This window comes from Arthrobacter sp. UYP4 (assembly GCF_057291175.1).
In genome coordinates this window covers 54,153-108,582 of sequence record NZ_JBXAVU010000005.1, presented here as the reverse complement: position 1 = coordinate 108,582, position 54,430 = coordinate 54,153, and the positions used below count along the sequence as shown (strand labels likewise).

Here is a 54,430-nt window from a genome sequence, read left to right as displayed (position 1 = left end):
GCGGGCGCACCCGAGGGAAGGGAATGGTCATGGCGCAGCTCCTCACGCAACCGACGGAGGAGGATCCCCGGGCCTTCGTCGACGCGATCGCGCACCCGGTCCGGCGGGCCGACGCCGTCGTGCTCCTCGACCTGATGGGCCGTGCGACCCGGGAACCCGCCGTGATGTGGGGCCCGACCATGATCGGTTTCGGGAGCTACCACTACAGGTACGCCTCCGGCCACGAGGGGGATGCCCTGGCCGTGGGATTCTCCCCGCGGGCGTCGGCGCAATCCCTGTACGGGCTGCTCGCCGCTCCCGGAGCGGAGGCGCTGCTGCCGCGCCTCGGCAGACACCGGCGTGGTGCGGGCTGCCTGTACGTGACGTCCCTCGCCGGGATCGACCTGGACGTTCTCGAGGAGCTCGTGCTGCGTGGGCACGCATTCCTGGTGACCGGGGACTCCGCCTCGTCGGACCCGTCCCCGGCGGCATCGACGGCCGCAACCGCCGGCACCGTCGGCCCGCGACGACGCCCAGGATCAGCACACCCCTGATCACGGGACCGCGGGGATGCCGGCGCCTCCTGTTCCCGGGTGTCCGGAAAAAGTAGTACACTAATCATCAGTACACACCTATTCGTCACCGTCCGATCCGGAGGATCCTTGACCACCGACGACGACCTCCTGCTCGAGCGCCAGCTGTGCTTCGCGCTATCCGTCGCGTCCCGGAGCGTGGTGGGCGCCTATCGGCCGGTCCTCGAGAAGCTCAACCTCACGCATCCGCAGTACCTCGTGATGCTCGCGCTGTGGGAGGAGAGCCCCCGCACCGTCCGCAGCATCGGACAGGCCCTCGCCATGGAGTCCGCCACGCTCTCGCCGATGCTCAAGCGGCTGGAGGCCCTCGGCCTGCTCACCCGGACACGCGTCCCGGGCAACGAGCGGGCGCTGGCGGTGGAGCTCACCACTGCGGGCCGGGACCTCCGCACCGATGCCCTCGACGTGCCGGCGACCATGATGGAGCGGCTCGGCCTGACGCGCGAGCAGGTGGACACTCTCAACGACGCCATGCACGGGATCATCCGGGCCACCGGCACCCACCTGCCGGCCTCGACCGGCGGGCGGAGTACTCCGTGACTTCCCCCGCCCCCGTGGACCGACACCCTCGAAAGGATCTCCGATGACCGAGAAGCAACCGTTGTCCGCCCGCTTCATGACCGCCACGGGCAAGCTGCGGATGTTCTTCGGTCCCGCCCAGCGCGGCACCACCGAGGGACCGATCGTCTACCGCGACGACGAGGCGCAACGGCTGCGTCAGGAGGAACTGCAGCAGTGGACCGTGGTGCGCAATCCGGACGGCTCCACCTACCTCACCACGCGCCGGGAGGAGTAGGCAGGGCCTGTCCTGCGCGGTGGCGGCAGCAGCGGCGCAGCTCCCGTCGCCGCCGTCGTGCGGGCCTTGATGCTACCGACCGGTAATTTTGTGGAATTCCTGAGCCCGAATCCATAGGGAACCGGTTCGGCGGGTGGCAGACTGTCGTAGTCAATCTTTTTCTGCCCGGGGGATTCAAGGGCGCCGTCTTGACTTAGAAGAGGTCTCGATCCATGAGCGCACAGCGCCCGTCTGCCAGCACGCCTTCCCACGCCTCCGGGCTGCCCAGAACCGCCCTCCGCATGGTGTCCGGCGGCCGCGGGCCCGCCACGGCCGACCACCTCGCCGCACAGACGCATGCAGCGCTGGAGACCCTCGAGGGGACCGTGGCCCGCCTCGCCCTGGCGCACCGCTCGTCGACGCACGGCAAGGAGGGGCAGGTCATGGACGAGGAAGCTTTCGCATGGGTCCTGCAGTCCCTCGAGGACATCTCGGCGACCCTCCGCGGCCTGACCCTCGGACACACGGAGGACGACGCTCCCGTCGAGGCCGGGCTGCACGCGATGTGCGGATCGGCCTGAGCCACGCAGAAAGGCGGGGCCCGATGGGCCCCGCCTTTCTGCGTCGACTCCGGAGATCCTAGATGGACTGGCGGGAACGCAGCCCGGCCCGGCCCATCGCGTCGGCGTAGGCCGACTGGATGTCCTTCAGCCACAGCTCCTGGTTCGCGGGGGTGCCCTTGAACGCCCGCTCGCCCGGGGAGCGTACCTCGTAGATCTTGAAGCCGCGCTTCATGATGGCGCGGTTCTCGAGCTTCATCAGGCGCCGTGCAGCTTTGTGCGCGTCCGCCCCGTGGGCGACGAGCGCCGAGGCCCGCGGAACCTGCTGGAGGAATGTCAGGAGCGGCTTGACCCCGTCGGAGATCTGGTCCATGGTGAGCGCACGCTCCTTGCCCTCGGGCAGGTACCAGGGGTAGGCGTTCCAGGGCATGACCGCCTCGGGCGGCAGCCCGACCGCCTCGTAGATCCCGGCCATGCGGATGGAACTCGGGTCGTCGTTCTCGAAGGAGACGAATCCCGACGGCAACGAGGAGCCCGGGCTCGAGAAGAGACTGACGATCTTGCATCCGTCGACATCGTGGACGGGGTCGATGTACGGCACGGCCGACCCCGGTTTCGACTCGGCCAGCGTGTCGCACAGGCGGTTCACGTCCTCGATCTGGGGATCGTAGCGTTGTTCCCATTGCTGGGCCCGATACGTGGGATCTGCCATGCGCTGTACCAATTCCGCCTCCTCGCGAACGGCGCCAGAGGTGGCGCTAACGTGTCCGCAGGATTCCAGCCTACGCCAGTGCTCCGCCGACACCCCGGCCCCCGGGATCAGGACAGGGTGGAGGCGTACGGATCCCAGTCCTCGGGCAGCGGCTCGGCCGCGGTCGCCGTGCTCGAGAGCGGGACGAACTCGCCGGTCGCGATGCTCTCCGAGATCGAGACCATGGCGTCGAGCACGTGGTACGCCGTCTCGCCCTGGGCGCGGTGCGGACGGCCCTCGCGGAGGGCACGAGCCATCTCCAGCACGCCGCTGCCGCGGGTCGAGGACGCACCGACCGCCGCGATGGTCTCCGGCTCCTCGGCTCCGGGTCGGGTCAGCATCAGGTCGCCGGTGAAGAAGTTCGGGTCGGGGAACGCGAGCGTGCCCTCGGTCCCCGTGACCTCCACGAAGCCCGCGCGCTTGAGGGGTGAGTCGAAGCTGAAGATGCTCTGCGAGGACTCCCCGTTCGCGAACTGCGCGATCGCGCTGACGTGCGACGGGACCGTGACGTCGAAGACCTCGCCGGCCTTCGGCCCCGATCCGATGGTCCGGGTGTCCCGGGATCTCGAGCCGAGGCCCGCCACCCTGGTGATGGCACCGAACGTCTGGACGAGTGTGGTCAGGTAGTAGGGCCCCATGTCGAACAGCGGCCCGGCGCCCTCCTGGAAGAGGAATGCCGGGTTCGGGTGCCAGGACTCGGGACCGGGCGACTGCATGAGGGTCAGCGCCGTCAGGGGGACGCCGATGTCGCCGCGCGCCACCATGCGCAGCGCGGTCTGGAGTCCTGCACCGAGGAATGTGTCGGGAGCACAGCCGAGACGGAGGCCGGCAGCGTCCGCCGTCTTCAGCAGGCCGAGACCGCTCTCGCGGTCCAGTGAGAAGGGTTTCTCGCTCCACACGTGCTTGCCGGCCTGCACTGCCGCCGTGGCCACCTCGACATGGGCCGCGGGGATCGTCAGGTTGACGACGATCTCGACGTCGGGATGGCTCAGCGCGTCCTGCACGCCACCGGATGACGGGACCCCGAACTCCGCTGCCCGGGCGGCCGCGACCTCCTCGACCATGTCGGCGACGATGTGCACCGTCACGTCGGGGAAGCCCGTGAGGTTGGTCAGGTACTCCTTGCTGATGACGCCTGCGCCGATGACGGCGACGCCGACCGGGCCGGTACTCATTTCTTCCCCTCGCTCAGGTAGGCCAGGCTGTCGGCGACGGCGGTGAAGATGTCGCCGTCGAAGTCGTCGAGTTCCACGACGGCCGCCTCGAGGCCGGGGACGGCGTCGAGTACGTCCCAGACGCGCATGCTGCCCGAGCCGACGGCGACCTGCTCCTTGTCGTCCTTGGTCAGCGGGCCGTCCTTGATGTGGACGAAGCGCACGCGGCTGCCGAGGCGCCGGAGCAGCTCGACGGGATCCTCGCCCCCAACCGCGGCCCAGTAGGTGTCCACCTCGAGGACCACCTCGGGATCGAGGTGGCCGGCGAGGACCTCGAGCCCGGAGACGCCGTCGATACGCTCCTCGAGCTCGAACTCGTGGTTGTGGTAGCCCACGGTGATGCCGTACTCCGCGCCCTTCTTCGCCGCGGCGTTCAGCGCCTGGGCGGTGGCCTCGATGTCGGCGGCCGTGGTCCAGTGGGAACGCTCGACGTGCGGGTCGATCACCGTTCCGATGCCGAGCGTGCGTGCGGCGTCGAAGATCTCGTCCTGGTCGGCACGGAGCAGGGGCGCATGGCCGGACGGCGCGGTGAGTCCGTTGGCCGACAGCGCTTCGGCCAGCTCGTCCGCCGTGGCGACGAAGTTGTACGGCTCGACGGCGGTGTAGCCCAGCTCGGCGACGCGCCGGATGGTGCCCGGCAGGTCCTCCCCCATCGCCGCCCGCAGGGTGTAGAGCTGGAGTGAATACGTCACGGAGATTCTCCTCGCTGAGAACAGGGTGTACTGAACCGGTTCAGATCCTAGGTCGAACCTAGGTGATCACCCGGAGCGGGTCAAGGGATGGGTGGCGCTATCGTGTAGGCCATGGCCAAGGAAACCATCGCCGGCCTGGCGAAGAGGCTGGGCATTTCGAAGGCATCCGTCTCCTACGCCCTCAACGGCCAGCCGGGTGTCAGCGAGCTGACCCGGCGCCGCGTCCTGGACCTCGCGGAGGAGCTCGAGTGGTACCCGAGTTCCTCCGCTCGCGCCCTGTCACGCTCGCGGGCCGGCGCGGTCGGGATGGTGCTCTCGGCGGATCCCCTGCTCATCGGGACCGAGCCCTACTACATGGGCCTGCTCACCGGGATCGAAGCGGCACTCGCGCAGGCGGACATGGCCCTGATGCTGCGGATGGTGGGCAAGGACCCGGCACAGGAGCAGCTCATCTACGAGCGGTGGGCCGGTGAGCGGAAGGTCGATGGCGTCGTGGTCTTCGACCACCTGCACGACGACCCGCGCCCCGCCCTGCTGACCCGGCTCGGGCTGCCCTTCGTGCTGCACGGCGCGCCCGGGACCGGCGCACCGCACAGGTTCGCGGGCACGACGACGGACCACTCCGTCGACGCCGCGACCATCGTCGACCACCTCCACGAGGGCGGCCATCGCAGGATCGCCCATGTCACCGGGCCGCACACCTTCCTGCACGAGGAGGAGCGGATCCGGGGGGTGCGGGAACGTGCGGCCGGGTACGGGATGCAGGTGGTGCTGCACGAGGCCACCTACGCGCTCGACGCCGGGCGCGACGCCCTCGTAGCGCTCCTCAACGCCCCCGCGGAGCCGGTGACCGCGGTCGTGTTCGGCAACGACCTCATGTCGATGGGCGGCCTGCTGGCCCTCGGCGAGCTCGGGCTGCGCTGCCCGGGGGACGTCGCGATCGTGAGCTGGGACGACTCCCTGCACTGCCGGCTGGCCTCGCCCGCGGTCACGGCCCTGGCGCGCAACCCGGGGCAGCAGGGCCGGATCGCCGCCGAACTGCTGCTCGCGTTGCTCGACTCCGGGGAGGCCCGGACCCGCTCGATGCCGGGGAGCGACCTCGTGGTGCGGGCCAGCACGGCTGTGCTCCCAGCCGGCCGGGCCTGACGGGCGGCACCTACGATGGGGCGATGGACACCGCCAATGCCCGCCCCCTTCCCGCCGAGCTCGATGCAGCAGCCCGAGGACTCGGGGTATCCCTGGTGCCCCGGGACGAGGACGGCACCTTCGACGACGCGGCGGCGGTCCAGGGCCTCACCGGGGAAGACGGAGTGAAGACCCTGGTGGTCAAGGTCAGCGGCGGGACGACCGTCTTCGTCCTGATCCCGGGGACGAGACGCCTCGACTGGTCCAGGCTCCGCGCGCTGCTGGCCGTGAACAAGGCCTCGCTCGTGCCGCCCGCGAGCGCCCTCGAACTCACCGGCTACGAGTCCGGGACCATCACGCCACTGGGCAGCAGGAGCGCCCTTCCCGTCTATGCCGACGAGCGGATCCGGGGACGGCGGATCGGCATGGGCTCGGGATCCCGGGACTTCCTGCTGTTCACGGACGCGGATGCACTCCTGGCATCCCTCTCGGCAACCCTCGGTGACATCACCACGGAGATCCCGGGAACCTGACGGCGGGCCTTCTCAGTCGAGGAGCCTGGCGTAGCAGACCGAGTGTGCCTCGCCCGCGTACAGGCCGAAGGCGGGAATGCGGTGGTACCCCTCACGCTCGTAGAACCGCATGGCGTCGGGCTGCTCCGTGCCCGTCTCGAGCAGCAGCGTCCTGCTGCCCATGGCGAGCGCCTGCTCCTCGATCCGTCGGAGGATCGCCGTCGCGACGCCCTGGCCCCTGCGCTCGGGAAGCACATACATCCGCTTCACCTCGAGACCTCCGTCGCCGAGCGGGCGCAGGCCCCCGCAGCCGACGGCCGTTCCATCCGCTGCCCGGGCGACGACGAAGAAGGGCACGTTGTCCGCGGTAGGGGACTCTCCGGGCTCGTGGTCCTCGCTGCCGTAGCGCACGTGCAGTTCGGCCTGCTGGGCGTTGCGCAGCGCCTCGGCGTCGGGGGCGTCGAAGGGCACGCGTTCGATCGTCAGCTCCATGCAGGGCCTGTCCTCTCGGTGTTGTGGGCGCGGCGGCACCGTCGACCGGGACGGGTGTGTTCCGGCACGGCACGCCGTGATCCTACCGGCGCCTGCCTCGGGGGGTGCGGGTTACAGGGCGATCAGGGCTTCGATGATGTCGTACGTCTCCGTGCGCGTCGTGTAGTCCACCCGGACGTCGATGAGGCGGATGGTGCCCGTGGCGTCGGCGACGACCACCGTGGGGAACGGGATGGCTGCGGTGCGGTCCATGTTGGTGCCTGCGACGTCGATGCCCAGGGCTGCGCGTGCCGCCTCGGATTCCGCGCTGGGCACCGTCACGATCCCGAGGCGCGAGGCGAGGGCGTTGCCCTCGTCCGAGTACAGCTCGAAGCGCAGTCCCGCGGCGCGTGCGGCCGCGACGGCGGTTTCGGGGGCCTGGGGGCTGATCGCGATGAGCCGAGTCCCGAACGCCTCGACGACGGGGCGGAGCTCGCGCTGGTACGTCTTCAGCGCGATGCTGCAGTACGGGCACCACGAACCGCGGTAGAACACCAGGATGGCCGCCGCGGCCCCGAGCACCTCGCCCAGACGCACCTGGCGGCCGTGCTCGTCGTGCAGGACGGCATCGGGGAGCAGGTCGCCCGCGTGCGCCGTCCCCGGGGGGATCCCGGCGCGGCGGAGATCCTCCTGCTCACGGGCGAAGACCGCTGCGAGGGCAGGGCCGACCTGCGCCTCGAACGTCGGCCTGTACTCGTCGATCTGGAATGCGATGGTGTTCGTGAACGCCGGTCTCTGCTTCATCTGTCCCCCTCAACAACACCGCGGGTGCCTCGATCCCGCAGCAGGACCCATTGTGGTGCACGTCACCGCGAATTCCCAGAGCGCCGGTCCGTCCGCGTCATAGTCCGCACCGCCCGCCACCGCGGCGCACCGAGGACTGAGACCGGTTCCGCCCGTCCCACGAGGCCGGTTCCAGCGGTGCCGGCGGGCGATCCGGGCATGCTGCGGAAGACCTGCAGGAATCCTCTGGCATCCTTCAGGCGCCCCGCCACCGTCCGACGACGACCTCCGGGACAATGGTGGAGGAGCCCCGCCGCGGCGGGGACCTCCGGCGCCCGGGCGACCGCCCGGCGACAACGGCAAACCCGGCGCGAGCCGGGGACGCAAAGCCACGGGACCCCTGCGGTCAGCCGGGCTACCGAACCAGCTAGGTGCCGACCATGACTCCACCCGCGACTCCACCCGAGACTCCCCCCGCCGCTCCCCCTCCCGCTGCCGCTTCGGCACGGACCACCGCCCACCGGCTCCCCCTCTTCTTCGCCGTGATCTCGGTCCTGCTCCTCGGGCTGACCCCTCCCCCCGCGCAGGCCGCTGCGACGATCACGCTGGGTAGCGTCTCCGGTGCACCCGGTGCGTCCGTGTCCGTCTCGGGTGCGGGGTTCCCGAAACGGACCAAGGGTACCGTCGTCGCCGGAACCGCCAGGGTGGCCGTGACCACGACCGCCGGCGGCGCCTTCCAGGCGTCGATCGTCATGCCCGCCGCTGCGGGCACCGTGACCGTCACCGCGACGGCCGGGAACGCGGTCGCGACCGCCCGCTTCACCGTCGTCGAGCCCACCCCCGTGCCGAGCGGCACAGCCAAGGCGATCCGGTTCGGCGTGGGCACAAATGGCGGGCCGGCTGCCGGCGCGGAACTGGACGAGGTGACGGCCCTCGCCGGCGAGGCGCCCTCGATCGTCCTGTCCTATAAGGACTTCAACCAGCCCGCGCCCATCGCCGAACTCGACGCCGTCCGAGCGAGGGGCGCCGAGACCCTCCTGACCTGGGAGCCCTGGACCTGGGGCGGCGGCACCGCGCAGCCCGCCTACTCGCTGGACCGCATCGCAGCCGGCGACTTCGACGCCTACCTGCGCGAATGGGGTACGGCCCTGGGCCGGTGGGGCCAGCCGGTGTACCTCCGCTTCGCCCACGAGATGAACGGGAACTGGTACCCCTGGGCGGAAGGCGTCAACGGCAACGGGACGGGAGACTACGTCGCGGCCTACCAGCACGTGCACGACGTCGTCGCGTCGACCGGTGCGACCAACATCAGCTGGGTCTGGAACCCGAACGTGCCCTACTGGGGCTCCGTCCCCCTCGACGGTCTCTATCCGGGCAGCGGGTACGTCGACGCCGTGGCACTCGACGGCTACAACTGGGGCACCTCCCCGTCGGGGGGCAGCTGGCAGGAACCGGAGGCGGTCTTCGGCGAGGGGATCGCGCAGCTCCGCCGGCTCGCTCCGGGAAAACCCGTCCTGATCGCCGAGACCGCGTCCTCGGAGGTCGGCGGATCGAAGCCCCAGTGGATCACGAACCTGGTCGGCTACCTCTCCGCCCAGCCGGACGTCGTCGCCCTCGTCTGGTTCCACATCGCGAAGGAGGCCGACTGGCGCATCAACAGCACGGCAGCGTCAGCCGACGCCTTCGCGGCGGCGCTCGCCACCCGGCGCTGACTGCCGCAACGGCTGGCAGCGCGGGCACCACCAGGTCCGGCGGCGGCCCGGATCACCGGGGACCTCGGCACGGACGCACACGGTGGTGCCGCAGCGCAGGCACGGCTTCCCGGCCCGGCCGGCCACCCAGTGCTGCTCGCCCTTGCGCGTCGTGCCCGTGGTGACCTGATGGGCACCGGGCTGGACGGCGGAGAACCGCAGGCATCGTGCGCCGAGCGCCACGAGCGCGGGGATGTCGGTGTCGGCCACGGGGGTGTCCGGGTGGATGCCGCGCAGGAAGCACAGCTCGTTGGCCCAGAGGTTGCCGAAGCCGGCGACGTTGCGCTGGTCGAGCAGGGCCGCGGCGACCCGTTCGGCGGGATCTCGGCACAGCCTGGTGGCCGCCTCCTCCGCGGACCAGTCGTCGCGCAGCGGATCGGGTCCGAGGTGCCCGACGACATCGGCCTCCGCCCGCGTGGGCAGCAGGTCGACGACGGGAAGGTTCAGTCCGTAGGCGGTGGGGCCGTCCTCGACCTCGAGGATCACCCGTGCGTCGGGCAGCAGTGCGCGCGGCAGCTTCCTGCCCGCGGCGGTGACCGTCCAGGAGCCCTGCATGAGCAGATGCGTGTGGAGGGTGAGTCCGCCGTCCAGCCGCGTCAGCAGGTGCTTGCCATGCGTCACGTGCTCCACCACCCGCAGTCCGTCCAGTGCACTCGTGGCATGGGCGGGGACACGCAGATCGCCACGGCGGAGGAGTCGCCCGTCGAGGGACCGCCTCAGCCGTGCCGCCAGCCGGAACACGCTGTCACCCTCGGGCATCGCACCTCCTGCTCGCTCCGGCATCCATCAGGGCAGGCTAGCCCCCGCCACCGACACCCGGTCCGGGAAGACCGGGCGCACGACCCGCTCGTGTCGACCGCCTGCGCCCACCGGTCGCTCCGTGGCTCTGCCCTCCCGGACTCCTCGCCCGGGAGGCATGGCCCGCGCTTTCCGGCTCCTGATGGGCGGCGTGCTCCTGGCCGATCGCGACCTCACGGACCGGCAGGCGAAGAACACGTCGACGTAGCGCCGGGCGGCTTCCGTTCCGGGCGGTCGAGCCGGTACTCTTTTGGCTTGCCCTGCCGGGTTCGCCCGGCATGCGTGGTCTAGAAGCGGGCCCGATCGCAGTGTCCCGTCCCACCACCGAACAGGCACCCCCTTGAGAACCAGACTCACGCCCTCCGACGACTTCCCGGAAGACCTCACAGCACTCGAGCTGCCCGAGGTCGAGGTCCTCAACAGCAAGATCCACCGCGAGCTCGACCACGAATACGCCACCGACGGCGAAGCGGCCATGGAGACCGAGATCCGGCACGAGGAACTCACCGAGGAGCTCGATCGCAGGGACCAGCAGCCCGGCTCCTCCCCGGTCCGGCCCGACGTCGTCGAACCCGTCCTCCGCTCCTCCTGACCGCCGGCGCCTACACCCGCCCACGAATCGTGGCAACCGGCCGCCGGGTGCCACGTGGCGTTGTAGCCCCGGAGGGGAACTCCTAGCGTTGGGATTGCTTGCCGACCAGCACCCTACCCGCGGCCCCGCCGCATCAGGAGCCTCCCATGAAAGCACTCGTCTGGCACGGTGAAGGTGACATCCGCCTCGACACCGTCGATGATCCCTCGATCCTCGATCCCAATGACGCCATCGTACGGATCACCCGGAGCGCCATCTGCGGTACCGACCTGCACTTCATCCGCGGCACCATGTCGGGCATGAAGGAAGGGACGATCCTCGGCCATGAAGCCGTGGGAGAGGTCACCGCCGTCGGCGCAGCGGTCCGCCGGTTCGCCCCCGGCGACCGGGTGGTCGTCTCCTCGACGATGTCCTGCGGCGTGTGCTGGCAGTGCCGGGCCGGCCACACCGCCCAGTGCGACACCGCCAATCCGAACGGCCCGCAGGCCGGCACCTGCTTCTTCGGCGGGCCGCAGACCACGGGGCCCGTGAACGGGCTGCAGGCCGAGTACGCCCGCATCCCGTGGGCCTCGAACACGCTCACCGCGCTGCCGGACACCGTCAGCGACGAGCAGGCCATCCTGCTCTCGGACATCTTCCCCACCGCGTGGTTCGGTGCCGAGCTGGCAGGAGTGCGACGCGGCGACACCGTCGCCGTGTACGGTGCGGGCGTCGTCGGGCAGTTCGCCATCGCCTCCGCCTTCCGCCAGGGCGCCTCACGCGTGTTCGCGATCGACGGCGTCGAGACCCGCCTCGTCCAGGCGCTCGGCCAGAACGCCGAGGTCGTCGACTTCAACCGCGAGGATCCGGTGCAGGCCCTGATGGACGCCACGCTGGGCATCGGCGTCGATGCCGTCATCGACGCCGTGGGCGTGGACGCCCAGCGCCCGTCCTCCGGCCCGGCGGCGGCGGACGGCGAGCAGCAGGCGGAGCAGTTCGCCCGGGAGGTCGCGGAGGTCGCCCCCACCACGAATGCGCAGGGCGGGAACTGGGTGCCGGGGAATGCACCCTCCCAGGTGTCCCGGTGGAGCGTGGAGACCGTCCGGAAGTACGGCCGCATCGGGATCATCGGGGTCTACAGCCCACAGATGATGACCTATCCCATCGGCCAGGCGATGAACAAGAACCTCACGATACGCATGGGCAACTGCGATCACCGCTCGGTCACGCCGCCGCTGCTCGACCTCGTCGCGTCGGGGGTCTTCGATCCGACGAGGTTCATCACCCAGCACGAGCCGCTCACCGACGTCGTCGACGCCTACCTGACCTTCGACCGGCGCGAGGAGGGCTGGCTCAAGACGGTACTGACGACGGCATAGGCGTCCGCCGCACACCGAGCACGAGGAGGAGGGCGGCCACCACCGCGCACGCCAGCATGACCACGGCGGTGGGCACGGGCGAGGACAGCCCGAACGCTCCGGTGAGGGGGGCGATCACGGCGGCACCTGCCATGTTGGACGCGCCCAACAGGGAGGCGGCGGTGCCGGCACGGAGGCCGTGGTGCTCGAGCGCCGTGGCCTGCAGGGCCGGATTGACCAGGCCGAACGACGCCGTGAAGCCCATGACCGGCGCCATCAGTCCCCACAGGCCGAGGTGCGGGGCGAACCCGACGCTCAGGAGCAGGACGGCGGCGGCCACCACCAGGGCCACCGCACCGACGCGCACGGCGAGGACCGGCGAGGCCCGTCGCGCCACCAGGCCTCCCACCTGCGCCCCGACGACCATGAGGGCGCCCTGGGCGCCGAACAGCAGGGCGTAGGCGGACGGGCTGAGCCCGAAGACCTCCTGCAGCAGGAAGGCGCTGCCGGCCATGAAGGACATCATCGCGGCGAAGAGCAGCCCGCCGGCCACGGCGACGGACCGGAACCGGGCGTCCGAGGCGAGGCTGCGGTAGTCGTCCCGGAGGCGGACGCCCTTCCGGAGCAGCCGGCGGTCCCGCGTGTGCGTCTCGTTCCGAAGCAGGATCCTGCCCGCGACACAGAGCAGGACGACGCCGTAGCCGAGGAGTGTCCAGAACAGTCCCCGCCAGCCGACCACCTGGAGGAGCTGGGCGCCGAGGGCGGGGGACGCCACCACGAACACGCCGGAGACGATGGACAGGCGGGCGAGGAAGACCAGCAGGCGCCTGCCCGTGTACAGGTCACGGACGATGGCCAGGGCGATGACCGCACAGGCGGCCGACCCCATGCCCTGGAGAGCCCTGCTCGCGATGAGCCAGGCCATGGTGGGAGCAAGGGCGCACGCAGCCGTCGCGATGCAGTAGACCACGATCATCACCGCCAGGGGGCGCGCCCGTCCGACGGCGTCCGACACCGGTCCGGAGGCCAGCTGACCGATGCCCATACCGATGAAGGCCGCTGTCAGGGTCAGCTGGACGGCGGACTCGTCGGCGCCGAACTCGCGGCGGATCGCAGGGAACGCGGGCAGGTACAGGTCCATGGTGAGCGGCCAGATCACCTGCAGCATCGCGAGCGCCGCGACGAGGAGGAGGACCCTCGGGTGCGGAGCGTCCCGGCGGACGTCCTTCCCCGAGCGTGCGAGGAGGTGCGGGGTGGAGCCCATGAGAATTGCCCGTTCTGTGGATAGCGCTTTCCCTGCCATCCTCGCCCATCCCCGGCCGCGAGGCCAGGACCTGCCATGCAATCGCCGCAGGGCCGGCCAGGGCGTCCGACGGAAAACTTCCCTCGCTCCCCCTCGCGTGGTGGTCTAGATTCGGAAGCACGCAGTCCACCGAAGGGAGAACGGCATGAAGAACAAGATTGTTTTCGGAGCAGGCATGGCGGCCGGTTACGTCCTCGGCACCCGCGCCGGCCGTGGGAGCTACGAGCAGATCAAGACGAAGGCCCAGCAGCTGTGGAACAACCCGAAGGTGCAGGACACCGTCGCGTCGACCACCGGAACCATCAAGAGCAAGGCGCCCGCGGTGCAGGACTCCCTGAAGGGTGCGCTGAAGAAGGGCGGCTCGGGATCCGACGACGGCGCCAAGAAGCCGTCCGAGCCGGGCGTGGCCGTCGGCGCGAGCGGGGATCTCCCCCTCGATGTCCCACCGGTCGTCACCGCCATGGACACGGGCAGCACCGGCCCCACCGGTCCGAGCGGCGGCGATCCCGCGCACGTCGAGGACACGCCGTTCCTGTCACAGGACGACGCCACCCGCCCCGACCTCGGCAAGTAGGGGCGACAGCACGCCCGAAGGCCCCGGTACTGCCGGGGCCTTCGGGCGTACGGGGGCGGGGGGACCCTGCCCCGGGCTTCAGACGCCCTCGCTCACCGCTTCCTCCGCCTCCAGGCAGACCTCGCAGTCCTCCTCCACCAGGATCGCGTTGACCGCGACGGCGATCCGATAGGCATCCCCTGCCGCCGGCACCAGCTGGGCGGCGGGATCGGTCGCGTTGCCGACGGCCCAGACCCGTTCCGCCGAGGTCCGTCCGATGTCGTCGGTGCTGACGCAGCCGTCGCCGCGCATCTCGCAGCCCAGGCCCGCGAGGAGCGGCATACCCGCGTCCGCGCCCGGTTCGCAGAACACCGCCACGCAGGGCACCACGGCGCCGTCCTGGAGCCGGACGCCCAGGAGTGGGCGTGGCGCGCCGTCGTCGGCCCGGCCCGGCAGGAATGCCTCCACCCGGCCCTCCGCGATCCGCACTCCGCGTCTCCGCAGGCGGTGTCGGTCGTCCTCGGACAGGGCGCCGAGGGTGTGGGGGAAGAAGGTCACGTCGTCGGACCACTGCCGCAGGAGGATCGCCTGGTGGATGGAGGTCGGGGCGGAACCGAGCACTCCGAGGGCCTGGTCGCGGACCTCCCAGCCGTGGCAGTAGGGGCACTGGAGCAGTCCCCGCCCCCATGCCTCCCGGGCGCCGGGGATGTCCGGCAGGATGTCGCGGAGCCCGGAGGCGATGACGAGCTGGCGCCCTTCGACGGTCCGGCCGCCGGCAGTGCCGATCGACCACCCCCGCGCCGTGTCCACGGCATGCTCGGCGCGATCGTCGAGGAAGTCCACGCCGTAGGGTTCCAGGTCCTCCCGCGCCAGCGCCACGAGATGTTCCGGCGGCGTCCCGTCCCGCGTGGGGAAGCCGTAGGCGGCGTCGGCCGGAGCATTGCGCGGCGTACCGGCGTCGATCACCACGACGCTCCGCCGGGCCCGCCCGAGGACGAGCGCGGCCCCCAGCCCCGCGATGCCCCCGCCGACGATGACGACGTCGTACGTCCGGGTGTCGTTCCTGTTCATCCCTCCATCCGACCACGCGCCGGGGCCGTGCCGCCTCCCGACATTGTGCTTGCGGTCAGCCGATCGGCCCCGTGCCGCCCGCATCGTCCGCCGGAAGGCCCAGCGAGGCGACCAGCGACGCGAAGCGCTCATTGCCTGCGAGATCCTCGATGAGGACGGCGTTCCCCGCGGCGTCCGCGAGGGGGATCCGCCAGTTCGGGTATTCGTCGTTGGTGCCGGGCTGGTTCTGGGTACGCCGCTCGCCGACCGCGTCGGCGAGCGCGACCCCGAGCAGCACCGACGGCGTCTGCGCGATGAAGCTGTGCAGCGCCTCGACGGTCTGCTGGACGCCCGGGGACTCCTGAGGGAGCAGGTTCCGCTGCCGCAGGAGCGCGAGGAACTTCTCCTGGCTGGCGCGATCCTCCGCCTGCTCCTCCTCCACGGGGCGGCTGAGCAGGCCGAGCTTCTCACGGAGCACCACGTGCTCGCCTGCCAGGTAGCCCGCACTGGGCGGCAGGTCGTGCACGGTGACCGTGGTCAGGCAGCCCCGGCGGTAGGCCTCGGGAAGCAGCGGCCCGTCCTCGTCCTGCTCGAACCAGAGGATCGAGGTGCCGAGGATCCCGCGCTCGCCGAGGTACTCCTGCACGCCGGGCTCGAAGACGCCGAGGTCCTCGCCGACCACGATCGCGCCTGCCCGTTCCGCCTCGAGCGCGAGGATGCCGATCAGCGCCCGGTGGTCGTAGTAGACGTAGGCACCGGCACCCGGTGCCTCACCCTGGGGTATCCACCAGAGCCGGAACAGCCCGAGGATGTGGTCCACGCGGATGCCGCCGGCGTGGCGCAGGATGTTGCGGAGCATGTCCCGGAATGCGGCGTAGCCGGATTCCGCGAGCCGCTCGGGGTGCCATGGCGGCTGGCTCCAGTCCTGGCCGTGCTGGTTGAACATGTCCGGCGGTGCCCCGACACTGATGCCCATCGCCAGCACGTCCTGGAGGGCCCAGGCGTCGGCACCGCTGGGATGGACGCCGACCGCGAGATCGTGCACCACGCCGATCGACATCCCGGCGCCCGTCGCGTCGAGTTGCGCCTCCTGCAACTGCTCGTCCACGAGCCACTGCAGCCACTCGTGGAACTCGATGCGCGCTGCATGCCGTTCGGCGAACTCCCGGGCACCGGGCGATCCGGGGCGTCCGACGTCGTCCCACTCCTGCGCGCCCGGCGGGACCGTCTCGGCGAGGGCCGACCACAGCGCGAAATCGGCGAGCCCCTGGCCCTGGTGGGAGCGGTAGGCGTCGAAGTCGTGCTGGCGCTGTTCCGGGAGCGGCACCGCGAACACGAGTTCGAGTGCCTCGAGTTTCGCGGCGTAGGACGAATCCCGGTCGAGCAGGTCGGTGGAGGTGTTGGCGTCCGCGAGGCCGGCGGCCAGCTCTCCGATCCGTGCCCGTGCCCCGGCGTCCAGCCGGGCGTACTCGGGGATGTCCTCGATCCGCAGGTAGAGGGGGTGGAAATAGCGCCGCGTGGTCGGCAGGTAGGGCGAGGGCTCCACGGGCGGGACGGGTTCGGCGGCGTGCAGGGGGTTCACCAGCACGAAGTCGCCACCGTGCGCGGCGGCGGCCTGGGCCAATCGGCCGAGGTCCGCGAGGTCGCCGATGCCCCACGATTCCGAGGACCGCACCGAGTAGAGCTGCGCCATGAGCCCCCAGCTGCGGTGGTCCATGAGTGCCGCCGTCGTACTCAGGCGGTCGGGCGTCACCACGAAGGTGCAGGTCGTCTCCTGCCCGTCGACCGTCGCATGGAGGGTGTGCCAGCCGAGCGGCAGCGCGTGCGGCAGCACGCCCTCCCGCCGCTCGATGTCCTTCCCGTCGATCGTGCGGACCTCGGTCGCGTCCGTCACCGTGCCGGTGTAGTGGACCCCGTCCTCGTCGACGGCCCAGAACTCCACGTCGGCCCCGGCGGGCACGTGCAGCAGCACCGGGTCGACGTCGCTCCGGCGCACCACGACGACGGCGGGCAGCACTCTCTGCCAGGGCCCGGCGACGACGTCGTCCAGCGCGCGGGCGATCGCGGTCTCGGAGGAGGCGTCGACTCCGAGCGCCGCGAGGACCGTGACGAGGGTCTCCGGGGCCACGCGGGCGGGTTCACCATCCCATCCCTTGAAGGTGGTCCCCACGCGGTGCGCTTCGGCGAGCTGTTCGAGCGGTGTGGGAGCCGCCGGGGCTGTTGCTTCGTTCTCGGTTGTGTCGGCCATGCCTCCAATCTAGGCATGGAGTACCGACCGCCGCACCCGGTCCGGCCTCCCGCCGTCGATTTGACGCTCCCTCGAGGGCCTCGTCCCGGCGGACGGGTACCAGTCCGCGATGGGATGGACAAGCTCCTACGGCGGCACGGCGACCGCTGGCGATGCGCCCCGGAGCGGTGGTTGGCTGGAGCATGGCCTATTTCCTCGAGTACGTGGTCCCGGCGGAGAGCGGAGGAGCGGAGGTTCCCCTCGACGACGCCAATGACGGGTTCACCGTCCCCCTCGGCGAGACCGCGGAACGAGTGGTCCACCTGGACGCCCTTCCCGCCCGCAGCCGCATCGTGGCCGACGGGCTCGAGGACGCGCGCGCCGAGGCGGAGCAACTCCTCCGGCACAGCAAGGCCGACGCCGGCGAACTCTACGAGGACGCCGACGACTCCCTCGAGGCCGGCTCCGGCCGGCGGGTGGGAGCGTTCCGCGAGGGCTCGGGATGGAGCGAGGGCTGATCCGCTACCAGGTGTCCTTCGTGTAGGTGCTGTTGAGCCGGGCGATCAGGACCCCGAGTTTCTCCACGTCCTCCGGCGCCCAGCTGCGCATCAGCGCGGTGAACGCCGTGCGACGCCCGGTCTGCGCAGCGGCGAGCTGCTGTTCGCCCAGCGCCGTCAGGAGGACGCGTTGCGAGCGGGCATCGTAGGGATCGAGCTGGCGGCTGACGAGTCCCAGCCGTTCGAGCCCGGCGAGCTGCCTGCTCACGGAGGGCTTCCCCACACCGATGCTGGCGGCGATGTCGGTCGCCCGCAGCGATCCTTCCCGCTGCAGGAGCGTGAGGATCCCGTACGCGGCCGGCTCCATCTCCGGATGCACGTTCTTCGCGAGGGCGTGCGACGTCGTCCGTTCCCGCCGCCACAGCACGCTCGTCTGCTCTTCCAGCACCTCGATGGCCTGATCGAACTCTCCGCCGTCGCGCCCCTCCGCTGTTTCCATGGGGGAAGCGTATAGATGCCCGGGGCACAGTGGGCCCTATTCACCGGAATTCGCCCGAATTCGTCGGAATTCATGGGGAGAAGTCCGAAGATGTCAGGCCGCAGGCACACCGTGTACGCGCACGAAGTCCCGGTGCATCTGTGTCTGGGTGAGCGCGGACAGCAGCTGGAAGCCGTGCAGCCCGTCCCACCCGGCCGTCCACGTCAGTCGTGCGGCGATCGCCCAGACGGCCGGTTCCCCGGAAGCCCCGTCCGACGCCGCGAGCACCTCGGCCACCTCACGTGCCCGCCGTAGCTGGTGCTCCGCACACTCGTCCGCCCGACCTCCCAGCCCTGCGAACCGGTAGCCGTGTCCCGGGAGCGCCTCGTACTCCCCGTAGCGGCGCACGCGCTCCACGGACTCGAGGAAGTCGGCGAGCGGGCTCGACGGCGTTCCGCCGCCCAGGCCGAGACCGGAGAACACCGTCGGCAGCACGTGGTCGCCCGTGAGGAGGAGCCCGCGGTCGTCGTCGCGCAGGCAGATGTGCCCGGGAGTGTGTCCCGGCGTCGCCATCACCTCCATCCGGAACCCCGGGACGTCCAGGACGTCGCCGTCGGACAGCACGGAGTCCACGGCGAGCACCAGCCCGGCAGGAGAGCGGTCCACGAACTGGGCCAGTTCGCTTCTCCGGTCGGCGGGAACGCCCCATTCCTCCAGCCGTCCGGCGGCCTCGTCGAGGTCGAGCAGCCGGTCGCGGTGCCGTTCGAGGGCCTGGCGCTCCCTGCCGTGCATCGCGAGTTCCGCGCCCGATGCGTCCCTCAGCCGGGCTGCCATCCCCACGTGGTCCGGGTGCAGGTGCGTGCCGGTGATGCCCGCGACGGCGTCGGCGCCGCCTCGTCCCGGAGCGATCTCCGCGAGCGCAGAGATCAGCCGCGCCCAGTTGTCGTCGGAGTCCCAGCCGGGATCGACGACGTGGATGCCCCCGTCCTCGTCCCGCAGAAGATAGGTGAAGGAGTACGCGAGATGTCCGCCGGGCATGGGCTGGGCGAGGGCCCACACGTCGTCACGCACCTGGTCCAGCGGGGGGAGTTCGCCACGCTCCAGGGCGTCGGTCTGCTGCCTGCTCGTGCTGTCCATGGGTCCTTCCGGAGTGTCTGGTCCCATTCAAGCAGTGCGCGGGGGTGCCCGCGACGGCCTGCCGCCGGTGTCCGCACGCCGCCCGGCCCGCACCGTGCGAGGATGGCCGGATGACGGTGCCGGCCGATGTCCTGCTCGAGGGTCCACGCGGCCGCCGGCTCTGCCTCGAGCTCGCGCTGCTGCTGGCGCCGGACCTCCGGAGCCCGGTCATGCGCCTGGCCGGCGCCCTCGACCCGGCGTCGGGCACCTCGCGTGTCACCCTCGTCCTCGCCGCATCGGACGACGACGGGCCGGCCATGCACCCTGGACGACCGGACGCGACGACGCCGGCCGGGGTGGCGGCCCGGATCGCCTCGATCAACCCGGGGGACATCAGCGACAGCAGGATCCTCGACGCGTTCGGGCAGTCGGTCGGCGCTGCCCGCGGCTGGCAGGAACCCGACGGGGAGGACGTCCTCGCCTCGCTCCCGGTCATCCGCGAGTCGCTCCTCCCCGTCGCGGGGCGGGTCCTGGCATCCACTACCGGACCGTGGCTGGCATCGGCCCGGCGAACCGTGCAGTGGCACCTCGACTGGCGCGTCCCCGAGGACCCCGTGCACCTGCCAGGGAGCCCGCGGGAGGCCCTGGCAGCCTGGGCCCGCGGCGCGCGTGCCGAGGAGGAACGGGCCCGGCACGATCGTCCGAGCGACCCCCGTGCCCCCTACTCCGGCACCTGGTGGTCGCTCCCCGAGGGGCTCCTGCAGACGGTCGGGAACATCCCGGCCGCACTGGATCTCGTGGAGGACGCCGCGGGCGAGGAGTTCGCCACGGCCGTCCCGGTCCGCGGTGGCGGCCGCACCTTCGAGGTGGCCGTCGAGGAGGACTGGGCGGCCCTGTGCCGCGAGTACCCCCTCAACGTCACCGCGTCCCGCCGCCACGACTGGTACCGGACCACCGGCCGTGCCGGCGGCTGGGTGATCCCGGACTGGGAGCGCGTCGCGGGGGACTGGGACGCCGTGCATCTCTCCGCCCTCGGCTACCTCCGGTGCGCCACCCGGGCGCTGCGGGTCGAGGCGGACACGGCATCGGTGATCGCCGGCTGGAACCCGGACACCACGGTGTGGCTGACCGACGTCGCACGCGAGTCGGTGGAGCCGCGGCAGGCATGGCAACGGCACCAGGACACCATGGCCTGGGCACCGGCACAGCAGACCGGGTGACGGCGTGACCGACGGCGCCGGTCAGCCGCCGAAGAGGGCCGCGACCCGGGTGAGGGTCTGGAAGACGCCGTAGGCGAGAGGCACTCCCACGAGTGCCCAGACGACGGCGATACGTGCTCCGGCCATGTCAGGCCTCCTTCGCGAATTCTCGGGATGCGTCCGCCGTCGGTTCGTGGAAGCGCGGGTCCACGGGCCGGACGAGCAGGTTGGCGATGAAGCCCACGACCAGCAGCCCCACCATGGTGAGGAGAGCCGGCTGGTAGGCCCCGGCGTTCAGCTCCCCGGGCGTTCCCTGCGAGTCGAGGAAGGCGTTGACGATCAGCGGCCCGGCGATACCGGCGGCCGACCACGCGGTCAGCAGGCGGCCATGGATCGCACCGACCTGATAGGTGCCGAAGAGGTCACGCAGGTAGGCCGGTACGGTGGCGAATCCGCCGCCGTAGAAGGAGATGATCACGAAGGCCAGGGCGACGAACAGCAGGGTGGTGGAGGACCCCGCGAGGGCGAGCACCAGGTAGAGCAGGGCTCCCACGCCGAGGTAGACCATGTAGATGCGCTTACGGCCGATGAGATCCGACGTCGTGGACCAGGCGAACCGTCCACCCATGTTGCCGATCGAGAGCAGGCCCACGAAGCCACCGGCGACGGCGACGGACACCGCCGTCGTGCCGTCCGCGCCGCGGAAGAAGTCCTGGATCATCGGGGCCGCCTGCTCGAGGATGCCGATACCGGCCGTGACGTTGCAGAACAGGACGATCCAGACGAGCCAGAACTGGCGGGTCCTGATCGCATTGGCGGCCGAGACGTTGTCGGTGGTGACGAGGGGCTTGGACTTCAGCTGCGAGGGGTCGAACCCCGCGGGCTTCCAGCCCTCCGCCGGCACCTTGATGGTGAAGGCGCCGAACATCATGTAGACGAGGTAGACGACGGCGAGGGTCAGGAACAGCTTGCCCACGGCGTCGCCGCTGGCCACCCAGCCCTCGGCCCCCGAGTTCGGGTCGTACATGCGCAGCAGTTGGGTGGAGAGCGGGCTGGCGATCAGGGCGCCGCCGCCGAAGCCCATGATGGCCATGCCCGTGGCCAGGCCCGGGCGGTCGGGGAACCACTTGATCAGGGTGGATACCGGGGAGATGTAGCCGATCCCCAGGCCGATGCCGCCGATGACCCCGTAGCCCAGGTAGACGAGCCACAGCTGGTTCGTGAAGATGCCGAGCGCCCCGACCAGGAAGCCGGAGGTCCAGAACAGCGCCGAGGTGAACATGGCCTTGCGGGGGCCGTTGCGGTCCACCCAGGTGCCGAGCACCGCGGCGGACAGACCCAGCATCACGATGGCGATCGAGAAGATGATGCCGACCTGCGTCAGGGTCGCGTCGAAGTGCGCCGTGAGTGCCGTCTTGTACACGCTGGTCGCATAGGCCTGGCCGATGCACAGGTGGACGGCGAGCGCCGCGGGTGGGATGAGCCACCGGTTGAATCCCGGTGGTGCGATGGTGTGGTCGCGGTCGAGCCAGCTCATCGAGAGCCTTTCTGTCAATGTGGGCGGCCGCCCCCCGGCCAAGATCCTGTCCAAGGCAAGTATGGTGTGCATCACATGGATGTGGGGTATTTCTCGATCGGCGGTACTCCCCGCGCGACGAATGGCGGCCCGCGTGGTATTTCACAAGCAGGCTTAGCATTTTCGCCTAAACTGGCGCCCATGCCCACCACGGAACAGGCCCCCGACACCCGATTGAAGCGCGGCATCTCGGGTCCGCTGCTGTACCTCTTCATCCTCGGCGATGTCCTCGGCGCAGGCGTGTACGCGCTGGTCGGCGTGATCTCGGCGGAGGTCGGGGGCGCCATCTGGGTGCCCCTCATGGTGGCCCTGGCCCTGGCCCTCCTGACGGCGGGATCGTACGCAGAGCTCGTCACCAAGTACCCGAAGGCCGGTGGCGCGGCGGTGTTCGCCGAACGGGCCTTCGGGAAACCGTTCATCTCCTTCCTCGTGGGCTTCTGCATGCTCGCGGCCGGCGTGACGAGTGCCGCAGGCCTCGCCCAGGCGTTCGCGGGCGGCTACCTCACCACCTTCATCGATGTGCCCGCCGTTCCCGCGGCCCTGGTGTTCCTCGTCCTGCTCGCCCTGCTCAACATGCGCGGCATCAAGGAATCGGTGCGCAGCAACGTGGTCATGACCGTGGTCGAGGTCTCCGGGCTCGTCCTGGTCATCGTCGTCGTCGGCATCTTCCTCGCCGGCGGCAACGGCGACATCTCCCGCGTCACCGAGTTCCCACCCGGCGTGAGTGCGGGCACCGCCGTCCTCTCCGCGGCGCTCATCGCGTACTACTCCTTCGTCGGCTTCGAGGTCTCCGCGAACGTCGCCGAAGAGGTCCGGGACGTCAGCCGGGTGTACCCGAAGGCCATCTTCGGCGCCCTGCTCACGGCCAGCGTCGTCTACCTCCTGATCGGGCTCGCCTCCTCCGCGGCGCTCGCCCCGGAGGACCTGGCCGGCTCCAGTTCACCCCTGCTCGACGTCGTCGCGGCCACCGGAGCGGGCATCCCGAACTGGCTCTTCAGCCTCGTTGCCCTCATCGCCGTCGCCAACGGCGCGCTGCTCACCATGATCATGTCGAGCCGGCTCACCTACGGGATGGCGGAACAGGGACTGCTGCCGTCCGTCTTCGGCCGCGTCCTGCCCAACCGCCGCACGCCCTGGATCGCGATCGTCGCGACCACGCTCGTCGCCATGGCACTGACCCTCACGGGCGGGCTCGAGTCGCTCTCGCAGACCGTGGTCCTGCTGCTGCTCTTCGTCTTCCTGAGCACCAACATCGCCGTGATCGTCCTGCGGAAGGACACGGTGGACCACGGGCACTTCCGCATCCCCGTGGTCTTCCCGTACCTCGCGATCGCGTCGTGCATCCTCCTGCTCACGCAGCAGACCGGGGAGATCTGGCTGCGCGGCGGCATCCTGCTCGCACTGGGCCTGGCGCTGTACGGGATCCAGCGGCTCGTACGGGGCCGGGCGGCGACCAAGGCCTGAGGCGCCGGTGGGTACGGGTGCGCCTACCGCTCCGACCGGGACCAGACCTGGCGCCGGGAGCGGACCGTCTCGCCCGAGGCCGCGCTTCCTTCATGAGCAGCGACAGGTAGTGGTCCTGGCTCGCTTCGGCGAGACTGTACAGGTCGGGGCCGCCCTCGACGCATCCACTCATCCGCACGAGGCACTCGGCGATCGCGATCTCGTCGTCGCTCAGCCGGGCGGGCAGGAAGCGGTTCTCGAACACCCACTCGGTGCCGGCCATGATGCCGCGCAGGAAGAGCCCTTCGAGGTTGCCGCCCTCCCCTGCCGCGACACGGCGGAACGTCGTCGAGACCGGCGTGCGCACATCCCCGAGGTAGTGCACATCGGCGTTGTTGATCTCCCCCCGGTCACCCCTGACCAGCAGCCGGTTGGCCCGGATCCACGAGAAGTACTGCTGCTCGGCGAAGTCGTAGAGCCCCAGCCGGTCCCCGACGTCGAAACGGGCGGACAGCTGCTCCGCGGTGACGGTGACCTCCTCGCGGGGATCCCCGTACCGGTCGGGCCCCTTCACGAGCGGCGACCGGAAGATCGACGCCGTGATCGAGACATCGTCGAACCCGATGCCGAGTGCGCGGCGCATGATGCTCACGCCGTGGTAGTCGTGGCACTGGGCGACCAGCACCTGGCTGATCTGCCCCAGGCGCCCCGACGCGGCGACGCCCAGTTGTGCACGCAGGAGTGGGGACAGGTGGTACTGCTCCGCCACCTGGATGACGGCCCCACGCTCGACCAGCGGATACAGGCTGGTCAGTGCCGCGAGGTCGGGGCCGGGCGGGGTCTCCGTGAGGACCGGGACCTTCAGTTCGGCGAGGTGGCGGATCGCCTCCGGTGCCACCTCCCGTGGGACGGACACGACGACGAACGAGGGCGTTGTCTTCGCCACGAGGTCGTCGATGGAGGCGAAGGCCCGCACCTGCCACGTCCCCTCGATACGGCGGCCGGTCACCTCGTCCCGGGTGACGAGACCCGTCACCTCGAAGCGGTCGGGGAGTTCCCGCGCGACCCGAAGGAAGAACTCGCTCCTCCAGCCGCTTCCGACGATGCCGAACCGGATCTTGTCCCCTGACCTGTCCGCGGTATCGGTCCGTGAATCCATCGGGGGCTCCCTGCCTGACGTGGTTCGGGTGTGGTTGATGCCGGTGGTCCTCAGACCAGCCTGGCGGCCTCGCTGGTCGTCCTGGTGACCGGGACCAGGCGGGTGAGCTGGGTGACGTGCCTGGGTTCGAGTTCGCCGATGTGTGAGACCCCGAGCAGGCGCATGGTGCGCTCGATCTCGTCGCGGAGGATCGCGATGGTCCTGTCGACGCCCTCGCGTCCGCCGGCCATCAGCCCGTAGAGGTAGGCGCGGCCGATGAGGGTGAACTTCGCCCCCAGAGCCATGGACGCCACGATGTCGGCCCCGTTCATGATGCCCGTGTCGACCATGATCGTGGCATCGCTGCCGACTTCCCGGACGACCTGCGGCAGCAGGTGGAACGGGATGGGTGCGCGGTCGAGCTGTCGGCCGCCGTGGTTGGACAGGATGATTCCGTCGACGCCCATCTCCACGAGGCGCACCGAGTCCTCGACGTTCTGGACGCCCTTGATGAGGATCTTGCCGGGCCACAGGTCCCGGATGACGGCGAGGTCGTCGTAGCTGATGGTCGGGTCCATCGCCGCGTTCAGCAGGTCCCCCACCGTGCCGCCGGTGTCGCTCAGGGACGCGAACTCCAGCTTCGGGGTGGTGAGGAAGTCGACCCACCACCAGGGCCGCGGGACGGCATTGAGGATCGTCCCGATCGACAGCTGCGGCGGGATGGAGAAGCCGTTGCGCTTGTCGCGCAACCGGGCACCGGCAACCGGGGTGTCGACGGTGAACATGAGCGTGTCGAAACCGACCTCGGCGGCACGTTTGACGAGGTCGTAGGAGATCTCCCGCTGCCGCATCACGTACAGCTGGAACCAGTTGCGCCCGTTCGGGTTGGCCGCCTTCACGCCCTCGATCGAGGTCGTCCCGAGCGTGGAGAGGGTGAAGGGGATACCTGCGGCAGCGGCCGCACCTGCGCCGGCGGTCTCCCCTTCGGTCTGCATGAGCCGGGTGAATCCGGTCGGCGCGATGCCGAAGGGGAGCGCGCTGGGACCGCCGAGGATCTCCACCGACGTGTCGACGTGCTCGGCGGGGCGCAGGATCGAGGGGTGGAACTCGATGTCCTCGAACGCCTGGCGGGCACGGCTCAGGGACAGCTCGCCCTCGGCCCCGCCGTCGGTGTAGTCGAAGGCGGCCTTCGGGGTGCGGCGCTTGGCGATGGTCCGCAGGTCCCCGATGGTCAGCGCGCCATCGAGCCGCCGCTTCTTGCCGTTGAGTTGGATCTTCTTGAACTGCATCAGCTCAAGCATCTCCGCCGGAACGGGAAGTTGACGCTTCGTCATTGGAGGGTCCTTTCACCTGCAGGAACACCGAGGGGAGGGCTGTCTCGTGCCCTGCAGTCGCGGTGGTCGTTGCTTGAAACGATTCAAAGTATCGGGCCCACCCTACCAAGAAGGAGCAGAAGCTTCTACAGGTCCCCGGAACCCCGACAGCAGGCGTGCACGGCGCTCCGGGCCCCATGCACCGGCGCCGCGGAAGGCGAGCCCGTCTTCCGCGGGCACCGACGACAGCCCTAGTGAGCAGCAGACCCGACGGCAGGACCGGTCCGGGTCCGTCCTTCGGTGGCGCACGGCGATGGGACGTCCGGCGCTGGGCCGGATGACTCGACCCACTGCTGCCACTCCACCAGCTCCACGGACGGGCCGTCGTCCCGCTGGTCCCGCCGGGACAGGACGGCGCGCGCTTCCGCCGGTAGATGGACGCGGTGGTCCGGGCTCAGAGGCAGCACCGTCAGGACCAGGGCGTCCTCGGCACCGACGTCCAGGCCGTCGAGGTCGACGACCCAGGGCGAGCCGTCCCAGAAACGGTCCGCCACCACGGTGCTGCCGACCATCAACTGGGCGACATCACCCGTCCAACTGATCTCCAGTTCACGTCGTCGTCGCTCCATGCCTCGCGGCCCGTCGGCACCCTCTATCCGGTAGGAGGCCGCCAACCGGGAGATGTCGTCCTGGGTCGGGGCGCTCGCTCGTCCGGCCGATTCGCCATAGCCTGTCGGCACCGCCTGCGCCGCTCGTCGGAGAATGACCGGGAGGCGCCGACGGCCGGCGGCGGCGTCCCGCAAGGCCTCGATCGGCACAGGCACGACGGCGCGCGCCGACGTGTCGTACCGGCGGACCTCCGGCTCGGGCGCCGCCGTCCGCCCGCCGAGCGCACCGTCCGCCTCGAGCCAGACCGGATCGTCCGACAGCACCAATTGCCGCTCCGCGCCGTCGCCGAGCACCCAGGCCCGGTCTGCCTCCGACGCCGGGAGCACGACGACGTCGATGTGTGCTGTAGGCGTGGAGCATCGGTACCTGCAGACCCGGGTGACCAGCCCTGGCCCGCTCGAGGCGTCGTCGTCGTCGTCCTCGTACCGGGTCACGGCAACGTCGTCGGCCCATCTCCATGCCAGCGGGATGCCGTGCTCGGCCGTGAGGACGAGCACCGTGATGGCGCCGTCCTGCAGCGTGGTCAGCGGCGAAGCGGTCGCCCATTCGAGCTCGACACCGTCGATCATCAGCCCGAGGGGCCAGTGTGCGAGGGTTCCGGCCGGTATGTCCACGGGATCGGTCGGAAACTGCCTGGGCCCGTCGTCCATGGCCACCGCGAACCGGACCTGCTCATACGTCCGCAGCGGAACGTGGGGCTGATGCCACGTGATGAAAAGGAAGGCACTTCGCCCGTCGCTGCGTACGGCCCACCGGAGAGTCCTCGCGTCATCGACACCGGCTGGTTCCACGGCCGGGAGCTTCGATTCCATGGAGCCGAGGGACGGGCCGAAGGCGGCCAGGAAAGCGTGCTGGCGACGTAGCAGGTTGTGGCTCGGCCCCAGCCGCCCCGAGGATCCGATCGGGGCGTGGAAGTCGTAGTCGTACCGGGGCAGGTCGTTCGGATACCCGGTGTCATGGGACTCCTGCAACCCCGTCCGGTAGGAGTGGTCCCGATCGGACGGGTTCACTCCTCCGGCATACATGTAATAGCCCTGCCAGGCGGAGCCGCTGCCGATCTTGTTGTGCGCGACGGCGGCGATGTCGAACCCGCTCGGACGTGGCCGCCGGTGGTAGGCGGTAGCCATGCCTCCACCGAGCTCACACGTTGCGGGCGGGTAGGGATTCTGCACCGGGGACTGTGCACGGGGGTCGGAACGGATGTCGGCGCCGATACCGGGATCGTCCCACTCATGCGAGAAGAAGAAGTGCGCGCGGAAGCTCTCGTCCCATGGCTGGTCGGCGTCGACCCAGAATCCGTCGCCGTAGCCGCCGAACAGCGGAATGACCTCGTCGAGTGGCAGGTCGGCTCCGCCCCACGCTGTTGCCGTCCAGAAGGGGGCGGTGATGCCGCAGTCGGTGGCCAGGCGCTTGAGGGTACCGATGTGACGGGGCTGATCATAGAGTTCGTTCTCGAGCTGGACGCCGAGGACGGGACCGTCGGGCCGGCAGAAGGGTGCGATCTCCTGACCGAGTCGACAGAGCCACGGTTCGATCAACGCGAGGTAGCCGGGATCGTCCGTGCGGTGCCGAACGGGTGCCTGCTGCACCCAGTCGGGGAAACCGCCGTTGCGGACCTCGCCGTGACACCAGGGCCCGATCCGCACGACGACAGCCAACCCGAGTTCCGCGCACAGGTCGATGAAGGCCGCGATGTCGAGCCTGCCGTCGAACGACACGACACCACGCTGGGGCTCGTGGTGGATCCAGAACACATAGGTCGACACGACCGTGATGCCACCGGCCTTCAGGAGGTTCAGGCGGTCCCGCCACTGATCCCGGGGGACGCGGCTGTAATGGATCTCGCCGGACACCGGGACGACCGGGACGCCATCACGTGTCACGGACCATGGCGTCAGCCGATATCGGGATGGCTCACCGTCCACAGGAGGGTGGGGCTTCCCGAGCTCCCGCGTGGATCGTCCATCGATCACCAGTGGCGGACGTTGCACATCGGAGGTCATCGGTACCGGCTTCCCGCCGGCCTTCCGGCCGGCTTTCCTGGTCACACCTTCGGAAGCGGGTCCCCGAGGGGAATTTCCGAGGAGGATCCGCCACGTGTATGGCATCAATGCCATCTAAGCAAAACAGCGGCGCTACCCGAAATACGTGGAGACGGATACATGATCCTCCATATTGACGGCGTATATCGCTATGTCGCCCGGTGAATCCCGCGCCTAGATTTGGCGCACCGGACCCGGAAGGGTCCACCCGTCCCGCAGTGCAAAGGAGCATGTCATGTTCGGCAACCACTTCTCGGGCCGACGGTCGACGTTGGCCGCTTCGGTGATCATCGTCCTGGCCGGTGGGCTCACCGCGTGCAGCGGTTCCGGCGGGGACACCGCACCGGCGGCGCAGGAGGGACCGGTGGACATCACCTTCCAGTCCTGGGTCCCCAACATCGACCAGGCCGTCGACGCGTACAACGCCTCACAGGACGACGTGAATGTCACGCTGGAGACCATCACGGCCGGCCCTGATGGCGGATACGCCAAGATGCTCTCGGCCGTGCAGGCAGGCAACCCGGCAGATGTCGCGCAGCTCGGGTACGACGCCATCCCGGACTTCCTCGTCAATGATGCGTTGGAGGACATCACCGAGTACGTCGGCGACCAGGAGGACAAGTTCGTCCCCTGGCAGTGGGAGACAGGTGTCTTCAACGACAGCGTCTACGCCGTCCCCCAGGCCAGTGGGCCCCTCGGCCAGTTCTACCGCAAGGACATCTTCGACTCCCTCGGGATCACGTACCCGAAGACGTGGGACGAGTACTACGAGGCCGCGAAGAAGATCCGGGCCTCCGACCCCAACCGCTACATCACCGCCTTTGCCTTCAATCAGGCACCCTGGCTGATCGGGCTGTCCCAGCAGGGCGGCGGCAAGTGGTTCGCCGCCGAGAACGACGCCTGGACCGTCACCATCAACGACGACGAGACGCTGAAGGTCGCCGAGTTCTGGCAGAAGATGATCGACGAGGACCTCGTGAAGATCGAGGCGGACTTCTCGAGCGAATGGAACGCCGATATCCAGAACGGCAACGTCATCTCCTGGATCTCCGGTTCCTGGGCCGACGCCATCCTCCGTGGCACCGCGCCGGACACCGCGGGCCAATGGGCCGTCGGGGCGATGCCCCAGTGGGAAGACGGCGGGGATGTCTCCGCGACGTGGGCCGGCGGTTCAGCCAGCGCCGTGCTCAAGGGCTCCGACCATCCGAAGGAGGCCGCCGAGTTCGCGGCCTGGCTGAACTCCGACCCGGAGAGCGTCAGCATCCTGACCAGCGTGGGCGCCGGGTGGCCTGCCATCGCCGACACCGGTTCCATCGCCTCCCTGCAGGACGATCCCGAGGTCTTCGCCTTCTACGGCGGCCAGGACATCTGGGACGTCTTCTCCGAGTCGGACAAGAACGTCGACAACACCTGGAAGTGGCCGCCCCTGTCCTCGACGCTCTTCGCCTCACTCAGCGACAACGTCAAGACAGCAGTCGAGAGCGGGACGCCGCTGACCGATGCGTACGACAAGACGCAGGATGACGTGAGCACGGCGCTCAAGGACAAGGGAATCGCGGTCAATTGAGCCAGACCCGAGCGGCGGGGCGCATTCCGCGCCCCGCCCCTGCCCCAGCACCCCGGACACCCCGCACCGCGAGTCCTCCGGCATCGACGGGGACGCCCCGCCGGCACTCGAGAATCGCCCTCCTGGTGATGGTGGTGCCCTTCGCGGTCATGTTCGCTGCGTTCTTCATCGCACCCATCGTGTACGCGATCAATGACAGCCTGTTCTCCACGAAAGCATCGGGGCTCGGGTTCGGTGCCCCCGAGAAGGTCTTCGTCCTCTTCGACAACTACGGTGCAGCCCTCGGGAACCCGTCCTTCATCGAGAGCCTCGGCCGGCTCCTGGCGTTCGCGGCCATCGAAGTGCCCGTCATGGTGGTGACGGCCGTGGGACTGGCACTCCTGATCGATTCGGCGGCCGCACGCTTCCCGCGGATCTTCCGGGTCGTCTTCTTCATCCCCTACGGGGTGCCCGGCGTGATCGCGGCCCTGCTCTGGGGCTTCCTCTACATCCCGGCGACGAGCCCCATCCTGCAGGGGTTGTCCTCGATCGGCATCGATCTGAACCCCCTGAGCACCGACAGCATCCTGTTCGCGATCGCGAACATCGCACTGTGGGGCTTCGCCGGCTACAACATGCTCATTCTCATCGCGGCCCTGAACGCCATCCCGTCCGAACTCTTCGAAGCTGCGAAGATCGACGGGGCGTCCGAGTGGTCGATCACCTGGCGCATCAAACTTCCGCTCGTGCGTCCCTCCGTCGTCCTCGTGACCGTCTTCACGATCATCGGCACCCTGCAGCTCTTCGTCGAACCGCTGGTCCTGAGACCACTGACCACGGCGATCAGCTCCGACTACACGCCGAACCTGGCTGCGTACAACCAGTCCTTCTCGCAGGGCAACCCGAATCTGGCCGCAGCGATGGCTGTCATCGTCGCCCTGCTCGGCTTCGCCTTCTCCTTCGGATTCCTCCGACTCGTGAACCGCAAGGGAGACCGCGCATGGTGACCCGGAACCAGCCCATCCGCCAACCCCTGACCAGCACCGTCGTGGTCAACGGCGTCCTCGTCGTCGCCGCCCTGTACTTCCTGCTCCCCATCCTCTGGGTCCTCGTCGCCGCGACCAAGAGCCCAGGAGAGCTGTTCAGCAGCTTCGGCCTGTGGTTCACCGACTCACCGCAGGCCTGGCTGAATCTCACCAACGTCTTCACCCAGGACGGTGGGATCTTCACCTCCTGGATCCTCAACAGCATCCTGTACTCCGCCGTCGGAGCCTTCGCCGCCACGATCCTGTCCGCGGCGTGTGGCTATGCGATCGCCAAATTCCCCTTCAGGGGTCGGGAACTGCTGTTCTCGATCGTCCTGGGAGGGGTCCTCGTGCCCGCGACGGTCATCGCCCTGCCGCTGTACTTCCTCCTGAACGCCGTCGACCTCACCGGCACCTACTGGTCCGTCCTCCTACCGAGCATGGTCAGTCCGTTCGGCGTGTATCTCGCACGGATCCATGCGAACGCCGCTGTGCCGGACGAGATCATCGAGGCGGCGCGCATCGACGGTGCCGGAGACCTGCGCATCTTCGGCGCCATCGCGGCCCGCATGATGACGCCGGCCCTCGTGACCATCTTCCTGTTCCAGTTCGTCACCATCTGGAACAACTACCTGCTCCCCCTGGTCATGCTCAATGAGACGAAGACCTTTCCGCTCACCCTCGGGCTGACCCTGTGGAACTCGCAGACCCAGCGGGACCCGATGTTCTACCAGCTCGTCGTCACCGGATCCGCGCTCTCCGCCGTCCTGCTGGTGGCGCTCATGATCGGATTGCAGCGCTTCTGGAAGGCCGACCTGACTGCGGGAGCCACCAAAGGCTGAGCGCATGCGGGAACGGCCGGTCAGCCCTTCCGCTCGGCCCGGTAGGCACTCGGGCTGAGTCCGTGCAGCCGGCGGAACTGCCGGGAGAAGTAGAACTGGTCATCCATCCCGATCTCCTGCCCCACCTGGGCTACCGAGAGTGTCGTCGTGTCCAGCAGGCGCCGCGCCCGGGCCATCTTCAACGCCACATGGTGGGCGAGGACCCCTCCCCCGGTCGCCTCGCGGAACAGCTTGCTCAGCTGGGACGATGACACACCGACGAGCGCCGCCAGATGCGGTACCCGGATCGTCCCGTCGATGCGTTCCTCGAGGAACCGCATCGCCTGCTCCAGTGGTGCTCCCTGCTCCGGCGACCGGCGGTCGACAGCCAGGGAGGTCAGGAGGCGCCATGCCATGCCCGCTGTCGCCACGAGGCGGGCGGGCGACTGGTCCCGTTCGAGTGCGGTGATGATCTCGTCCAGGACGGCGGTCAGCCGGTCGACGGCGACCAGCCCGATGAGCGGCCGGTCGTTGCTGATCCCGGCCTCGCCGATGAGCTCCGGCACATCCGTGCCCCGGACATGGCACCACCAGATCGTCCATGGGTCCTCGAGTGCGGCCCCGTAGGCGTGGGGTATGCCCGTGTTCCCGGGGAGCACGACCGCCGTTGCTTTCCCGACCCGCGCCCGGTCCCCACCGACCTCGATCCAGCCGCTGCCCGCCACGCACAGCATGATGATCGTCTCCGGCGCACCCTTGTCCCTCCGGCGCCCATGCCCCTCGGCTCGCGGGAAGAAACCCGCATCGGTGACCACCATCCGGCGTGTCACCGGGCGGCCGAGTGCTTCCCTGACGAGCGGCCGGGGAACCACCACCAGGCGCTGGTCATCGAATCCCGTCGCTCGCTCGCCCACAGGTTCATGGGTGTCGGATCGTCCATGCATGCCTCATTATGTGCCATGGCGGACGGAGTCGTCCGTTCCTAGTGTTGGTTCTGTGAGCCATGCCGATGACGCCCCGAGTTCCATCACGCTTCCTCCGGCCCCCGCGGGCCAGCAGGCGCTGCTCGATGAGGGCGGCGTCGCCTGCTGGAGCGAAGCGGTGTCGATCGATACGTACGCGCCCGACGAACCGGACGAGTACCCGATGTTCCTGGACCGCCGCGTCTATCAGGGCTCGAGCGGACGGGTCTATCCCATCCCCTTCACGGACCGCATCTCCACCACGAAACGGCCCCGACTGTGGCAGGCCGTGCATCTCGAGAACCAGTGGATCCGGCTGATGATCCTGCCCGAACTCGGCGGGCGGATCCATATCGGCTACGACAAGACCAACGGGTACGACTTCTTCTACCGCAACAACGTCATCAAGCCGGCCCTGGTGGGACTCGCAGGACCGTGGATCTCCGGCGGGGTCGAGTTCAACTGGCCGCAGCACCACCGCCCGGGCACCTACCTACCGGTCGAGACCTCCGTCGAACGCTCCGAGGACGGTTCCGTGACGGTCTGGCAGGGTGATCTGGACCCGCTGCAGCGGATGCGGGGAACGCACGGCATCCGGATCCGCCCGGACAGCTCCGTCATCGAGGTGGCCGTACGCCTGTACAACCGGACGGACGAGCCGCAGACGTTCCTCTGGTGGGCGAATGTCGCAGCCCGGGTCCATGAGGACTACCAGGCGTTCTTCCCTCCGGATGTCCACTACGTGGCCGACCATGCCCGGAGAGCCGTCACGGCCTTTCCCCGGGCGGACAGACCGTACTACGGCGTCGACTACCCGGCCTGCGTCAGCGCGTCACGTCCGGACGCCGACCGCATCGACTACTACGGCAACATCCCTGTTCCCACCTCCTACATGATCACCGACACCGAGGACTCCTTCTTCGGCGGGTACGACCATCGGGCGGATGCGGGCTTCGTCCATTGGGCGGACCGGTCGATCGCGCCCGGCAAGAAGCAGTGGACCTGGGGCAACGGTCCGGTCGGTCACGCCTGGGACCGCCTCCTCACCGACTCGGACGGGCCCTATGTCGAACTCATGGCCGGCGTCTTCACCGACAACCAGCCGGACTTCAGCTACCTCGCGCCCGGTGAGACGCGCACCTTCAGCCAGTTCTGGTACCCCATCCGGGCCATCGGCCCTGCACATCAGGCCACCCGGGAACTCGCCGTCTCACTCCACTGCGACGAGGATGCCTCGATCGTCGAGGTCGGAGTAGCAAGCGCCAGGGTGCTCGACGACGTCCGCGTCGTCCTGTCCCGGGACGGCACGATCCTGTGGGAGACCAGTACCGCCGTCGCGCCGGCCACGCCCTTCACGGCGACCGTGCCGTTCCAGCTCCCGGCCACTTCCGACCGCCTCACGCTGCAGGTCCTGCACGACGGCGCAGAGCTGGTCGCCCGGACCCTGCACTCGGGTGGCATCGACGCCGTCGAGCCGTGGGTGGCGACGGAGCCCCCAGCACCGACCGCCGTGGCGTCAGCCGACGAACTGTACGTCACGGGGACGCACCTCCAGCAGTACCGGCACCCGACGCGGTCCCCCGAACGCTACTTCCGGGAAGCGCTCGACCGGGACCCGCACGACTCCCGGTCCTGCCTGGCTCTTGGTAGCCTGCACCAGCGGCGTGGTGAATACGGGGAAGCCCGGGAGCTGTACCAGCGTGCGCTTGCACGGCTGACGTCGCGGAACCTCAATCCGCCGACCGGTGAAGCCCACTACCGCCTGGCACTCCTTGCCGAACGGACCGGACACCTCGACGAGGCGGCGACCTACTTCGGGAAGGCTGCCTGGGACAAGGCGTGGGCGCATCCGTCGCACCTCGGTGCGGCCCGTGTCGCACTGCGCACCGGGCGGCCGCGCGAGGCGCTCGACCACGCCCGCGCCGCCCGGCAGCACGACCTGTTGAGCCCCGCCGCACAGCACGCGATGATCGTGGCGCTGCGTCGAACGGGAGACGCTGCCCATGCCGAGCAGGTGCTCGAGCGATGCCTCACCGGAGATCCGCTCGACCCGGTCGCGCTGGCCCTCGCGAACAGGCTGGAACCGATCGATCCGAGGACAACACTGACCGTCGCCCTGGACCTGTGGCGTCTCGGCGACGCCGGCACGGCACTCGGACTCACCGCACATCCGCCCGCAGTATCCCTGAGTACCTTCGGCAACCAGGAACCACTGCGGCACTACCTGAGGGCCCTGTGGTTCGATGCCCTGGGCGATACAGCCGGCGCATCGGCCGAGCGGGCGGAAGCCCGCGGGTCGACGACGAAGTACGCCTTCCCCTCAGGCCTGGACGAGTACGACGCACTGATCGCTGCCAGGACATCGGATCCGACGGACCATGTCGCCCACGCCCTCCTGGGAGCCTGGCTGCTCGACGCCGGCCGGACGGCCGAAGCACGCGAAGCACTGCAGCAGGCAACGGATCTCGGGTCGATCGATCCTGTCGCATGGCGGAACGCGGCGGTCGCGACGGTCAACAGCGGCGGACCCGCCACGGACGGCGCACGCTACTTCGAGCGGGCACTCGAGCTCCGGCCCGGCGATCCCCGTCTCGTCTTCGAACGCGCTCTCCTGGCCGCACTGGCCGAGGAGCCTCCCGAGGACCGCCTCCACGGCATCGAGCGCTGGGGCACGGCAGTACTCGTCCGCGACGACCTGACCCTGCACTACGTCAACCTGCTCGTCGATACGGGAAGAACCGACGACGCCCTCGCCATCATGCAGCGACGCACCTTCCAGCCCTTCGAGGGTGGGGAGGGCAAGGCCCTCGCGGCGTACGACCGGGCGTCCCTCGCCGTCGCCCGTCGTCTTCTCGACTCCGACCCTTCGTCGGCGGTGGAGCTGCTCGCAGCAGGGATCGGCGCCCCGGCCAACCTCTCGGAGGGACGGCACCCCGCGGGCAGCCTGGCCGAGCGCTACGTCCTGCTCGGCGAGGCACTCGAGCTGCTGGGCGACAGCGACGGGGCGCTGAAGGCCTTCGCCCGCGGGTGCGCCGGCCCCGACGCACTGGCGGTCGGGCGCGCTGTGGGTCAGGAGGACTATTGGCGCGGCGTCGCCTGCCTCAAGCTCGGCGATGACGCGAACGCCACGGCTGTCTGGGCGAGCCTCGAATCGCGGGCGGACGAGCTCGAACGGGCCGGCTCGACGGTGGACTACTTCGCCACCTCGCTCCCCGAACTGCTGCTCTTCACCCAGCATCCCGGGACCGAGCAGGCGCTGCTGGCAGCCCGGCTCAGGAGTCTCGCCGATCAGGGCCGGGCCCTCCACAAGAAGGAAGTGAGCACTCTGTGAAGAACCGATACCTGGGCTCGGGCACCGTCGATTCCACCGCCTCCGGGCTGACCGGCCCGATCCCGGAGCACCTCCCCCGCCGGCTCACCATCAGTCTGTGGGACTTCTCCTGGTACACCAGGGCGGAACCGGGCGGACCCTACGCAGACCTCGATGCCGCGTGCGCCGAGGCGGCCGCGCTGGGCTACAACACCATCCGGATCTGCGCAGCACCGTTGCTCCTCTTCGGGAACATCGGCCTCGACCACCTGGCCGGGGCGCTCGATATCGAGGGCCTCGGCGCACGGCCGGACGGAGGCTTCTTCGGGCAACGCACCCGGTGGTACGACGCCCCCGGCGGCTACACCATCAACCTGCACGAGCGCCTGATGGAACTGTTCGACGCCGCCGCCAGGCACGGGCTCGTCGTCATCCTCGCCAGCTGGGAGTACCAGCAATCCCCGTCGTTCGCGCGATCCCAGGAGTGGTTCCGCGCCATCGACGAGGTAGCACTCGGCGACCGCTACGCACTCCTCGCAGCGGCCTGGGACAGGCTCATCACGGCCCTCACCACTGCGGGTCATCGACAGCGGATCGCTCTGGTCGAGCTGCACAACGAGGTCGATTTCTCCATCCTGCCCGCGCTGCAGGACGGCGGCGGCGACGCGGTCCTGCAGCTCCGTGGGCTCCACCCCGACCTGCTCGTCACCGCGAGCTACGGGAAGCCCCCGCACCTCACGATGCACGAGCTCCCCAGCGGCCTGGGTGCGGCACAGTTCCACATCTACAGCTACGGGGTGCTCGACGCCCTGCAGAAACGGATCGACATCCGGTCCGAGAACACCGCCGACTTCCCCAACCCCGAACTCAGAAGCCTGCTGCGTCCGGATGCCCCGACCCCGGCCGACTACGGTCGCGCAGCGGAGTGGAAATACGCCGCGACCGTGGTGACCGATCAGATGGTGTACGGGTACGACTGGATCGACGCCGATGCCTGGGACGCCTGGCTGTACAACGAATACGGCACCTACCGCGAGGTGATGCGCCGCGAGATCGAATCACGGGTGATCGCCGTCGCAGGGTGGGCCCGATGGCAGCAGGTACCAGCGGTCATCGGTGAGGGCTGGATCGGCTACACACCCCTCCTCGGCACCTTCGAGGAAGGAGTCATCGGTCGGGAACTGGCGGTCCACGGCATCACGACCGCCCTCGATCACGGTGTATGGGGCATGGTGCTCGGGTCCAACGCGGCACCGCACCACCCCTTCTGGTCCGACAAGGGATGGCAGCAGCAGACGAACGCCCGAATCCTCGATCATCCGTAGAGGGCAGCGGCACCCGTCCTGCTGTCCCTCGGGAGGTGCCGCGCGGTTACGGCGTGCGAGCTCCTTCGATGGCGAGGATGGTGACGTCGATGCTGCCGATGGTGAGGCCTGCGTCCTGCACCAGGCGGCCGGCGAGGTCCTGCGCTTCCTGAGCCAACTCGAGGGCCGACCTCCTGATGTCCGTCGCGAGATCGATCTGCAGCGTCAGGACGAGGTCGGTCATCGAGAGCACCAGTCCGTCACGGGCCACGACCGGAGGTCGGGCAGCGGGTCGGAGGCTCCTGTGCATCTGGTCGATGGCTGCCGGGGTCCAGCGATCGATGACGCTACGCACCGTGGGTTCGAGGCGCACGACGCCGGGGTGCGCGGCGAGTGCGTCGCTCAAGGTGTCGGCGAGCGCCTCGAGGTCCACGGCCGACGCACGGAGGGACTGATCAGAAGTCATAGAGGTCCTCCACGATGATGTCGATCTGTTGCATGGTGATGGACGTCTGGGCCTGCACGACGGCGTTGATGCGCTCGCGGAGCAGGTCCATGGTGGCGGGGATCCTGACCCCCGAGGCGATCGCCACGGTGAGTGTGATGTGCACGTTCCCGGCATCGACCGCCGCGGGCGCCGGCTGGGGAGTGCCTGGTGTGCTGGAGATCGTGCAACGGCGGGCGCGAACACCGGGCAGGGTCGAGGCCGCGAAGCGGATGAGTCCGCTGAGAGCCTGTTCGCTGATATCGATGACGCCCAGCGCAGTGGTGGCCAACGGCGCCCGTCGGCTGCGCCGGACCTCGGCCCGGGCAACCATCATGATCGCCTCCTTGACCCTCAGCCCTGGTTGCAGGGCCGGATCGTCCCGGTCCCGCTCGCGGAGCGACCCGGCGACTGTCTCCAGCTGGTGGAGTGCGAGGCGCGCGCTCTGACAGTCGGGACACGTCTGCTCGTGCACCGTCGGCGGCTGGTCGATGGATGCCCACACGTCGTCGATGATCCGCCCGCACCCCAGGCGTGGCTGATCCTCATTCAACGCCATGGTTGCATCCCTTCTGCGAGGAACCGTCTGGCCCGCGCAATACGTCCACGGACAGTACTTTCGGGTATCTGCACGATTGCCGCTATCTCAGCGTAGGAGAACTCGTGGACATCCCGCAGCAACCAGCAGGCTCGCGGCCCTTCAGGGACGGTTTGCAGCAGGTCCGCCAAAGCGCGCATCTGCGCTTCGGTCTCGTGGTGAAGTGCCGGGTCCTGGGCGGTGCGCGACCCGACGGCCGTCCCCACCCGCCCCCCGGGCCCACCCTTCCAGCCCTGCTCCGGGATCGGCGCTCCTGCCGCACCTTGCTCGCCGTCGAAGGCGGTCGAGTCACTGGGCCGCCGCTGGCGGCTGCGCAGCAGGTCGAAGCACTTGTTCGTCGCGGAGCGGTACAGCCAGGGGATGAAGGCCTGTGGCGAGGAGAGCCCAGGCAGGCTGCGCCACGCGGCGATGAAGGTCTCCTGCACCACATCCTCGGCTTCCGCGTGATCGTTCAGCATCCTGAAGGCCAGCCGGAACACTCCCCCCTGGTGGGCGGAGACGAGCCATTCGAAGGCTTCGAGGTCACCGTCCTGCGCCCGGGAGACGATCGTCGATTCATCGAGGTCGTCCAGGGCCTCGACGGGCGGACCTGCCTCGTCGGAGTCATGGGTGGAGTCCATCGGCATGCCTCCTTCCGCTGGGACCGTATGCAGTCGACACGCCATTCGTGGGGTCGTCGCCGAGTGGCGCCGCCATCGACATCGACAGCATAGGCGACCGGGCACGCCTTCCTCCCATCGACGCAGGAGCACTCCACGTACCGCAGCGCAGGACGACCCGCGGGACCCTTCCCCCGGCACCGCTGGAGCTACCGGGCCGTGTCCAGGCGGGACAGGTCGGAAAAAGAAAGTCGTGTCGACGGCGTGACGAATCGGCGAGGGCGTCGTCTTTACCTGTGTACGGCACCATCCCCCACATGTAGGAGTCCGACCGATATGGCAGATGACCAGAACGCAGCAGCACGCCGGGTAGCAGTAGTCCCCGCCACCCACGAGGACCAGGATCACCACGCGGGCCCGGCACGCGGAACCCGTGACTCCGGGTCTGCAAGCCCCCTGCAGACCGACCAGGGCAACACGTCGATCGCCGATACCGTGGTGCAGAAGATCGCCGGCATCTCGGCCCGCGAGGTCCCGGGCGTCCATGCGATGGGGAACGCCGCCCGCCGCGCCTTCGACCAGATCGCCGAGCGGATCCCGGGATCGCAGACCAATGCCTCGGGCGGAGTCAGCATCGAGAAGGGCGAGAAGCAGACCGCGATCGACGTCACGGTCGTCGTCGAGTACGGCGCATCGATCGTCGACGTCAGCAACAACATCCGCAGGAACATCATCAGTGCCGTCGAGCGCGCTACGGGACTGGAAGTCATCGAGGTCAACGTGACCGTGTCCGATGTGCACCTGCCCACGGACGACGACGCGGATGACTCCTCGAACGGTGCGAAGACGTCCTCGACGGGCAAGGAACTCGAGTAGACGCCTTCGTCCCACCGCCGGTCCCGAGCCTTTCCCGCCAGCTTCGGACCGGCGCCCGCCCTGATCCCGCCATCTTTTAGGACACAGTCATGTCACGCAGCACCATCGGTCTCTTCGTGGGACTCCTTCTCGGCTTCGCGTCGATCTTCGGGGGATTCCTGGAATTCCTCGCCGTCATCCTCTTCGCGGCGGCCGGCCTGGTCGTCGGGCGTTTCCTGGACGGCACACTGACGCTCCAGGACCTCTCGGGCTCCCGCAGCCGGGGCAACTGACCCATGGCCATCATCACACCCGAGAGGGTGGGGTCTCGCCCCGACCCAGGGGCTGCCACGAGCCGTGAACCCCACCGGCCCTCGCCGGCCGCACCCACCCGCGGGACGCTCACCCTGACCGAGAAGGTCGTGGAGAAACTCGCCGCGCAGAGCGCATCAGAGCTCCCCTTCGTCACAGGGTTCGGTGGCGGGGTACTGGGAGTAGGGCAGCGCGTCGGCAGCCGGCATCGCCCGCACGCGTCCGTCGATCTCAGTGGCCCCACCGTCTCCGTGGTCCTCGACGTCGCACTCGAGTTCCCGGCGAACATCGCCGCACGCTCGACGGAGATCCGCCGGCACGTCACCGACGCCCTTGCCCGGATGACCGGCCTGCACGTGCGTCGCGTCGATATCACCATCAAAGCCCTCGTCACAGGGACCGACCGAGCACGCAGGAGGCTGGAATGAGCAGCACCACGATCCGCAGGCGCCCGACGCGAAGCGCGCCCTCGATGATCTGCGCGGCCCTGCTCCTGGGCGCTTCGGTGGCAGCCGTGTGGGCAGGAACCACAGCCGTCTCCGGGGACACCCGCATCGTTGACACAGCCATGGCGGCAGCAGAAGCGCCCTGGTCCGGGCAGGCAACGTTGATCGTCGCGATCCTCACCGCGGTGGCCGGGCTGCTCCTGATCGTGATCGCCCTGACACCGGGCCCGTACGACGCCCATGTCCTCCAGCACGGTGGTACGGCTCAGGCCGCGGTCAGGAACAAGGCGCTCGAGACCCTCCTGGCCGACACCGCGACGTCGATCGACGGCGTCGATGCCGCCACGGCCACCGTCACCAACCGGAAAGCGGACATCCGTGTCGCGACCTACGTATCGGAGCGTCGCGATCTGAGGACAACCGTCACCCGCACCCTGCAACGCCGGATCGACGCTCTGGAGCTCACTCACGCACCCCGCGCATCGGTGAGTGTCCGCGCTCACAAGGACTAGGACCCATCATGCGACACACCCCAGGGCGCCTCAATCGCGTCTGGCTCACCATCATCGGCATCATCCTCCTCGTCGGAGGGGGCCTGGCCACCTCCATCGGGCTCGGCCTGCTCGAAGGGGTCGCCGTCGGCGGGCTACGAGCACCGGCGAGCGACCAGCCAGTGCTCGTGCTGACCGCTCGAACCCAGCTACTCCCGATCGCGCTCATCGGGGCCGGAGTCGTTGTCGGGATCTTCGCCGTCCTCTGGCTCCTGGCACAGATTCCGCGCAAGCATGGCGCATCCACCCTGAAGATCGAGGACCCGGACAGCAGGGGGCTGACCGTCCTGAAACCCACCCTCCTCGAAGGGGCCATCAGTGACCGCGTCGCCGAGCTCCACGACGTGACCGGAGCACGGACCGTCGTCCGTGGGTCGTCGCGGACACCGGACATCACGGTTCGCGTCACGGCTTCCTCCCACGCGGACATCCCGAGTGTTCTCGCTGACGTCGAACAGCGCGTCACGAGCGACGTACGTGATGCGCTCGGCCAACAGCCGGCGGCCCTGGCCATCGAGGTGGATATCAGGACCGACCCGAAGAAGGACACCTCGGTCACCTTCAGTGCCGACGCGCTCAGCGCCTGACAAGCCCCGGTCGGCACCCGCCGGCCGGTCATCGAGAAGTACGACCACACGAAGGAGAACGTCATGGGACTGGACGACAAGATCAGGAATGCAGCCGAGAAGGCCGCCGGCAAGGCCAAGGAGGGCTTCGGTAAGGCCACCGACAATGAGCGGCTCCAGGCCGAGGGCCAGTCCGACCAGGCCAAGGCCGACCTGAAGAGCGCCGGCGAGGACGTCAAGGACGCCTTCAGGAAATAGGTTGTGGCCGCAAGGAGCTGCCCGCGGAAGACGGGCAGCTCCTTGGCGTTCCCGCCATCCGCCTCGTACGGGACAGGCTTGAAACAACGCCCTCGAAGTCCGCGTTGTGGGCTTTTCGATGAAGCAGCGTCACCGCCGCGAGTCCGCGGCGCGTCCCGGCAGTGATGTCCCGAGTCACACCGCTGATTCCTGGCGTCATGAGCGAAGACGGCCCTTATCCGGATCCCCGGCTGATCGGGTTTCGTAGTGCCTGGGGTTCTTCTCTTCCGGCAGGCGGGATCACACGCCCGGCTCTCGTTGATCAGGCCGGCCCGATCGCCAGATGGGTGATGGCATCGTCCTCGACGGTGAATGCGAAGGCGAACAGCAGGGGGCCTCCGGGGAACTCTCCGTCGACCGATCCCACGAGGCGGTCTCCCGCGCATGAGATCGGGGTGATGAGTACATCGCCTGCCCGGAAGCCGGGACGATCGGCTCACGCCACGCCTGCACCGTGCCCTACCGAGCGATCGGGCCGCAGATCAATCGTCGGAGGAATTGTCGCGCACTCCCGACGACGGTGAGCTCTGTATCTACTGCAGGCCTTCCTCAGGCAGGACAGAAGCCCCGAGGTTCGGTTCCACGGACCTCGGGGCTTCCTGTCGGTTGTTACAGGGGTGTGAGGAAGGTCAGGGCGGACCCGGCCCCCACGATCAGGTTGGCGAGTGCTGCGTTGAACACCGTGCCGTAGTCGGCGCTGATGTGTGCGTCGAATGCTTGCTGGTCGCGGTAGATCTCGTAGACGAAGAAGTCGTTGGGTGACTCCTTCCGGCGGTGGGGATCGAAGGTGATGTTCCCCGGTTCGTTCCGGACCTTGGCGGTGAGATCGAGCAGGAGTGCCTGGACTTCGTCTGCTTTGCCGTCCTGCGCGGTGAACTCGGCGTAGAGGGCGATGGTCGGTTGCGTCTGTGAGGTCATGCGGTCTGTGCTCCGGTCATGATGGCGACCGCTTCGGTCATGGTGTGGCTCTGCGGCGTGATGGTCGTGGCGCACTTCCCGAGGCGCTGGATGTGGATACGGTCCGCGACCTCGAAGACGTGCGGCATGTTGTGGCTGATCAGGATGACCGGGATGCCCCGGGTTCGGAGGTTCTTCACCAGTTCGAGGACCTGCTTCGATTCCCGGACGCCGAGCGCCGCGGTTGGTTCGTCGAGCACGACGACCTTCGATCCGAAAGCTGCAGCGCGGGCCACCGCAACGGCCTGGCGCTGACCGCCCGACAGGTTCTCCACGGGCACGGTGACGTCCTGCAGGGTACTGATGCCGAGTTCGGCGAGTTCGGCTCGCGCTTTCTGCCGCATGCCCTTGGTGTCGACGACCCGGAAGACGGAACCGAGGATGCCCTTGCGGCGCTCTTCCCGTCCGAGGAACAGGTTCGCGGCTACATCGAGTGCGGGCGACACGGCCAGGTTCTGGTAGACCGTCTCGATACCGGCCTGGCGGGCGTCTTGCGGGCGCTTGAAGCTGACCGGTCGGCCTTCGAGGAGGAGTTCGCCCTGGTCCGGGACCTCCGCGCCGGTCAGGCATTTGATGAGGGTCGACTTTCCGGCCCCGTTGTCCCCGATGATGGCCAGCACCTCACCCGGGTAGAGCGCCAGGGAGACGCCGTCGAGGCCGACGACCTTGCCGAAGGTCTTCACGAGGTTGCGGGCCTCGAGGATGGGCTGCCGGCTGGAGTCGCCGCTCGGTGATGGGAGGGTCGCGCTTACGGCGTCGGTCATTTGCGTACCTTTCGGATCCACTGGTCCACGGAGACAGCGATGATGATGAGGACGCCGACGGCGAAGGTCTGCCAGAGGACGTCGAGGCCGGCGAGGGAGAGTCCATTGCGGAACACGCCGACGATCAGGGCCCCGAGAAGGGTTCCCCAGACGGTGCCGCGTCCGCCGAAGAGGCTCGTCCCGCCGATGACGACGGCGGTGATGGAGTCGAGGTTCAGGTCGGCGCCGGCATTGGGCGATGCTGCGTTGCTGCGGCCGATCTGGATCCAGGCACCCACGGCGAGGATGGCACCGGCCGCGAGGTAGACGCTGACGAGGACCCGGTTGACGCGGATACCGGCGAGCCGTGCCGCTTCCTTGTCGTCACCGACCGCGTAGACGTGGCGGCCCCACGCTGTCTTCCCGAGGATGAGGGCGACGGCGATGTAGAGCAGGAGCATGAGGACGACGCCGTTGGTGATGTTCACGCCCGCGAGGCTGAAGGTTGTTCCGGTGGCGGTGAGCACGCCGGGCATCTCGGATCCACGGACGGTGGCTCCGGCCGAGTACAGCAGGGTGAGGGCGATGAAGATGTTCAGGGTGCCAAGGGTCACGATGAAGGGTGGAAGCCGGAACTTGGTGACGAGGAAGGCGTTGAAGGCGCCTGCGGCGAGACCGACGACCAGTCCGAGCAGCAGCCCGATGAATCCGGGGACCCCGTTCTGCGAGGTGGTCTGCGCTATGACCATGGAGGTCAGGACCATGACCGCGCCGACGGAGAGATCGATGCCGGCGGTCAGGATGATGAGGGTCTGCGCGATGGCGAGGGTGCCGACGACGGCGACCTGCTGGGTGATCAGGGACAGGTTGGCCGGGGCGAGGAAGCGTTCGTTGAGCAGGCCGAAGACGATGACGGCGATGACCAGCACGATGGCAGGGCTGAGCGCCGGGTAGCGGTGCAGGGTGTTGCGGACGCGTGTGAGCGGTGTGGTGCGGTCGAGGAACTCGCTGGCGAGGTCGTGACTGCCCGACGAGGGCGCCGTTCTTACTGACTGGTTCATGGAAGAACTCCGTTGGTCGTTGCTGATAGCCGGTCCGCGGGGAGCGTGTCCACCCGCGAACCGGCTATGTCGAGGGGTGCTTTATCCCCAGCAGATGTCGCTGGCTGCAGCGGCGTCGATGGATTCGAGGCCGTCCTGCGCCTCGTTGGTGACCAGGGCGACGCCCGTGTCGAAGAATTCCTTGCCGTCGGTCGGCTTGGGTGCTTCGCCGGTTTCGACCAGTTCGGCGATTGCCTGTACACCGAGTTCGGCCATCTTGACGGGGTACTGCTGGCTGGTGGCGTCGATGATGCCCTCGTCGACCTGGCCGACTCCTGCGCACCCGCCGTCGACGGAGACGACGATGACGTCTTCCTTGCCGGCTGCCTTGAAGGCTTCGTATGCGCCGTAGGCGGCTGGTTCGTTGATGGTGTAGACGACGTTGATGTCGGGGTTGGCGCTCAGCAGTGTCTCTGCTGCCGTGCGGCCGCCGTCCTCGGCTCCCTGGGAGGCTTCGTTACCGACGATCTCGTACTCGCCACCGCTGTAGGAACCGGTCTTCTCCTCGTCCCCGTTCTTCTCGGCGTCGGCAGTGTCGATACCCATCCCATCCAGGAAGCCCTGGTCACGGTTGTAGTCGACGGAGACGATCTTGTCGTCGAACAGATCGATCATGGCGATGGTGGCCTTTTCGCCCGCCAGCTTCGCTGCAGTCCACTTGCCGATTTCCTGGCCTGCGACGAAGTTGTCGGTCGCGAAGGTGATGTCTGCGGCCTCGGGTTCTGAGGGCGGGGTGTCCAGGGCGATCACGAACAGGCCGGCGTCCCGGGCCTTGGCCAACGCGTCCTCGACTGCCGGGCCGTTGGGCGTGATGAGGATCCCGGCGTCGCCCTTGGAGATCGCGTTCTCGATGGCCTGGATCTGGGTGTCCTCGTCACCGTCCTCCTCACCGGCGGCGACGGTGAGCTCCACGCCCTCGGCGTCAGCCGCGGCCTCAGCGCCTTCCTGCATGGCGACGAAGAACGGGTTGGTCGTGGTCTTGACGATCAGCGAGACGCCGATCGGCCCGTCAGCCGATCCCGACGCTCCACCATCGCCGGACGGAGAGGACGAATCTCCCCCACCGCATGCGGTGAGGGCCAGAAGCGAAAGTGTCACGATCGAGCCCGCTGTCGTCATACGCCGGCGGAACGAGGGGGATGGATGGGACGTCATGCGATTCATCCTTGAATCTCCTTTAGTGGCGGGAGGTCTCCTCCCTGACAACGATGTCATGTCAGGTATAGACTATGATCTGGCTCACAGTCAACCTTTCAGGAACGATGGAGATTAGAACGTGACATCGATGTCAGGCACAGGTTCCCACCAGTCTCCGCGATCACGGCCCACCATGCGCCACGTTGCCGCGCTGGCCGGCGTGGGGATCAAGACGGTTTCCCGCGTCATCAACGAGGAACCGAACGTCTCGGCCGCGACGATCGCGAAGGTGATGGATGCTGCGCGGTCACTGGACTACCACCCCGACGAACAGGCCGGGAACCTGCGGCGGGCAGACGGACGCACGCGCACCCTGGGCCTGCTGGTGAGCAGCGTCGACAACCCCTTTGCCGGAGCCATGCATCGCGCCATCGAGGATCTGGCGCTGGAGCGTGGCATCGCCGTTTTCGCCTCCAGCCTGGACGATGACCCTGAGCGTGAACAGGCGTCGGTGGCCGCCTTCCTCCGGCGGCGGGTGGATGGCCTCATCCTCACCACCATTTCACGCGACCAGTCATACCTGGCCTCCGAGATGCGGCACGGGACCCCCATCGTCTTCGTCGACCGCGAACCGGCGGGCATCACCGGGGACTGCGTCGTGAGTGACAACCGTGAAGGTGCGATGACGGCTACCAATCACTTGCTCGACCATGGCCATCGACGCATCGCCTACCTGGGAGACCGCAGTGACATCTACACGGCGGCGCAGCGGCGCAGCGGTTTCTTCGATGCTCTCGGGCGGGCAGGGGTGCCGACCGGTGACATCCCGGTCATCGAGAATCTGCATGATGAACATTCGGCAGCGCAGGCAATGCTCGCCCTGCTGGACTCCCCCGCGCCACCCACGGCGGTCTTCAGCAGCCAGAACCTGGTGACCATCGGTGCGATTCGGGCACTGAGGTCCCGCCAGGCACACCGAAGCACAGCCCTTGTGGGCTTCGACGACTTTCAACTCTCGGACCTGCTCGATCCAGGAGTCACCGTCGTGGCCCAGAACCCGGAGGACATCGGCCGTACCGCTGCTCAGCGCCTCATCGGCCGGCTCGACGGAGAAGTGGCACCGCCGCGCACCTGCATCATCCCGACCACCCTCATCGTCCGTGGCAGTGGTGAAATCTCCCCCGCTCAGCGCTGAGCACGACAGAAAGAACCACAATGACAGCCCAGACCACCCGCAGCGTCGTCGTGATCGGCGACGCCCTCATCGACGAACTGCGCGAACCATCCGGATCCCAATCCTTTCCCGGCGGGGCAGCACTGAACGTAGCTGTCGGACTGACCCTGCTCGGCGTCCCCGCGACCCTCGTCGCCATGGTCGGTGACGACGCCGACGGCCGACGCATCAAGGACTTCCTCGACCATCACGACGTGGAGCTTCTGGCAACACCCGCACCCCATGGCACCGCGCGCGCCGTATCCGACCGCACGAACGGCGAACCCCGGTACGTCTTCAACCAGGCCGCCCGGCATCGAACCCTCGTGTATCAGGGCGTTCACAGGGCAGCAGTGGAACGGGCGACGCTCGTCGCCGTCAGCTGCTTCCCCTTCGACAACCAGAGAGAGGTCGACGCCCTCACCGCACTGATCGAGCAACCGGAGCGCCGCCTCGTCGTCGATCCCAATCCCCGATCAGGGATGCTGGCCGACAGGGATCTGTTCCTGGCCAACTTCACAGCTGTAGCGACACGGAGCCTTCTCAGCAAAGTCGGCGACGACGACGCCAGGCTTCTCGCCGACGAGGACCTCCATACTTTCAGCCGGCGCCTCCTCGATGCCGGAGCGCCGACCGTCCTCGCCACCGCGGGGCCCGAGGGAGCGTCGATCCTGCACGCCCTGCATCCTGAGGTCCACCAACCCGTGGCAGATCTCCCTGGACGCATCGTCGACACCATGGGCGCCGGTGACGCAACCCTGTCCTCGGTCCTTTCGACTCTCGCCCGACACGGGATGCCCGAGACATCCGCAGCAATGGACACCGCGCTGGCTGAAGCAATGCTCATCGCAGCCGCCACCTGCCGCATACACGGCGCCCTGCTGCAACGCCCGGAGGCATACGAAAGCCGCGGTGCTCCGGTGCCTGCGACCCCTGCAACTGCGGGCAGCTGAAGCGGAAGACAAACGCTCTTGAATTGTCCGCCGGACAGTGCGTAGCATCACGATCACAAATTGACAACGTTGTCAGTCCAGCTGACACGCGCAATGAAGGGCGTACCTAGACCATGAAGTCCGGAACCCGCAGCCAGACCCTTACTGCTGGAGTGCTTGCCGCTCTGGCGGCCTCGCTCCTTGCCGCCAGCGCCCCAGCCCTGGCCGAAGAAGCACCTGTCGATCCCGCAACCCAGCAGTACCGTCCGTTCATCCACTTCAGTCCCGAGAAGAACTGGATGAACGATCCCAACGGGATGGTGTACTACAAGGGCGAATATCACCTGTTCTTCCAGCACAATCCCTTCGGTACGACCTGGGGAAACATGAGCTGGGGACACGCCACCTCCACGGATCTCCTGCAGTGGGAAGAGCAGCCCCTGGCCATCCCCCAGACCGTCAACACCGAGGGCGTCGCGATCGAAGACATCTTCTCGGGCTCGATCGTGGTCGATGAGACCAATTCATCCGGGTTCGGCACGGCAGAGGATCCGCCACTCGTTGCCGTCTACACCAGTGCCTACACGGGTGCGCACCCGACCCTGGCTGGTCGCCAGGCCCAGTCCCTCGCCTACAGCACTGATGAGGGCCAGACCTGGACGAAGTACGAGGGAAATCCGGTCCTGGATCGGAACTCCGCGAACTTCCGGGATCCGAAGGTGTTCCGCTACGACGGTCCCGCCGGGTCGTACTGGGTGATGACGACGGTCGAGGCCGCCGACCACAAGGTCGTCCTCTACAAGAGCGACAACCTCAAGGACTGGACCCACCTCAGCGATTTCGGACCCGCGAACTCCACAGCAGGTATCTGGGAATGCCCCGACCTCTTCCCCATTGCGGTGGACGGGGATCCCAACAACATCAAATGGGTGATGGTCGTCAACCTCAACCCAGGAGCTGTCGCAGGAGGAAGCGGCGGACAGTACTTCGTGGGCGACTTCGACGGCACCACCTTCACCTCCGACACCACCGAACCAGTGGACTCCATCCCCGACGGGACGACCTTCGCCGGCTTCAACGACGGAACGTACAACGGCTGGACCGCCGACAACGAACCCGGCAACTGGAAGAACGGCCCCTGGTCCGACACCCCGGCCCCGGGGGCACTCCCAGGACAGCTGACCGTCTCCGGATACAGCGGGGCAGGGCTGATCAACGGATTCAACGACGGCGACTGGCCCGTCGGGACCATCGAGTCCCCCACCTTCACCGTCGGCAGCCAGGACCACATCAACTTCCTCGTCGGCGGCGGCAACCACCCCCACGTACCCGGCGGCCAGCTCGAGAACGATCCAGCACCTGGCACCCTTCTCTTCAACGGCTTCGAATACGCCCAAGGCACCCTGACCGACCAGGGGTGGTCCATCGACGGCGACTTCGAAGCAGCCCGCAATCCATCCACGGCAGGCGGTGAGAACTCCATCGGCACCGGCCGCATCAACACCTTCGAAGCCGGCCCCAACGGCGACAACAACGTCGGGACACTCACGTCGCCCGAGTTCACCATCGACAACTCGAACCTGAGCTTCCTCGTCGGCGGCGGACGACGCACCGACGGAACCCTGCAGGCCGAACTGGTCATCGATGGGCAAGTCGTCCACACCGCCACCGGAAAGAACTCCGGATCACTCAACTGGGAAAACTGGGATGTCAGCGCCTACCTGGGCAAGCAGGCCACACTGAGGATCGTGGACAACGCCTCCGGAGGATGGGGCCACCTCACCTTCGACCACGTCGTACTCGGCGACGAACCCGCCCAAATCCACAGTGACGAGACCTCCGTCAACCTCGTCGTGGACGGAGAAGTCGTCCGCACCGCGACCGGCAACAACAGCGAAACCCTCGACTGGACGAGCTGGAACGTCAGCGAGTTCGAAGGCCGCCAGGCCAGCATCAAGGTCGTCGACAACAACCGCGGAGGCTGGGGCCACATTCTCGCCGACGAGTTCATGTTCTCCGACGAACCGGCCACAAGCCGCCTTGAGAACTACGACTGGCTCGACTGGGGCAAGGACTACTACGCAGCCGTCTCCTTCAGCAACGCCCCCGACAACAAGAGGATCATGCTCGGCTGGATGAGCAACTGGGACTACGCCAACGACATCCCCACCAGCACCTGGCGAAGCGCCATGGCACTCCCCCGCGAAGTGAGCCTGACCGAAACTGCAGACGGCCCGCGTCTCGTGCAGAAAGTGGTCGACCAGATCGACACCCTGCGCGAAGACGACGCCGCCTACACCACGGGCCCCCGAAAGATCGCGGAGGGGACAGAAACACTTCCCGTGACAGGCGACGTCGTCCAGGTCGACGCCGTCTTCAGCCCGGGCGACGCCGAGTCCTTCGGACTCAGCGTCCTCGGGGACGGCACCGAAGCCACGAAGATCGGCTACAACGCCGAGACCAGCAGGCTCTTCGTCGACCGGACCAACTCCGGAAATGAGGGCTTCCACCCCGCGTTCTCCTCCATCGAGGACGCCCCCGTGCCATTGAAGGACGGGCGGGTCGCCATGCGCATCTACGTCGACCGCGCATCCGTCGAAGTCTTCGCCAACGACGGACTGACAACCGTCACCGACCAGGTCTTCCCGAACACCGGCGCCAACCAGATCGGCCTGTTCTCCCAAGGAGGATTCGCAACACTGGAGAGCCTGACCGTCACACCGCTCACACCCGCCATGTGGCATGGAGCTGTACCGCCGAAGCCTGAGGACAAAGCCACGACGGCACCGGGCATGGCTAAGCTCTCCGTCGACCACGGTAAGGACAAAGGACCCCACGACGGCAACTACACCGTGAACATGAACCTCGAAGCCGGGGAGAACGGCAGCAACTTCACCCTGTACGAGAACGGTGAGCAGATCCACACCCAGAAGCTCGCCTGGAACACCCCGCAATCGCAAAGCGCGGCAGTGGACATCACCAACAGAGCCCCGGGCAAGTACGTGTACACCGGGGTGCTCGAGAACAGCAAGGGAGCAACCGAGACGACCAAGCAGACCGTCGTCGTGCAGAAGCCGAAGAAGTAGCCACGAGTCGAGAGCCGGTGGTCCTCACTGCAGGACTACCGGCTCTCCCTGTGACAGTGCCCTGTCCGATGGTCGAATCTTGGTGACAGTCTCTCAATGCTTCCTTAGAAGAGTGCACTTCAAGTGCAGTATGATGCACTCATGACGATCGATGCTGCACTGCTTGCGAAGGCGATTGGCGAGCGCGTGAAGGATGAGCGCCTGAACCGACGGCTGACCCTTGACCAACTGGCGGAAGCGACGGGCGTGAGCCGCCGAATGATCGTCAACATCGAACAGGGTGCGACCAATGCGAGTGTGGGGACACTGCTGAAGATCAGCGATGCCCTGGGTGTGGGGCTGCCGGAGTTGGTGGCACCTCCCAACAGCGCTCCTGTGCTGGTCACCCGGAGCGGCGAAGGGGCTGCTTTATGGACGGGTGACCTCGGTGGCTCCGGGGTCCTGGTTGCGGGCACCCGCTCACCGGATGTCCTCGAGCTGTGGGACTGGACGCTCAAAGCGCAGGAACAGCACACCAGCGAGGCCCACGCGGCAGGAACGATGGAAGTCCTGCAGGTGCAGCAGGGATCGCTCACGGTCACCGTGGCCGGCGAGCCCGTCGCCCTGGGCGAGGGTGACGCATTGACCTTCGCCGGCGATGTGGACCACAGCTATGCGAACCACGGCGGGACCCCGACACGCTTCACGCTGGCCGTCTTCGAGCCCGGTGTCGGGTTGACCCAGAAGGACGGCACCCATGACTGAGCGACGGCGGCTTCAGGAATTCCTCGACGCGGCCCGCGTCGATACGGCGGTGTCCGCGCTGCGCCCCGACTATCGGGCACTGCTGATCGCCGTCGACGGGCTGGTTCCCGGCCCCGGTGACGCCGGGAGCGAGGCGTTGCTGCGCCGTGCAGAAGCGGTTGCAGGCACCTGGCTGGCGGAGCGACAGGTCACGGACCTCCCTCAGGTCGCATCATGGCGAGAGGCATACCAGGGCTTCGGCGCGAAGCCGAACCGCACCCGAAACAGCCTCGAGGCGCTCCTGCGGCGCACGCCTTCGGGCCTGCCGCGCGTGAACCGCCTGACGGACATCTACAACGCGGTCTCGGTGCTGCACCGGATCCCCCTCGGCGGCGAGGACCTCACCCGGTACCAGGGTTCCGCCGCCCTCATCCGCGCGACCGGGAACGAGATCTTCGACACCGCCAGCAACGGGGAGACGGTCATCGAGCATCCCGAGCCCGGAGAGGTTGTGTGGAGCGATGACGCCGGCGTGACGTGCCGCCGCTGGAACTGGCGGCAGGGACGGCGAACCCAGCTCACGGACTCCACAACATCGGCCCTGTTCATCCTGGATGCGCTGGCGCCTCTGACCGATGAGGCCCTGATCACTGCTGCGGATGACTTGTGCGGCCACCTGAAGCGGCTTGGACCCGAGATCTCGATCGTCCGCCGCCTGATCACCGCCGACACGTCCGGCGCACCCGGCACTAGCAGCGCACACGGCCTGCCCAGCGAGAACGGTCGATCATGATCGGTTCACGGGCAGGAGTGTCCGTCCCGCCGTGGGGGCTGGCGGTCACCGCGATGGTGTCGGTGCAGCTCGGGTCCGCGCTGTCCGTGGATCTCATCGGACAGGTCGGCGCGGCAGGTACGGCCTGGCTCCGGCTGAGCATGGGCGCGGTGATCTTCCTGATCATCGCGCGACCGCCCCTGTCCAGGGTGCGCCGCCCCGACGTGCCCGTGCTCCTCGGGCTCGGGGTGACGACCGGGCTGGTGACCGTCGGGTTCCTGTCCGCACTCGAATACATTCCGCTGGGCACCGCAGTCGCGATCGAGTTCCTCGGGCCACTCACCGTCGCCGCCCTTCGGACCCACTCGGCCCGCGCTCTGGTCTGGCCAGGACTCGCCCTGTGCGGCGTCGCCCTCCTCACCGAGCCCTGGCACGGCGAGGTGAACCTGATCGGTGTCCTGTACGCGGCACTGGCCGCGATCGGATGGGGTATCTACATCATCCTCACCCAGCGGATCGGCGACCGGTTCACGGGCATCTCCGCCCTGTCCCTGACCATCCCCGTCGCCGCCCTGACAGCTGCGGTCATCGGGGTCCCACAGGCAGTCGGTCACCTGGACTTCGGCGTCCTCGCAGCAGCTGCGGGCCTGGCCGTTCTGCTGCCGGTACTGCCCTTCGCACTGGAGATGCTGGCCCTCCGACGCATGACAGCCACCGCCTTCGGAACGCTCATGTCGCTGGAACCCGCGATGGGACTCCTGCTCGGCCTGATCGTCCTTCACCAGCAACCCTCCCCCATCCAGCTCGCCGGGATCCTCCTGGTGGTCCTTGCCGGTGCCGCAGCCCAACGCGGCGGCCGCCGAACCCCGGACGCCGAACCAGCACGCAGCACACCCGAGCTCGGCCCCACGCGCTAGGCACCCCCGGCACAGGACCTGCCCTGCGTCCGGTACATCAGCACGCTTACCCTCACTTCCCCACCTCACCCCCTGGGAGTCCACCCATGTTCACCGGGCTCAGCGCCTTCCCCCTCACACCCATTCACCACGACGCCGTGCACGAAGAATCTTTCATCCGCCTGGTCGAACGCCTTGCGGCAGCTCGGGTCGACTCGATCACGGCACTGGGATCAACCGGCTCGTACGCGTACCTCGATACCGATGAACGGCGCCGTGTCGCCCAGCTCGCCGTCGCGCACGCTGCTGGCACCCCGGTCTTCGTCGGTATCGGAGCCCTGCGGACCTCCCATGTCCTGGCCAACGCAACCAACGCGGAGAACGCCGGCGCAGCCGGCCTGCTGCTGGCGCCGATGACCTACCAGCCGCTCACCCCCGATGACGTGTTCGAGCTCTTCCGGGCCGTCACCACACACTCGTCACTGCCCGTGATCGTGTACGACAACCCGGGAACCACTCATTTCACGTTCACCCCGGAGCTCTACGGGAGGATCGCTGCACTGCCTGGCATCGCATCGATCAAGATCCCCGCGGTACCCGCGGTACCCGCGGACCCCGCGGACCCCGAGCAGGCACGGGAACGGGTCAGGAGCATCAG

Annotated in this window: 55 protein-coding genes and 1 riboswitch (1 of these 56 running past the window's edge); of the genes, 31 read left to right on the top strand and 24 right to left on the bottom strand. The window is 68.5% G+C overall.

The genetic code is table 11. From position 1 onward, the window contains the following. The first annotated feature begins 29 nt into the window (after positions 1-29). From AC0Z9V_RS16340 to AC0Z9V_RS16325, 4 genes are all read left to right on the top strand, one after another. On the top strand, positions 30-533 hold the full coding sequence (locus tag AC0Z9V_RS16340; protein WP_485142127.1) for a DUF1801 domain-containing protein: 504 nt from the start codon (positions 30-32) through the stop codon (positions 531-533). Positions 534-641: 108 nt separating this feature from the next. Further along, complete coding sequence (locus tag AC0Z9V_RS16335) at positions 642-1,112, top strand: MarR family winged helix-turn-helix transcriptional regulator (RefSeq protein ID WP_485142126.1); 471 nt, start codon at positions 642-644, stop codon at positions 1,110-1,112. Positions 1,113-1,155: 43 nt separating this feature from the next. Next, on the top strand, positions 1,156-1,368 hold the full coding sequence (locus tag AC0Z9V_RS16330) for a hypothetical protein (protein WP_133081376.1): 213 nt from the start codon (positions 1,156-1,158) through the stop codon (positions 1,366-1,368). A 212-nt stretch (positions 1,369-1,580) separates the two neighbouring features. Continuing rightward, entirely contained in the window at positions 1,581-1,928 is a 348-nt protein-coding gene (locus AC0Z9V_RS16325; protein WP_485142125.1) for a hypothetical protein, read from the top strand. Positions 1,929-1,986: 58 nt separating this feature from the next. On the opposite strand, the gene AC0Z9V_RS16320 is transcribed toward AC0Z9V_RS16325, so the two are convergent. From AC0Z9V_RS16320 to AC0Z9V_RS16310, 3 genes are all read right to left on the bottom strand, one after another. Further along, the gene (locus tag AC0Z9V_RS16320; RefSeq protein ID WP_133081378.1) at positions 1,987-2,619 is read right to left on the bottom strand and encodes a uracil-DNA glycosylase family protein; all 633 of its coding nucleotides are present in this window, start codon (positions 2,617-2,619) and stop codon (positions 1,987-1,989) included. 107 nt (positions 2,620-2,726) lie between these two features. Further along, a complete protein-coding gene (locus tag AC0Z9V_RS16315) occupies positions 2,727-3,833 on the bottom strand; it encodes a Gfo/Idh/MocA family protein (RefSeq protein ID WP_459287625.1) in 1,107 nt (368 codons plus the stop codon). Next, positions 3,830-4,564 carry a sugar phosphate isomerase/epimerase family protein gene (locus tag AC0Z9V_RS16310; RefSeq protein ID WP_485142124.1) on the bottom strand — a complete coding sequence of 245 codons (735 nt, stop codon included), beginning with the start codon at positions 4,562-4,564 and terminating at the stop codon, positions 3,830-3,832. The genes AC0Z9V_RS16315 and AC0Z9V_RS16310 overlap by 4 nt, the downstream gene beginning before the upstream one ends. 111 nt (positions 4,565-4,675) lie before the next feature. Here AC0Z9V_RS16310 and AC0Z9V_RS16305 point away from each other — a divergent pair, with 111 nt between their 5' ends. Continuing rightward, positions 4,676-5,710: a LacI family DNA-binding transcriptional regulator gene (locus AC0Z9V_RS16305; protein ID WP_485142123.1), complete on the top strand. Its 1,035-nt coding sequence runs from the start codon at positions 4,676-4,678 to the stop codon at positions 5,708-5,710. 23 nt (positions 5,711-5,733) lie between these two features. Further along, positions 5,734-6,222 carry an aminoacyl-tRNA deacylase gene (locus AC0Z9V_RS16300; protein WP_485142122.1) on the top strand — a complete coding sequence of 163 codons (489 nt, stop codon included), beginning with the start codon at positions 5,734-5,736 and terminating at the stop codon, positions 6,220-6,222. A 12-nt stretch (positions 6,223-6,234) separates the two neighbouring features. On the opposite strand, the gene AC0Z9V_RS16295 is transcribed toward AC0Z9V_RS16300, so the two are convergent. Next, positions 6,235-6,693, bottom strand: a complete 459-nt coding sequence (locus tag AC0Z9V_RS16295; RefSeq protein WP_459267967.1) for a GNAT family N-acetyltransferase — start codon at positions 6,691-6,693, stop codon at positions 6,235-6,237. A gap of 111 nt (positions 6,694-6,804) precedes the next feature. Beyond that, on the bottom strand, positions 6,805-7,476 hold the full coding sequence (locus tag AC0Z9V_RS16290) for a peroxiredoxin-like family protein (protein ID WP_208740246.1): 672 nt from the start codon (positions 7,474-7,476) through the stop codon (positions 6,805-6,807). Between the two features lie 327 nt (positions 7,477-7,803). Then, positions 7,804-7,878, top strand: a riboswitch (cyclic di-GMP riboswitch). A gap of 17 nt (positions 7,879-7,895) precedes the next feature. On the opposite strand from AC0Z9V_RS16290, the gene AC0Z9V_RS16285 reads away from it, so the two are divergent. Beyond that, positions 7,896-9,167 carry a glycoside hydrolase family 26 protein gene (locus AC0Z9V_RS16285; RefSeq protein WP_485142121.1) on the top strand — a complete coding sequence of 424 codons (1,272 nt, stop codon included), beginning with the start codon at positions 7,896-7,898 and terminating at the stop codon, positions 9,165-9,167. Here AC0Z9V_RS16285 and AC0Z9V_RS16280 read toward each other — a convergent pair. Next, on the bottom strand, positions 9,126-9,965 hold the full coding sequence (locus AC0Z9V_RS16280; protein ID WP_485142120.1) for a DNA-formamidopyrimidine glycosylase family protein: 840 nt from the start codon (positions 9,963-9,965) through the stop codon (positions 9,126-9,128). The genes AC0Z9V_RS16285 and AC0Z9V_RS16280 overlap by 42 nt on opposite strands. A gap of 379 nt (positions 9,966-10,344) precedes the next feature. On the opposite strand from AC0Z9V_RS16280, the gene AC0Z9V_RS16275 reads away from it, so the two are divergent. Beyond that, a complete protein-coding gene (locus AC0Z9V_RS16275; RefSeq protein WP_208740206.1) occupies positions 10,345-10,596 on the top strand; it encodes a hypothetical protein in 252 nt (83 codons plus the stop codon). Between the two features lie 146 nt (positions 10,597-10,742). Next, positions 10,743-11,954 carry an alcohol dehydrogenase catalytic domain-containing protein gene (locus AC0Z9V_RS16270; protein WP_133081388.1) on the top strand — a complete coding sequence of 404 codons (1,212 nt, stop codon included), beginning with the start codon at positions 10,743-10,745 and terminating at the stop codon, positions 11,952-11,954. On the opposite strand, the gene AC0Z9V_RS16265 is transcribed toward AC0Z9V_RS16270, so the two are convergent. Further along, the gene (locus AC0Z9V_RS16265; RefSeq protein ID WP_485142119.1) at positions 11,929-13,197 is read right to left on the bottom strand and encodes a multidrug effflux MFS transporter; all 1,269 of its coding nucleotides are present in this window, start codon (positions 13,195-13,197) and stop codon (positions 11,929-11,931) included. The genes AC0Z9V_RS16270 and AC0Z9V_RS16265 overlap by 26 nt on opposite strands. A gap of 184 nt (positions 13,198-13,381) precedes the next feature. On the opposite strand from AC0Z9V_RS16265, the gene AC0Z9V_RS16260 reads away from it, so the two are divergent. Next, positions 13,382-13,810, top strand: coding sequence for a YtxH domain-containing protein (locus AC0Z9V_RS16260; RefSeq protein ID WP_133081390.1), 429 nt, complete (start codon positions 13,382-13,384; stop codon positions 13,808-13,810). Positions 13,811-13,888: 78 nt separating this feature from the next. On the opposite strand, the gene AC0Z9V_RS16255 is transcribed toward AC0Z9V_RS16260, so the two are convergent. Continuing rightward, a complete protein-coding gene (locus tag AC0Z9V_RS16255; RefSeq protein WP_485142118.1) occupies positions 13,889-14,860 on the bottom strand; it encodes an NAD(P)/FAD-dependent oxidoreductase in 972 nt (323 codons plus the stop codon). Between the two features lie 55 nt (positions 14,861-14,915). Next, complete coding sequence (gene malQ, locus AC0Z9V_RS16250; RefSeq protein WP_485142117.1) at positions 14,916-17,087, bottom strand: 4-alpha-glucanotransferase; 2,172 nt, start codon at positions 17,085-17,087, stop codon at positions 14,916-14,918. A 182-nt stretch (positions 17,088-17,269) separates the two neighbouring features. On the opposite strand from malQ, the gene AC0Z9V_RS16245 reads away from it, so the two are divergent. Further along, positions 17,270-17,584, top strand: coding sequence for a hypothetical protein (locus AC0Z9V_RS16245; protein ID WP_133081393.1), 315 nt, complete (start codon positions 17,270-17,272; stop codon positions 17,582-17,584). 4 nt (positions 17,585-17,588) lie between these two features. Here AC0Z9V_RS16245 and AC0Z9V_RS16240 read toward each other — a convergent pair whose 3' ends face one another. Together AC0Z9V_RS16240 and AC0Z9V_RS16235 are read right to left on the bottom strand one after the other, a co-directional pair. Further along, positions 17,589-18,062 carry a MarR family winged helix-turn-helix transcriptional regulator gene (locus tag AC0Z9V_RS16240; protein WP_133081394.1) on the bottom strand — a complete coding sequence of 158 codons (474 nt, stop codon included), beginning with the start codon at positions 18,060-18,062 and terminating at the stop codon, positions 17,589-17,591. Positions 18,063-18,155: 93 nt separating this feature from the next. Further along, a complete protein-coding gene (locus tag AC0Z9V_RS16235; RefSeq protein WP_485142116.1) occupies positions 18,156-19,178 on the bottom strand; it encodes an MBL fold metallo-hydrolase in 1,023 nt (340 codons plus the stop codon). A gap of 110 nt (positions 19,179-19,288) precedes the next feature. Between AC0Z9V_RS16235 and AC0Z9V_RS16230 the strand changes: the two genes are divergently transcribed. Then, positions 19,289-20,377 (top strand): hypothetical protein, encoded by a 1,089-nt coding sequence (locus AC0Z9V_RS16230; RefSeq protein WP_485142115.1) that lies wholly within the window; start codon positions 19,289-19,291, stop codon positions 20,375-20,377. 21 nt (positions 20,378-20,398) lie between these two features. Here the strand turns inward: AC0Z9V_RS16230 and AC0Z9V_RS16225 are convergent, their stop codons facing one another. Together AC0Z9V_RS16225 and AC0Z9V_RS16220 are read right to left on the bottom strand one after the other, a co-directional pair. Then, positions 20,399-20,503, bottom strand: a complete 105-nt coding sequence (locus tag AC0Z9V_RS16225) for an MFS transporter small subunit (RefSeq protein ID WP_420808225.1) — start codon at positions 20,501-20,503, stop codon at positions 20,399-20,401. A 1-nt stretch (position 20,504) separates the two neighbouring features. Beyond that, on the bottom strand, positions 20,505-21,893 hold the full coding sequence (locus AC0Z9V_RS16220; RefSeq protein ID WP_133081396.1) for an OFA family MFS transporter: 1,389 nt from the start codon (positions 21,891-21,893) through the stop codon (positions 20,505-20,507). Between the two features lie 180 nt (positions 21,894-22,073). Here AC0Z9V_RS16220 and AC0Z9V_RS16215 point away from each other — a divergent pair, with 180 nt between their 5' ends. Then, entirely contained in the window at positions 22,074-23,396 is a 1,323-nt protein-coding gene (locus tag AC0Z9V_RS16215) for an APC family permease (RefSeq protein ID WP_485142114.1), read from the top strand. Here AC0Z9V_RS16215 and AC0Z9V_RS16210 read toward each other — a convergent pair. From AC0Z9V_RS16210 to AC0Z9V_RS16200, 3 genes are all read right to left on the bottom strand, one after another. Continuing rightward, positions 23,284-24,534: a Gfo/Idh/MocA family protein gene (locus AC0Z9V_RS16210; RefSeq protein WP_485142113.1), complete on the bottom strand. Its 1,251-nt coding sequence runs from the start codon at positions 24,532-24,534 to the stop codon at positions 23,284-23,286. The two genes, AC0Z9V_RS16215 and AC0Z9V_RS16210, sit on opposite strands and share 113 nt — an antisense overlap. A 50-nt stretch (positions 24,535-24,584) precedes the next feature. Further along, positions 24,585-25,847, bottom strand: coding sequence for an alpha-hydroxy acid oxidase (locus AC0Z9V_RS16205; protein ID WP_485142112.1), 1,263 nt, complete (start codon positions 25,845-25,847; stop codon positions 24,585-24,587). A 230-nt stretch (positions 25,848-26,077) separates the two neighbouring features. Next, positions 26,078-28,378: a beta-galactosidase gene (locus AC0Z9V_RS16200; protein WP_485142111.1), complete on the bottom strand. Its 2,301-nt coding sequence runs from the start codon at positions 28,376-28,378 to the stop codon at positions 26,078-26,080. Between the two features lie 394 nt (positions 28,379-28,772). Between AC0Z9V_RS16200 and AC0Z9V_RS16195 the strand changes: the two genes are divergently transcribed. The 3 genes from AC0Z9V_RS16195 to AC0Z9V_RS16185 all read left to right on the top strand — a co-directional run bounded on the left by AC0Z9V_RS16195 (position 28,773) and on the right by AC0Z9V_RS16185 (position 31,950). After that, positions 28,773-30,104, top strand: a complete 1,332-nt coding sequence (locus AC0Z9V_RS16195) for an ABC transporter substrate-binding protein (RefSeq protein WP_485142110.1) — start codon at positions 28,773-28,775, stop codon at positions 30,102-30,104. Positions 30,105-30,232: 128 nt separating this feature from the next. After that, positions 30,233-31,090, top strand: a complete 858-nt coding sequence (locus tag AC0Z9V_RS16190; protein ID WP_485142160.1) for a carbohydrate ABC transporter permease — start codon at positions 30,233-30,235, stop codon at positions 31,088-31,090. Continuing rightward, positions 31,084-31,950 carry a carbohydrate ABC transporter permease gene (locus AC0Z9V_RS16185; RefSeq protein WP_133081402.1) on the top strand — a complete coding sequence of 289 codons (867 nt, stop codon included), beginning with the start codon at positions 31,084-31,086 and terminating at the stop codon, positions 31,948-31,950. The genes AC0Z9V_RS16190 and AC0Z9V_RS16185 overlap by 7 nt, the downstream gene beginning before the upstream one ends. 20 nt (positions 31,951-31,970) lie before the next feature. On the opposite strand, the gene AC0Z9V_RS16180 is transcribed toward AC0Z9V_RS16185, so the two are convergent. Next, positions 31,971-32,843: a helix-turn-helix domain-containing protein gene (locus AC0Z9V_RS16180; protein ID WP_244185944.1), complete on the bottom strand. Its 873-nt coding sequence runs from the start codon at positions 32,841-32,843 to the stop codon at positions 31,971-31,973. Between the two features lie 82 nt (positions 32,844-32,925). Here AC0Z9V_RS16180 and AC0Z9V_RS16175 point away from each other — a divergent pair, with 82 nt between their 5' ends. Continuing rightward, positions 32,926-36,222, top strand: a complete 3,297-nt coding sequence (locus AC0Z9V_RS16175) for a DUF5107 domain-containing protein (protein WP_485142109.1) — start codon at positions 32,926-32,928, stop codon at positions 36,220-36,222. Further along, positions 36,219-37,526 (top strand): cellulase-like family protein, encoded by a 1,308-nt coding sequence (locus AC0Z9V_RS16170; RefSeq protein WP_485142108.1) that lies wholly within the window; start codon positions 36,219-36,221, stop codon positions 37,524-37,526. Before AC0Z9V_RS16175 ends, AC0Z9V_RS16170 begins: the two co-directional genes overlap by 4 nt. 46 nt (positions 37,527-37,572) lie before the next feature. Here AC0Z9V_RS16170 and AC0Z9V_RS16165 read toward each other — a convergent pair whose 3' ends face one another. From AC0Z9V_RS16165 to AC0Z9V_RS16155, 3 genes are read right to left on the bottom strand one after another with little or no spacing between them, the layout of a single operon-like run. Continuing rightward, positions 37,573-37,971, bottom strand: a complete 399-nt coding sequence (locus tag AC0Z9V_RS16165) for a hypothetical protein (RefSeq protein ID WP_133081406.1) — start codon at positions 37,969-37,971, stop codon at positions 37,573-37,575. Next, positions 37,961-38,548, bottom strand: a complete 588-nt coding sequence (locus tag AC0Z9V_RS16160; RefSeq protein WP_459287665.1) for an Asp23/Gls24 family envelope stress response protein — start codon at positions 38,546-38,548, stop codon at positions 37,961-37,963. The genes AC0Z9V_RS16165 and AC0Z9V_RS16160 overlap by 11 nt, the downstream gene beginning before the upstream one ends. Next, entirely contained in the window at positions 38,539-39,207 is a 669-nt protein-coding gene (locus AC0Z9V_RS16155) for an RNA polymerase sigma factor (RefSeq protein WP_133081408.1), read from the bottom strand. The genes AC0Z9V_RS16160 and AC0Z9V_RS16155 overlap by 10 nt, the downstream gene beginning before the upstream one ends. A gap of 315 nt (positions 39,208-39,522) precedes the next feature. Here AC0Z9V_RS16155 and AC0Z9V_RS16150 point away from each other — a divergent pair, with 315 nt between their 5' ends. The 6 genes from AC0Z9V_RS16150 (at position 39,523) to AC0Z9V_RS16125 (ending at position 42,174) form a co-directional block, all read left to right on the top strand. Further along, the gene (locus AC0Z9V_RS16150; protein WP_133081409.1) at positions 39,523-40,062 is read left to right on the top strand and encodes an Asp23/Gls24 family envelope stress response protein; all 540 of its coding nucleotides are present in this window, start codon (positions 39,523-39,525) and stop codon (positions 40,060-40,062) included. A gap of 89 nt (positions 40,063-40,151) precedes the next feature. Further along, entirely contained in the window at positions 40,152-40,334 is a 183-nt protein-coding gene (locus AC0Z9V_RS16145; protein ID WP_133081410.1) for a DUF2273 domain-containing protein, read from the top strand. Positions 40,335-40,337: 3 nt separating this feature from the next. Then, entirely contained in the window at positions 40,338-40,781 is a 444-nt protein-coding gene (locus tag AC0Z9V_RS16140) for an Asp23/Gls24 family envelope stress response protein (protein ID WP_485142107.1), read from the top strand. After that, positions 40,778-41,311, top strand: a complete 534-nt coding sequence (locus tag AC0Z9V_RS16135) for a DUF6286 domain-containing protein (protein WP_208739370.1) — start codon at positions 40,778-40,780, stop codon at positions 41,309-41,311. The genes AC0Z9V_RS16140 and AC0Z9V_RS16135 overlap by 4 nt, the downstream gene beginning before the upstream one ends. A gap of 8 nt (positions 41,312-41,319) precedes the next feature. Next, positions 41,320-41,937 carry an alkaline shock response membrane anchor protein AmaP gene (gene amaP / locus AC0Z9V_RS16130; RefSeq protein WP_485142106.1) on the top strand — a complete coding sequence of 206 codons (618 nt, stop codon included), beginning with the start codon at positions 41,320-41,322 and terminating at the stop codon, positions 41,935-41,937. Between the two features lie 63 nt (positions 41,938-42,000). Then, positions 42,001-42,174, top strand: a complete 174-nt coding sequence (locus AC0Z9V_RS16125) for a CsbD family protein (protein WP_133081414.1) — start codon at positions 42,001-42,003, stop codon at positions 42,172-42,174. 648 nt (positions 42,175-42,822) lie between these two features. Here the strand turns inward: AC0Z9V_RS16125 and AC0Z9V_RS16120 are convergent. The 4 genes from AC0Z9V_RS16120 to AC0Z9V_RS16105 all read right to left on the bottom strand — a co-directional run bounded on the left by AC0Z9V_RS16120 (position 42,823) and on the right by AC0Z9V_RS16105 (position 46,168). Beyond that, entirely contained in the window at positions 42,823-43,131 is a 309-nt protein-coding gene (locus AC0Z9V_RS16120; protein ID WP_485142105.1) for a putative quinol monooxygenase, read from the bottom strand. Continuing rightward, a complete protein-coding gene (locus tag AC0Z9V_RS16115; protein WP_133081416.1) occupies positions 43,128-43,934 on the bottom strand; it encodes an ATP-binding cassette domain-containing protein in 807 nt (268 codons plus the stop codon). Before AC0Z9V_RS16115 ends, AC0Z9V_RS16120 begins: the two co-directional genes overlap by 4 nt. Further along, the gene (locus tag AC0Z9V_RS16110; protein ID WP_133081417.1) at positions 43,931-44,974 is read right to left on the bottom strand and encodes an ABC transporter permease; all 1,044 of its coding nucleotides are present in this window, start codon (positions 44,972-44,974) and stop codon (positions 43,931-43,933) included. The genes AC0Z9V_RS16115 and AC0Z9V_RS16110 overlap by 4 nt, the downstream gene beginning before the upstream one ends. 81 nt (positions 44,975-45,055) lie before the next feature. Next, a complete protein-coding gene (locus AC0Z9V_RS16105; protein ID WP_485142104.1) occupies positions 45,056-46,168 on the bottom strand; it encodes a substrate-binding domain-containing protein in 1,113 nt (370 codons plus the stop codon). 175 nt (positions 46,169-46,343) lie between these two features. On the opposite strand from AC0Z9V_RS16105, the gene AC0Z9V_RS16100 reads away from it, so the two are divergent. From AC0Z9V_RS16100 to AC0Z9V_RS16070, 7 genes are all read left to right on the top strand, one after another. Continuing rightward, entirely contained in the window at positions 46,344-47,345 is a 1,002-nt protein-coding gene (locus AC0Z9V_RS16100) for a LacI family DNA-binding transcriptional regulator (protein WP_485142103.1), read from the top strand. A 20-nt stretch (positions 47,346-47,365) separates the two neighbouring features. Then, positions 47,366-48,316, top strand: coding sequence for a PfkB family carbohydrate kinase (locus AC0Z9V_RS16095; protein ID WP_208739366.1), 951 nt, complete (start codon positions 47,366-47,368; stop codon positions 48,314-48,316). A 113-nt stretch (positions 48,317-48,429) separates the two neighbouring features. Next, positions 48,430-51,381, top strand: coding sequence for a GH32 C-terminal domain-containing protein (locus AC0Z9V_RS16090; RefSeq protein WP_485142102.1), 2,952 nt, complete (start codon positions 48,430-48,432; stop codon positions 51,379-51,381). A gap of 141 nt (positions 51,382-51,522) precedes the next feature. Beyond that, positions 51,523-52,125, top strand: coding sequence for a helix-turn-helix domain-containing protein (locus AC0Z9V_RS16085; RefSeq protein ID WP_485142101.1), 603 nt, complete (start codon positions 51,523-51,525; stop codon positions 52,123-52,125). Further along, the gene (locus AC0Z9V_RS16080; protein WP_208739363.1) at positions 52,118-52,897 is read left to right on the top strand and encodes a B3/B4 domain-containing protein; all 780 of its coding nucleotides are present in this window, start codon (positions 52,118-52,120) and stop codon (positions 52,895-52,897) included. Before AC0Z9V_RS16085 ends, AC0Z9V_RS16080 begins: the two co-directional genes overlap by 8 nt. Beyond that, positions 52,894-53,793 carry an EamA family transporter gene (locus tag AC0Z9V_RS16075; protein WP_459287682.1) on the top strand — a complete coding sequence of 300 codons (900 nt, stop codon included), beginning with the start codon at positions 52,894-52,896 and terminating at the stop codon, positions 53,791-53,793. Before AC0Z9V_RS16080 ends, AC0Z9V_RS16075 begins: the two co-directional genes overlap by 4 nt. A gap of 86 nt (positions 53,794-53,879) precedes the next feature. Beyond that, positions 53,880-54,430 carry the 5' portion of a dihydrodipicolinate synthase family protein gene (locus AC0Z9V_RS16070; protein ID WP_485142100.1) on the top strand. Its footprint extends 364 nt past the window's final position, so 551 of the gene's 915 nt are visible here — the first part of the coding sequence; the start codon lies at positions 53,880-53,882; its stop codon lies beyond the right edge, outside the window.

What these genes read in the sequence shown, in the direction of transcription:
- AC0Z9V_RS16340 (WP_485142127.1), top strand. Translation starts at nt 30, where the DNA reads ATGGCGCAGCTCCTCACGCAACCGACGGAGGAGGATCCCCGGGCCTTC.
- AC0Z9V_RS16330 (WP_133081376.1), top strand. Translation starts at nt 1,156, where the DNA reads ATGACCGAGAAGCAACCGTTGTCCGCCCGCTTCATGACCGCCACGGGC.
- AC0Z9V_RS16325 (WP_485142125.1), top strand. Translation starts at nt 1,581, where the DNA reads ATGAGCGCACAGCGCCCGTCTGCCAGCACGCCTTCCCACGCCTCCGGG.
- AC0Z9V_RS16320 (WP_133081378.1), bottom strand. Translation starts at nt 2,619, where the DNA reads ATGGCAGATCCCACGTATCGGGCCCAGCAATGGGAACAACGCTACGAT.
- AC0Z9V_RS16315 (WP_459287625.1), bottom strand. Translation starts at nt 3,833, where the DNA reads ATGAGTACCGGCCCGGTCGGCGTCGCCGTCATCGGCGCAGGCGTCATC.
- AC0Z9V_RS16305 (WP_485142123.1), top strand. Translation starts at nt 4,676, where the DNA reads ATGGCCAAGGAAACCATCGCCGGCCTGGCGAAGAGGCTGGGCATTTCG.
- AC0Z9V_RS16300 (WP_485142122.1), top strand. Translation starts at nt 5,734, where the DNA reads ATGGACACCGCCAATGCCCGCCCCCTTCCCGCCGAGCTCGATGCAGCA.
- AC0Z9V_RS16295 (WP_459267967.1), bottom strand. Translation starts at nt 6,693, where the DNA reads ATGGAGCTGACGATCGAACGCGTGCCCTTCGACGCCCCCGACGCCGAG.
- AC0Z9V_RS16290 (WP_208740246.1), bottom strand. Translation starts at nt 7,476, where the DNA reads ATGAAGCAGAGACCGGCGTTCACGAACACCATCGCATTCCAGATCGAC.
- AC0Z9V_RS16285 (WP_485142121.1), top strand. Translation starts at nt 7,896, where the DNA reads ATGACTCCACCCGCGACTCCACCCGAGACTCCCCCCGCCGCTCCCCCT.
- AC0Z9V_RS16280 (WP_485142120.1), bottom strand. Translation starts at nt 9,965, where the DNA reads ATGCCCGAGGGTGACAGCGTGTTCCGGCTGGCGGCACGGCTGAGGCGG.
- AC0Z9V_RS16270 (WP_133081388.1), top strand. Translation starts at nt 10,743, where the DNA reads ATGAAAGCACTCGTCTGGCACGGTGAAGGTGACATCCGCCTCGACACC.
- AC0Z9V_RS16265 (WP_485142119.1), bottom strand. Translation starts at nt 13,197, where the DNA reads ATGGGCTCCACCCCGCACCTCCTCGCACGCTCGGGGAAGGACGTCCGC.
- AC0Z9V_RS16260 (WP_133081390.1), top strand. Translation starts at nt 13,382, where the DNA reads ATGAAGAACAAGATTGTTTTCGGAGCAGGCATGGCGGCCGGTTACGTC.
- AC0Z9V_RS16255 (WP_485142118.1), bottom strand. Translation starts at nt 14,860, where the DNA reads ATGAACAGGAACGACACCCGGACGTACGACGTCGTCATCGTCGGCGGG.
- malQ (WP_485142117.1), bottom strand. Translation starts at nt 17,087, where the DNA reads ATGGCCGACACAACCGAGAACGAAGCAACAGCCCCGGCGGCTCCCACA.
- AC0Z9V_RS16245 (WP_133081393.1), top strand. Translation starts at nt 17,270, where the DNA reads ATGGCCTATTTCCTCGAGTACGTGGTCCCGGCGGAGAGCGGAGGAGCG.
- AC0Z9V_RS16240 (WP_133081394.1), bottom strand. Translation starts at nt 18,062, where the DNA reads ATGGAAACAGCGGAGGGGCGCGACGGCGGAGAGTTCGATCAGGCCATC.
- AC0Z9V_RS16235 (WP_485142116.1), bottom strand. Translation starts at nt 19,178, where the DNA reads ATGGACAGCACGAGCAGGCAGCAGACCGACGCCCTGGAGCGTGGCGAA.
- AC0Z9V_RS16230 (WP_485142115.1), top strand. Translation starts at nt 19,289, where the DNA reads ATGACGGTGCCGGCCGATGTCCTGCTCGAGGGTCCACGCGGCCGCCGG.
- AC0Z9V_RS16225 (WP_420808225.1), bottom strand. Translation starts at nt 20,503, where the DNA reads ATGGCCGGAGCACGTATCGCCGTCGTCTGGGCACTCGTGGGAGTGCCT.
- AC0Z9V_RS16220 (WP_133081396.1), bottom strand. Translation starts at nt 21,893, where the DNA reads ATGAGCTGGCTCGACCGCGACCACACCATCGCACCACCGGGATTCAAC.
- AC0Z9V_RS16215 (WP_485142114.1), top strand. Translation starts at nt 22,074, where the DNA reads ATGCCCACCACGGAACAGGCCCCCGACACCCGATTGAAGCGCGGCATC.
- AC0Z9V_RS16210 (WP_485142113.1), bottom strand. Translation starts at nt 24,534, where the DNA reads ATGGATTCACGGACCGATACCGCGGACAGGTCAGGGGACAAGATCCGG.
- AC0Z9V_RS16205 (WP_485142112.1), bottom strand. Translation starts at nt 25,847, where the DNA reads ATGACGAAGCGTCAACTTCCCGTTCCGGCGGAGATGCTTGAGCTGATG.
- AC0Z9V_RS16195 (WP_485142110.1), top strand. Translation starts at nt 28,773, where the DNA reads ATGTTCGGCAACCACTTCTCGGGCCGACGGTCGACGTTGGCCGCTTCG.
- AC0Z9V_RS16190 (WP_485142160.1), top strand. Translation starts at nt 30,233, where the DNA reads ATGGTGGTGCCCTTCGCGGTCATGTTCGCTGCGTTCTTCATCGCACCC.
- AC0Z9V_RS16185 (WP_133081402.1), top strand. Translation starts at nt 31,084, where the DNA reads ATGGTGACCCGGAACCAGCCCATCCGCCAACCCCTGACCAGCACCGTC.
- AC0Z9V_RS16165 (WP_133081406.1), bottom strand. Translation starts at nt 37,971, where the DNA reads ATGACTTCTGATCAGTCCCTCCGTGCGTCGGCCGTGGACCTCGAGGCG.
- AC0Z9V_RS16160 (WP_459287665.1), bottom strand. Translation starts at nt 38,548, where the DNA reads ATGGCGTTGAATGAGGATCAGCCACGCCTGGGGTGCGGGCGGATCATC.
- AC0Z9V_RS16155 (WP_133081408.1), bottom strand. Translation starts at nt 39,207, where the DNA reads ATGGACTCCACCCATGACTCCGACGAGGCAGGTCCGCCCGTCGAGGCC.
- AC0Z9V_RS16150 (WP_133081409.1), top strand. Translation starts at nt 39,523, where the DNA reads ATGGCAGATGACCAGAACGCAGCAGCACGCCGGGTAGCAGTAGTCCCC.
- AC0Z9V_RS16145 (WP_133081410.1), top strand. Translation starts at nt 40,152, where the DNA reads ATGTCACGCAGCACCATCGGTCTCTTCGTGGGACTCCTTCTCGGCTTC.
- AC0Z9V_RS16140 (WP_485142107.1), top strand. Translation starts at nt 40,338, where the DNA reads ATGGCCATCATCACACCCGAGAGGGTGGGGTCTCGCCCCGACCCAGGG.
- AC0Z9V_RS16135 (WP_208739370.1), top strand. Translation starts at nt 40,778, where the DNA reads ATGAGCAGCACCACGATCCGCAGGCGCCCGACGCGAAGCGCGCCCTCG.
- amaP (WP_485142106.1), top strand. Translation starts at nt 41,320, where the DNA reads ATGCGACACACCCCAGGGCGCCTCAATCGCGTCTGGCTCACCATCATC.
- AC0Z9V_RS16125 (WP_133081414.1), top strand. Translation starts at nt 42,001, where the DNA reads ATGGGACTGGACGACAAGATCAGGAATGCAGCCGAGAAGGCCGCCGGC.
- AC0Z9V_RS16120 (WP_485142105.1), bottom strand. Translation starts at nt 43,131, where the DNA reads ATGACCTCACAGACGCAACCGACCATCGCCCTCTACGCCGAGTTCACC.
- AC0Z9V_RS16115 (WP_133081416.1), bottom strand. Translation starts at nt 43,934, where the DNA reads ATGACCGACGCCGTAAGCGCGACCCTCCCATCACCGAGCGGCGACTCC.
- AC0Z9V_RS16110 (WP_133081417.1), bottom strand. Translation starts at nt 44,974, where the DNA reads ATGAACCAGTCAGTAAGAACGGCGCCCTCGTCGGGCAGTCACGACCTC.
- AC0Z9V_RS16105 (WP_485142104.1), bottom strand. Translation starts at nt 46,168, where the DNA reads ATGACGTCCCATCCATCCCCCTCGTTCCGCCGGCGTATGACGACAGCG.
- AC0Z9V_RS16100 (WP_485142103.1), top strand. Translation starts at nt 46,344, where the DNA reads ATGCGCCACGTTGCCGCGCTGGCCGGCGTGGGGATCAAGACGGTTTCC.
- AC0Z9V_RS16095 (WP_208739366.1), top strand. Translation starts at nt 47,366, where the DNA reads ATGACAGCCCAGACCACCCGCAGCGTCGTCGTGATCGGCGACGCCCTC.
- AC0Z9V_RS16090 (WP_485142102.1), top strand. Translation starts at nt 48,430, where the DNA reads ATGAAGTCCGGAACCCGCAGCCAGACCCTTACTGCTGGAGTGCTTGCC.
- AC0Z9V_RS16085 (WP_485142101.1), top strand. Translation starts at nt 51,523, where the DNA reads ATGACGATCGATGCTGCACTGCTTGCGAAGGCGATTGGCGAGCGCGTG.
- AC0Z9V_RS16080 (WP_208739363.1), top strand. Translation starts at nt 52,118, where the DNA reads ATGACTGAGCGACGGCGGCTTCAGGAATTCCTCGACGCGGCCCGCGTC.
- AC0Z9V_RS16075 (WP_459287682.1), top strand. Translation starts at nt 52,894, where the DNA reads ATGATCGGTTCACGGGCAGGAGTGTCCGTCCCGCCGTGGGGGCTGGCG.